This window comes from Pseudomonas sp. JV245A (genome assembly GCF_032424515.1).
GTDB classification, from domain to species: domain Bacteria; phylum Pseudomonadota; class Gammaproteobacteria; order Pseudomonadales; family Pseudomonadaceae; genus Aquipseudomonas; species Aquipseudomonas protegens.
On the sequence record NZ_VYKE01000013.1, the window covers coordinates 1 to 54,707 of the forward strand.

Annotated in this window: 54 protein-coding genes and 1 pseudogene (1 of these 55 running past the window's edge); 35 read left to right on the top strand and 20 right to left on the bottom strand. The window is 63.5% G+C overall.

Annotated elements, in window-relative coordinates:
* On the top strand, window positions 1-1,228 hold a 1,228-nt coding region (locus F6S12_RS05910), incomplete at its 5' end, for a bifunctional diguanylate cyclase/phosphodiesterase (RefSeq protein WP_315868785.1).
* 18 nt (window positions 1,229-1,246) lie between these two features.
* Here the strand turns inward: F6S12_RS05910 and F6S12_RS05915 are convergent.
* Window positions 1,247-2,653, bottom strand: a complete 1,407-nt coding sequence (locus F6S12_RS05915; protein WP_011064200.1) for a NorM family multidrug efflux MATE transporter — start codon at window positions 2,651-2,653, stop codon at window positions 1,247-1,249.
* A 150-nt stretch (window positions 2,654-2,803) separates the two neighbouring features.
* On the opposite strand from F6S12_RS05915, the gene F6S12_RS05920 reads away from it, so the two are divergent.
* The 4 genes and pseudogenes from F6S12_RS05920 (at window position 2,804) to F6S12_RS05930 (ending at window position 6,981) form a co-directional block, all read left to right on the top strand.
* Window positions 2,804-3,724, top strand: coding sequence for a LysR substrate-binding domain-containing protein (locus tag F6S12_RS05920; RefSeq protein ID WP_161466779.1), 921 nt, complete (start codon window positions 2,804-2,806; stop codon window positions 3,722-3,724).
* A gap of 192 nt (window positions 3,725-3,916) precedes the next feature.
* Window positions 3,917-5,038, top strand: a pseudogene (locus F6S12_RS33725) (Cache 3/Cache 2 fusion domain-containing protein); the annotation flags it as partial.
* A 132-nt stretch (window positions 5,039-5,170) separates the two neighbouring features.
* Window positions 5,171-5,893, top strand: a complete 723-nt coding sequence (locus tag F6S12_RS33730; protein WP_375379721.1) for a methyl-accepting chemotaxis protein — start codon at window positions 5,171-5,173, stop codon at window positions 5,891-5,893.
* 119 nt (window positions 5,894-6,012) lie between these two features.
* Window positions 6,013-6,981: a phosphatidylinositol-specific phospholipase C domain-containing protein gene (locus tag F6S12_RS05930; RefSeq protein WP_053160431.1), complete on the top strand. Its 969-nt coding sequence runs from the start codon at window positions 6,013-6,015 to the stop codon at window positions 6,979-6,981.
* A 3-nt stretch (window positions 6,982-6,984) separates the two neighbouring features.
* Here F6S12_RS05930 and F6S12_RS05935 read toward each other — a convergent pair whose 3' ends face one another.
* The gene (locus tag F6S12_RS05935; RefSeq protein WP_170866332.1) at window positions 6,985-7,911 is read right to left on the bottom strand and encodes an ABC transporter six-transmembrane domain-containing protein; all 927 of its coding nucleotides are present in this window, start codon (window positions 7,909-7,911) and stop codon (window positions 6,985-6,987) included.
* Window positions 7,912-8,024: 113 nt separating this feature from the next.
* Here F6S12_RS05935 and F6S12_RS05940 point away from each other — a divergent pair, with 113 nt between their 5' ends.
* Window positions 8,025-8,603 carry a TetR/AcrR family transcriptional regulator gene (locus F6S12_RS05940; protein ID WP_011064195.1) on the top strand — a complete coding sequence of 193 codons (579 nt, stop codon included), beginning with the start codon at window positions 8,025-8,027 and terminating at the stop codon, window positions 8,601-8,603.
* A 112-nt stretch (window positions 8,604-8,715) separates the two neighbouring features.
* Complete coding sequence (locus tag F6S12_RS05945) at window positions 8,716-9,930, top strand: aldose 1-epimerase family protein (protein WP_123431107.1); 1,215 nt, start codon at window positions 8,716-8,718, stop codon at window positions 9,928-9,930.
* Between the two features lie 4 nt (window positions 9,931-9,934).
* Here F6S12_RS05945 and F6S12_RS05950 read toward each other — a convergent pair whose 3' ends face one another.
* Both F6S12_RS05950 and F6S12_RS05955 read right to left on the bottom strand, forming a co-directional pair.
* Window positions 9,935-11,428 carry a YifB family Mg chelatase-like AAA ATPase gene (locus F6S12_RS05950; protein WP_011064193.1) on the bottom strand — a complete coding sequence of 498 codons (1,494 nt, stop codon included), beginning with the start codon at window positions 11,426-11,428 and terminating at the stop codon, window positions 9,935-9,937.
* A 186-nt stretch (window positions 11,429-11,614) separates the two neighbouring features.
* A complete protein-coding gene (locus F6S12_RS05955) occupies window positions 11,615-11,875 on the bottom strand; it encodes an accessory factor UbiK family protein (protein WP_015637456.1) in 261 nt (86 codons plus the stop codon).
* Window positions 11,876-12,291: 416 nt separating this feature from the next.
* Between F6S12_RS05955 and glnK the strand changes: the two genes are divergently transcribed.
* The 4 genes from glnK to sutA all read left to right on the top strand — a co-directional run bounded on the left by glnK (window position 12,292) and on the right by sutA (window position 15,062).
* Entirely contained in the window at window positions 12,292-12,630 is a 339-nt protein-coding gene (gene glnK, locus F6S12_RS05960) for a P-II family nitrogen regulator (RefSeq protein ID WP_002555808.1), read from the top strand.
* A 33-nt stretch (window positions 12,631-12,663) separates the two neighbouring features.
* The gene (locus F6S12_RS05965; RefSeq protein WP_011064191.1) at window positions 12,664-14,001 is read left to right on the top strand and encodes an ammonium transporter; all 1,338 of its coding nucleotides are present in this window, start codon (window positions 12,664-12,666) and stop codon (window positions 13,999-14,001) included.
* A gap of 209 nt (window positions 14,002-14,210) precedes the next feature.
* The gene (locus F6S12_RS05970) at window positions 14,211-14,636 is read left to right on the top strand and encodes a secondary thiamine-phosphate synthase enzyme YjbQ (RefSeq protein ID WP_011064190.1); all 426 of its coding nucleotides are present in this window, start codon (window positions 14,211-14,213) and stop codon (window positions 14,634-14,636) included.
* 102 nt (window positions 14,637-14,738) lie between these two features.
* On the top strand, window positions 14,739-15,062 hold the full coding sequence (sutA, locus tag F6S12_RS05975; RefSeq protein WP_007926654.1) for a transcriptional regulator SutA: 324 nt from the start codon (window positions 14,739-14,741) through the stop codon (window positions 15,060-15,062).
* Between the two features lie 126 nt (window positions 15,063-15,188).
* On the opposite strand, the gene F6S12_RS05980 is transcribed toward sutA, so the two are convergent.
* Genes F6S12_RS05980 through lptM form a run of 6 tightly spaced genes read right to left on the bottom strand, consistent with a single transcriptional unit; the run spans window position 15,189 to window position 19,787 of the window.
* Entirely contained in the window at window positions 15,189-15,893 is a 705-nt protein-coding gene (locus tag F6S12_RS05980) for an HAD family hydrolase (RefSeq protein WP_015637455.1), read from the bottom strand.
* Window positions 15,893-16,789, bottom strand: a complete 897-nt coding sequence (gene xerC / locus F6S12_RS05985) for a tyrosine recombinase XerC (RefSeq protein WP_011064188.1) — start codon at window positions 16,787-16,789, stop codon at window positions 15,893-15,895. The genes F6S12_RS05980 and xerC overlap by 1 nt, the downstream gene beginning before the upstream one ends.
* A 2-nt stretch (window positions 16,790-16,791) precedes the next feature.
* On the bottom strand, window positions 16,792-17,517 hold the full coding sequence (locus F6S12_RS05990) for a DUF484 family protein (RefSeq protein WP_011064187.1): 726 nt from the start codon (window positions 17,515-17,517) through the stop codon (window positions 16,792-16,794).
* 13 nt (window positions 17,518-17,530) lie between these two features.
* Window positions 17,531-18,361: a diaminopimelate epimerase gene (gene dapF / locus F6S12_RS05995; RefSeq protein ID WP_011064186.1), complete on the bottom strand. Its 831-nt coding sequence runs from the start codon at window positions 18,359-18,361 to the stop codon at window positions 17,531-17,533.
* A 4-nt stretch (window positions 18,362-18,365) separates the two neighbouring features.
* On the bottom strand, window positions 18,366-19,613 hold the full coding sequence (gene lysA / locus F6S12_RS06000; RefSeq protein ID WP_125062269.1) for a diaminopimelate decarboxylase: 1,248 nt from the start codon (window positions 19,611-19,613) through the stop codon (window positions 18,366-18,368).
* Window positions 19,614-19,622: 9 nt separating this feature from the next.
* On the bottom strand, window positions 19,623-19,787 hold the full coding sequence (gene lptM, locus F6S12_RS06005; RefSeq protein WP_169892426.1) for an LPS translocon maturation chaperone LptM: 165 nt from the start codon (window positions 19,785-19,787) through the stop codon (window positions 19,623-19,625).
* A 239-nt stretch (window positions 19,788-20,026) separates the two neighbouring features.
* On the opposite strand from lptM, the gene cyaY reads away from it, so the two are divergent.
* From cyaY to rnk, 3 genes are all read left to right on the top strand, one after another.
* Window positions 20,027-20,359 (top strand): iron donor protein CyaY, encoded by a 333-nt coding sequence (gene cyaY, locus F6S12_RS06010; protein ID WP_011064183.1) that lies wholly within the window; start codon window positions 20,027-20,029, stop codon window positions 20,357-20,359.
* Window positions 20,360-20,363: 4 nt separating this feature from the next.
* On the top strand, window positions 20,364-20,597 hold the full coding sequence (locus tag F6S12_RS06015) for a DUF1289 domain-containing protein (protein WP_015637452.1): 234 nt from the start codon (window positions 20,364-20,366) through the stop codon (window positions 20,595-20,597).
* 142 nt (window positions 20,598-20,739) lie between these two features.
* On the top strand, window positions 20,740-21,153 hold the full coding sequence (gene rnk, locus F6S12_RS06020) for a nucleoside diphosphate kinase regulator (RefSeq protein WP_011064182.1): 414 nt from the start codon (window positions 20,740-20,742) through the stop codon (window positions 21,151-21,153).
* Window positions 21,154-21,160: 7 nt separating this feature from the next.
* Here rnk and F6S12_RS06025 read toward each other — a convergent pair whose 3' ends face one another.
* The 3 genes from F6S12_RS06025 to F6S12_RS06035 form a co-directional block, all read right to left on the bottom strand.
* Window positions 21,161-24,007: a class I adenylate cyclase gene (locus tag F6S12_RS06025; protein WP_236204203.1), complete on the bottom strand. Its 2,847-nt coding sequence runs from the start codon at window positions 24,005-24,007 to the stop codon at window positions 21,161-21,163.
* Between the two features lie 169 nt (window positions 24,008-24,176).
* A complete protein-coding gene (locus F6S12_RS06030) occupies window positions 24,177-24,422 on the bottom strand; it encodes a TIGR02647 family protein (RefSeq protein ID WP_011064180.1) in 246 nt (81 codons plus the stop codon).
* Between the two features lie 194 nt (window positions 24,423-24,616).
* Entirely contained in the window at window positions 24,617-24,901 is a 285-nt protein-coding gene (locus F6S12_RS06035; RefSeq protein WP_011064179.1) for a hypothetical protein, read from the bottom strand.
* Window positions 24,902-25,026: 125 nt separating this feature from the next.
* Between F6S12_RS06035 and F6S12_RS06040 the strand changes: the two genes are divergently transcribed.
* A complete protein-coding gene (locus tag F6S12_RS06040) occupies window positions 25,027-25,674 on the top strand; it encodes a glutathione S-transferase (protein ID WP_315868786.1) in 648 nt (215 codons plus the stop codon).
* 51 nt (window positions 25,675-25,725) lie between these two features.
* On the opposite strand, the gene argH is transcribed toward F6S12_RS06040, so the two are convergent.
* Window positions 25,726-27,120 carry an argininosuccinate lyase gene (gene argH, locus F6S12_RS06045; RefSeq protein WP_015637449.1) on the bottom strand — a complete coding sequence of 465 codons (1,395 nt, stop codon included), beginning with the start codon at window positions 27,118-27,120 and terminating at the stop codon, window positions 25,726-25,728.
* Window positions 27,121-27,746: 626 nt separating this feature from the next.
* Here argH and F6S12_RS06050 point away from each other — a divergent pair.
* The 7 genes from F6S12_RS06050 to F6S12_RS06080 all read left to right on the top strand — a co-directional run bounded on the left by F6S12_RS06050 (window position 27,747) and on the right by F6S12_RS06080 (window position 34,058).
* Entirely contained in the window at window positions 27,747-28,493 is a 747-nt protein-coding gene (locus F6S12_RS06050) for a LytR/AlgR family response regulator transcription factor (protein WP_011064176.1), read from the top strand.
* A 126-nt stretch (window positions 28,494-28,619) separates the two neighbouring features.
* The gene (gene hemC, locus F6S12_RS06055) at window positions 28,620-29,561 is read left to right on the top strand and encodes a hydroxymethylbilane synthase (RefSeq protein ID WP_041120366.1); all 942 of its coding nucleotides are present in this window, start codon (window positions 28,620-28,622) and stop codon (window positions 29,559-29,561) included.
* On the top strand, window positions 29,558-30,325 hold the full coding sequence (locus tag F6S12_RS06060; RefSeq protein WP_220223437.1) for a uroporphyrinogen-III synthase: 768 nt from the start codon (window positions 29,558-29,560) through the stop codon (window positions 30,323-30,325). Before hemC ends, F6S12_RS06060 begins: the two co-directional genes overlap by 4 nt.
* A 17-nt stretch (window positions 30,326-30,342) precedes the next feature.
* Window positions 30,343-31,482 carry a uroporphyrinogen-III C-methyltransferase gene (locus F6S12_RS06065; RefSeq protein ID WP_315868787.1) on the top strand — a complete coding sequence of 380 codons (1,140 nt, stop codon included), beginning with the start codon at window positions 30,343-30,345 and terminating at the stop codon, window positions 31,480-31,482.
* Window positions 31,479-32,717 carry a heme biosynthesis protein HemY gene (locus F6S12_RS06070; RefSeq protein ID WP_011064172.1) on the top strand — a complete coding sequence of 413 codons (1,239 nt, stop codon included), beginning with the start codon at window positions 31,479-31,481 and terminating at the stop codon, window positions 32,715-32,717. Before F6S12_RS06065 ends, F6S12_RS06070 begins: the two co-directional genes overlap by 4 nt.
* A 153-nt stretch (window positions 32,718-32,870) precedes the next feature.
* Window positions 32,871-33,392 (top strand): disulfide bond formation protein B, encoded by a 522-nt coding sequence (locus tag F6S12_RS06075; RefSeq protein ID WP_053160388.1) that lies wholly within the window; start codon window positions 32,871-32,873, stop codon window positions 33,390-33,392.
* 207 nt (window positions 33,393-33,599) lie between these two features.
* The gene (locus F6S12_RS06080; RefSeq protein WP_011064170.1) at window positions 33,600-34,058 is read left to right on the top strand and encodes an Rsd/AlgQ family anti-sigma factor; all 459 of its coding nucleotides are present in this window, start codon (window positions 33,600-33,602) and stop codon (window positions 34,056-34,058) included.
* Between the two features lie 60 nt (window positions 34,059-34,118).
* Here F6S12_RS06080 and F6S12_RS06085 read toward each other — a convergent pair whose 3' ends face one another.
* Window positions 34,119-34,784, bottom strand: a complete 666-nt coding sequence (locus F6S12_RS06085) for an FKBP-type peptidyl-prolyl cis-trans isomerase (protein WP_011064169.1) — start codon at window positions 34,782-34,784, stop codon at window positions 34,119-34,121.
* Between the two features lie 193 nt (window positions 34,785-34,977).
* On the opposite strand from F6S12_RS06085, the gene F6S12_RS06090 reads away from it, so the two are divergent.
* The gene (locus tag F6S12_RS06090) at window positions 34,978-36,102 is read left to right on the top strand and encodes an AlgP family protein (protein WP_152686524.1); all 1,125 of its coding nucleotides are present in this window, start codon (window positions 34,978-34,980) and stop codon (window positions 36,100-36,102) included.
* On the opposite strand, the gene F6S12_RS06095 is transcribed toward F6S12_RS06090, so the two are convergent.
* Window positions 36,099-36,563 carry a TIGR02444 family protein gene (locus F6S12_RS06095; protein WP_011064167.1) on the bottom strand — a complete coding sequence of 155 codons (465 nt, stop codon included), beginning with the start codon at window positions 36,561-36,563 and terminating at the stop codon, window positions 36,099-36,101. The genes F6S12_RS06090 and F6S12_RS06095 overlap by 4 nt on opposite strands.
* A gap of 50 nt (window positions 36,564-36,613) precedes the next feature.
* Between F6S12_RS06095 and F6S12_RS06100 the strand changes: the two genes are divergently transcribed.
* The 3 genes from F6S12_RS06100 to F6S12_RS06110 all read left to right on the top strand — a co-directional run bounded on the left by F6S12_RS06100 (window position 36,614) and on the right by F6S12_RS06110 (window position 39,846).
* On the top strand, window positions 36,614-38,524 hold the full coding sequence (locus F6S12_RS06100; RefSeq protein WP_011064166.1) for an ATP-binding cassette domain-containing protein: 1,911 nt from the start codon (window positions 36,614-36,616) through the stop codon (window positions 38,522-38,524).
* Entirely contained in the window at window positions 38,524-39,105 is a 582-nt protein-coding gene (locus F6S12_RS06105; RefSeq protein ID WP_011064165.1) for a mechanosensitive ion channel family protein, read from the top strand. Before F6S12_RS06100 ends, F6S12_RS06105 begins: the two co-directional genes overlap by 1 nt.
* 108 nt (window positions 39,106-39,213) lie before the next feature.
* Window positions 39,214-39,846 (top strand): LysE family transporter, encoded by a 633-nt coding sequence (locus F6S12_RS06110; RefSeq protein ID WP_011064164.1) that lies wholly within the window; start codon window positions 39,214-39,216, stop codon window positions 39,844-39,846.
* A gap of 57 nt (window positions 39,847-39,903) precedes the next feature.
* Here the strand turns inward: F6S12_RS06110 and F6S12_RS06115 are convergent, their stop codons facing one another.
* Window positions 39,904-40,026 (bottom strand): hypothetical protein, encoded by a 123-nt coding sequence (locus F6S12_RS06115; RefSeq protein ID WP_375538784.1) that lies wholly within the window; start codon window positions 40,024-40,026, stop codon window positions 39,904-39,906.
* Between the two features lie 146 nt (window positions 40,027-40,172).
* On the opposite strand from F6S12_RS06115, the gene F6S12_RS06120 reads away from it, so the two are divergent.
* Window positions 40,173-42,071 (top strand): cytochrome c/FTR1 family iron permease, encoded by a 1,899-nt coding sequence (locus F6S12_RS06120; RefSeq protein ID WP_123472626.1) that lies wholly within the window; start codon window positions 40,173-40,175, stop codon window positions 42,069-42,071.
* Between the two features lie 79 nt (window positions 42,072-42,150).
* Complete coding sequence (locus F6S12_RS06125; protein WP_015637443.1) at window positions 42,151-42,606, top strand: YaiI/YqxD family protein; 456 nt, start codon at window positions 42,151-42,153, stop codon at window positions 42,604-42,606.
* 18 nt (window positions 42,607-42,624) lie between these two features.
* Here the strand turns inward: F6S12_RS06125 and elbB are convergent, their stop codons facing one another.
* Entirely contained in the window at window positions 42,625-43,293 is a 669-nt protein-coding gene (gene elbB, locus F6S12_RS06130) for an isoprenoid biosynthesis glyoxalase ElbB (RefSeq protein WP_015637442.1), read from the bottom strand.
* A gap of 113 nt (window positions 43,294-43,406) precedes the next feature.
* Between elbB and F6S12_RS06135 the strand changes: the two genes are divergently transcribed.
* On the top strand, window positions 43,407-44,642 hold the full coding sequence (locus tag F6S12_RS06135) for a sterol desaturase family protein (RefSeq protein WP_315868788.1): 1,236 nt from the start codon (window positions 43,407-43,409) through the stop codon (window positions 44,640-44,642).
* Here F6S12_RS06135 and F6S12_RS06140 read toward each other — a convergent pair.
* Window positions 44,623-45,237 (bottom strand): DedA family protein, encoded by a 615-nt coding sequence (locus F6S12_RS06140; RefSeq protein WP_011064160.1) that lies wholly within the window; start codon window positions 45,235-45,237, stop codon window positions 44,623-44,625. The genes F6S12_RS06135 and F6S12_RS06140 overlap by 20 nt on opposite strands.
* Before the next feature lie 207 nt (window positions 45,238-45,444).
* Here F6S12_RS06140 and hemB point away from each other — a divergent pair, with 207 nt between their 5' ends.
* A complete protein-coding gene (gene hemB, locus F6S12_RS06145) occupies window positions 45,445-46,458 on the top strand; it encodes a porphobilinogen synthase (protein ID WP_053154458.1) in 1,014 nt (337 codons plus the stop codon).
* A gap of 18 nt (window positions 46,459-46,476) precedes the next feature.
* The gene (ppk1, locus tag F6S12_RS06150) at window positions 46,477-48,696 is read left to right on the top strand and encodes a polyphosphate kinase 1 (RefSeq protein ID WP_077934942.1); all 2,220 of its coding nucleotides are present in this window, start codon (window positions 46,477-46,479) and stop codon (window positions 48,694-48,696) included.
* A gap of 174 nt (window positions 48,697-48,870) precedes the next feature.
* Here ppk1 and ppx read toward each other — a convergent pair whose 3' ends face one another.
* On the bottom strand, window positions 48,871-50,373 hold the full coding sequence (gene ppx, locus F6S12_RS06155; protein WP_011064157.1) for an exopolyphosphatase: 1,503 nt from the start codon (window positions 50,371-50,373) through the stop codon (window positions 48,871-48,873).
* Window positions 50,374-50,747: 374 nt separating this feature from the next.
* Between ppx and trxA the strand changes: the two genes are divergently transcribed.
* The 4 genes from trxA to F6S12_RS06175 form a co-directional block, all read left to right on the top strand.
* The gene (gene trxA, locus F6S12_RS06160; protein ID WP_003206727.1) at window positions 50,748-51,077 is read left to right on the top strand and encodes a thioredoxin TrxA; all 330 of its coding nucleotides are present in this window, start codon (window positions 50,748-50,750) and stop codon (window positions 51,075-51,077) included.
* 247 nt (window positions 51,078-51,324) lie between these two features.
* Window positions 51,325-52,584, top strand: coding sequence for a transcription termination factor Rho (gene rho / locus F6S12_RS06165; RefSeq protein WP_011064156.1), 1,260 nt, complete (start codon window positions 51,325-51,327; stop codon window positions 52,582-52,584).
* Between the two features lie 125 nt (window positions 52,585-52,709).
* A complete protein-coding gene (gene ubiD, locus F6S12_RS06170; RefSeq protein WP_210457893.1) occupies window positions 52,710-54,176 on the top strand; it encodes a 4-hydroxy-3-polyprenylbenzoate decarboxylase in 1,467 nt (488 codons plus the stop codon).
* Window positions 54,176-54,707, top strand: partial view of a CDP-6-deoxy-delta-3,4-glucoseen reductase gene (locus F6S12_RS06175; RefSeq protein ID WP_011064154.1) — the 5' portion only. 437 nt of this gene lie beyond the right edge of the window; only the first 532 of its 969 coding nucleotides appear in the window; its start codon is at window positions 54,176-54,178; its stop codon lies off the right edge, out of view. Before ubiD ends, F6S12_RS06175 begins: the two co-directional genes overlap by 1 nt.

A 54,707-nucleotide genomic window follows, 5' to 3' on the forward strand; every position in this document is an offset into this window, starting at 1 on the left:
CGAAGGCCGTGGCCTGGCCCTGGGCCATCTCGACCTGGACAATTTCCGCCACGCCAACGACGCCCTGGGCCACCAGGCCGGCGACCGGCTGATCCTGCAGGTGGTCTCGCGCCTGAAAAGCCAGCTTGAGGCCGGCGATCAACTGGCCCGCCTGGGCAGTGATGAGTTTGCCTTGCTCATCGACACCCGCCGCGCTCCACAGCGGGCCGAGTGGATGGCCGAGCGCATCACCGAAGCCATGGCCGAGCCCTATTGGGTCGATGGCGAAAGCCTGCTGATCGGCTGCAGCCTGGGGATTGCCCATGCCCGGGCCAATGCCGGCGCCGACCCGCTGATGTGGCATGCACACATCGCCATGCAACAGGCCAAGAGCACCCAGGGCTGCACCTTTCATATCTTCAACGAGCGGATCAATCGCAACGCTCGCAGCCTGGCCGACCTGGAAAGCGAACTGCGCCGGGCCCTGCGCCGCGACGAACTGGAGCTGCACTACCAGCCCCGGCTGAACCTGCATGACGGCAAGATCGTGGGCCTCGAAGCCCTAGTGCGCTGGCGCCATGGCGAGCGCGGCCTGCTGCCGCCCAGCGAGTTCGTGCCCCTGGCCGAGCAGAGCGGGCTGATCGTGCCCCTGGGCTACTGGGTGATTTCCCGAGCCCTGCGGGACATGCAGGCCCTGCGCGAACGCGGCCTGCCGCCGTTGCACATGGCGGTGAACCTGTCGTTCCGCCAGTTCCAGGACAGCCAACTGCTCTCGACCCTGAGCCGCCTGATTGCCGAGCGCGGAGTCGAGGCCCAGTGGCTGGAATTCGAATTGACCGAGACCGCAGTGATGCGCCGCAGTGACCTGGTGAAGCAGACCATGGATGCCCTGGGGCGCCTGGGAGTGCGTTTCTCCCTGGACGATTTCGGTACCGGCTTCTCTTCCTTCGTCCACCTCAACAGCCTGCCCATTACCCTGCTCAAGGTGGACAAGAGCTTTGTCGGCGGCATGGAGCAGCGCGAAGAGAACCGCAAGCTGGTCCACGCCATGATCAACCTGGCCCATAACCTGAACCTGAATGTGGTGGCCGAAGGCGTGGAGACGGCGGAACAGCTGGCCTTGCTGCGGGGCTTTGGTTGCGACCAGGCCCAGGGCTATCTGATCAGCAAGCCGCTGCCCCTGGCGGAACTGATGGACTATCTGACCTTCGGCAGCAGCCAGCAGGCGCTGCAGGAAGGGACGGTTTAAACCGACGCCGGTTCGGGCTCAATCCGCCTGGCCGGCCTGGAGAGTCATGGCCGGCACGGGCGGCTCACGCCGGATCATGCGGCGCATTCGCCACTCGAATGCCAGGGTCAGGCTGATGGCCGCACACGCCAGCCCCAGGGCCAGGCCCCACCAGACACCGGTCGGCCCCCAGCCCAGGGTGAAGGCCATCAGCCAGGCCGAAGGTGCGCCAATCAGCCAGTAGCAGCCCAGACCCACCAGGAAGGTAGTCTTGGCATCCTTGAGGCCCCGGATCGCGCCCATGGCGATGGTCTGGGTGCCGTCGAACAGCTCGAACCAGGCGGCCACCGCCAGCAGGCTCACGGCCAGCCGGATCACCTCGGCGAAGGCCGGGTCGTTGTGGTCGAGGAACAGCCCGATCAGTTGGTTGGGCAGCAGCCAGAAGATCATGGCGAACCCCAGCATCGCCACCGCGCCAAAGGCGATGCCCACGCGCCCGGCCAATCGTGCATCGAGCAATTGCCCGGCACCGTAATGCTGGCCGATGCGCATGGTGATGGCGTAGGAAATCCCCGCCGGCACCATGAACGCCACCGAGACGATCTGCAGGGCGATCTGGTGCGCTGCCAGTTGCGTGCTGCCCATGGTGCCCATGCACAGGGCGGCGAAGGCAAACAGCCCGACTTCCACCGCGTAGGTGCCGCCGATGGGCAGGCCCAGGCGCCACAGTTCCCGCAGGTAATGGGTGTTCAGCCGGGACAGGCCCTGGCGCAGCGGGTAGGCGGCGTAGGCCGGGTGGCGCTTGATGTGCCAGGCCAGGGCCACGGCCATGCAGTTGGCGACGATGGCGGTCACCAGGCCAATGCCCACCAGGCCGAGTTTCGGCAGGCCGAACATGCCGGTGATCAGCGCGTAGTTGAGGAGGAAGTTGGCCACGGTGCCGCCCAGGCTGATGACCATCACCGGCGTGGCCCGGCCGATGGCGCTGGTGAAGCCGCGCAGGGCCATGAAACTCAGGTAGCCGGGCAGGGCGAACGGCAGGATCAGCAGGAACTGGCCGGCGGCGTGGACGTTGCTTTCGGTCTGGCCGAACAGCAACAGCAGCGGCTTGAGGTTCCACAGCAGCAGGCCGGCCACCAGGGCCATCAGCCAGGCCAGCCAGAGCCCGGCCTGGGTCAGGCGCGCGGCGCCCTCGATGTCGCCAGCGCCCTGGCGGATCGCTACCAGCGTGCCCACCGCGGCAATCACGCCGATGCAGAAGATTGATACGAAGGAGTAGCTGGCCGCACCCAGGCCGCCGCCGGCCAGGGCCTCGGGGCTCAGGCGGGCCATCATCAGGGTGTCGGTGAGGACCATCAGCATGTGCGCCAGCTGCGAGGCGATCAGCGGCCCCGCCAGCCGCAGGATGGCCCAGAGTTCGGTACGTGCTGGATGCTGCATGGTCATCAGGCTCGATCAGGAGAAAGTCCGGGAGAGCGCTGATTCTCGGCGCTCTTGGCCCATAGCACAAAGGGATAAAAACGATTGCTGGCATGATTAAAACTCATGCGAAGCACTTTCTGGTAGCGTGGCCCTGTCACGTTCTGGAGTGCCTGCATGTCCCGTCGTCTTCCTCCGCTGTATGCCCTGCGCGCCTTCGAGGCAGCGGCCCGGCACAGCTCGTTCACCCGGGCAGCCGAAGAGCTGTCGATCACCCAGAGCGCGGTCAGCCGGCATATCCGGACCCTGGAGGATCACTTCGCTTGCCGGCTGTTCCAGCGCAGCGGGCGCAACTTGCAACTGACCGAGGCGGCGCGCTTGCTGCTGCCGGGGATACGCGAGGGCTTCGGTGCCCTGGAACGGGCCTGCAATACCCTGCGTGCCGAAGATGACATCTTGCGCATGAAGGCGCCCTCGACCCTGACCATGCGCTGGCTGTTGGCGCGGCTCAGCCGCTTCCGCCATTTGCAGCCGGGCAATGAGGTGCAGCTCACCAGTGCCTGGATGGACGTGGACTCGGTGGACTTCAACCAGGAGCCCTTCGACTGCGCGGTGCTGCTGAGCAATGGCCACTTCCCCCCGGACTGGGAGGCCAGCTACCTGTTTCCCGAACTGCTGATTCCGGTGGGCGCGCCGAACCTGCTCAATGATCAGCCCTGGGACGCGGCGCGGCTGGCCGCCACCGAGCTGTTGCACCCGACCCCGGACCGCCGCGACTGGCGCAGTTGGCTGGAGCACATGGGCCTGACCGACCAGGTGTCCCTCAAGGGCGGGCAGGTGTTCGACACCCTGGAGCTGGGGATGATTGCCGCCGCGCGGGGTTACGGCGTGTCCATGGGGGACTTGCTGATGGTGGCCGAGGATGTGGCCCAGGGTCGCTTGAGCCTGCCCTGGCCGACAGCGGTGGCCAGTGGCCTGAACTACTATCTGGTGTGGCCCAGGACCCGGCCCGGAGGCGAGCGTTTGCGGCGCCTCAGCGACTTCCTTCAGGGCGAGGTCCAGGCCATGCAACTGCCCGCCGTAGAGCGCCTGGGCTGAAACGTTGCAGTACCCGGCTGGCGGGGCGTGCAAATATCCCTGCAAAGCGCTCAAGTATTGGCTCGTGCCGCCGAATCCATGGGTTATGGAACCAGCGTTCAGGAAGGTCCTAACTGATTAAAAATCTTAGAATTATGACTGCCGAGGGTGCTGACCGATCAGGATGATCCGCCTTCTCGGCAAGGAGCCATCATGTCCCAACCCCGTGCCCGCATAGCCTCTCAGCTAGGGCTCGCCCTTGCCTTGATACTCGCCCTGGTGATCAGCGGCAGCACCCTGTTCGCCTTGCGTTCGCTGGACTCGGCGAACCTCGACACCCGAGAGGAACACCTGGCCAGTGAAGCCCGTCTGCTGGCCGATCAGCTCAACACGTTCCACGGCAGCCTGCGCGAGAGCACCCAGCGCCTCAGCGGCCTGTTCGAAAACCGCTTCAGCAGCGGCCTGAGCCTGCATCCGGAACAACCGGTGAGCGTGGCCGGGGTGCAGACCCCGGGATTGCACCTGGGGGATGTGGTGCTGAACAACAACTTCGCCGAAGTCGACCAGTTCAAGCAGATGACCGCCGGTGTGGCGACCTTGTTCGTGCGCAGTGGCGATGACTTCGTGCGGGTCAGTACCTCCCTGAGCAAGCAGGATGGCAGCCGTGCCATCGGCACCTTGCTCGACCATGCCCACCCGGCCTATCAGAAACTCATGGCGGGCCAGGGCTATGTGGGCCGGGCCTTGCTCTTCGAACGCTTCTACATGACCCAGTACACCCCGGTGCTGGACCGCAGCGGCAAGGTCATCGCGGTGCTGTTTGTCGGCTTCGATTACACCGATGCGCAAAATGCCCAGTTCGCCAACCTCAAGCGCTTCCGCATCGGCCAGAGCGGCTCCCTGGCCCTGCTCGACGAGCAGAACAAGTGGCTGGTGCCACCGGCCGGCGTGCAGGCGCCGGAGCAGGCGGCGCAGGTCATGGCGCAAGCGGCCAAGGAGCCGGGCAAGGGGCGTTTCTGGAGTGATCAGAGCGAAGACTTCTACAGCCTGGCAGTGCCGTTCGAGGGTGGTCCCTGGTCGGTGGTGGCGAGCATGCCCAAGGCAGAGATCCGCGCGGTGACCTGGAGCGTTGGTATTCGGCTGGTGATCGGCAGCCTGCTGGCCATGCTGCTGGCGGTGGGCGCTACGGTCTGGCTGCTGCGCAGCAAGCTGGCACCGCTGAGCGACCTGGTGCGCCAGGCCCAGGCCCTGGGCGGCGGTGACCTGAGCGCACGGCTGAACGTTGCCAGCCATGACGAAATCGGCCAGTTGGCCCGCAGCTTCAACCAGATGGGCGAAGCCCTGTCGACCATGGTCGAGCACATCCGCCGCTCTGCCGCCGAGGTCAACGGCCGGGCCCAGGTGCTGTCCGGCTTGTCCAGCGGTGCATATGAAGGCATGGAGCAGCAGTCCGGCGAGATCACCAGCATGGCCGGGGCGGTGGAGGAGTTCAGCGCCACCTCGCTGAACATCGCCGACAACATGGGCAGTACCCAGCGCCTGGCCCAGGAAAACGCCCAGCAGACCCATATTGGCCGCACCTCCATGCAAGAGGCCTCGTCTTCCCTGGAACAGATCGCCGGAGCCCTCAACAGCACGGCCACGGTGATCAACACCCTGGGCCAGCGCTCCCAGGAGATCGGCGGAATTGTCGGAGTGATCACCGCGATTGCCGACCAGACCAACCTGCTGGCCCTGAATGCCGCTATCGAGGCCGCCCGGGCCGGTGAGCAGGGCCGCGGTTTTGCCGTGGTGGCGGATGAGGTACGCAACCTGGCCTCGCGTACCCGTGAAGCCACGGATGAAATTTCCCAGATGATCAACAGCATCCAGCAGGAAACCGGCCACGCCATCCAGACCATGGAGCAGGGCAACCGCCTGATGCAGGAAGGCCTGTCGCGCAACGCCGACGTGGCCTCGGCCCTGGCCCTGATCGACGAGCAGAGCCGCAGCGCCGGCGAGCAGTTTGCCGCCATCACCACCGCGACCCAGGAGCAGAGCAGCACCGCCACGGTACTCAGCAGCAATCTGCAGAGCATTGCCCAGGCCAACAGCGAGCAGCGTGAAGTGGTGTCCAACCTGGCGGTCACTGCCCGTGAGCTGGAAACCCTGGCCGCGGACCTGCGCCAGGAAGTCGATCGCTTCCGCTGACGGCTGGCGCCTCGCCCCTCAATCCGGGTTGGGGGGCGAAAGTTGCAATGAGGCTTGATTCGACTAAAACAGATGAGCAGTGGTTTGCCCCAAGGACCTCCCTTTCAGCAGGAGCTGGCATGACTCATCTTTCCCGTTTCGTCCCCCGCGCCCTGGCGCTGTCGGCACTCTTGCTCAGCCCGGCGGCGTTCAGCCAGGAAAGCCCGGCGTTCATCGCCCCGGCTACCTGGAATACCCCGTTCAACGGCATCGCCCAGGTGGCCTGTCACAACTGCTACGAGAAGCAATACGCAAGCACCTTCAGCAGCGTGCTCGACAGTGTGCGCACCCTGGAACTGGACTTCTGGGACCAGCGCGATGCGGTGACCGGCGGCTCGCCCCGGCACTGGTTCGTGCGGCACAACCCCGGCACCCTGTTCCAGTCCGGCAACGACAACAATTGCACGGGCGATGGCACCGGCAAGAACGATCTCGAAGCCTGCCTCAACGACGTCAAGAACTGGAGCGACAACCACCCCGGGCACTTTCCCATCACGGTGATCCTCGACAAGAAGCAGGGCTGGTCGAAGGAAAGCTCGGGGCGCACGCCCAAGGATTTCGATGAGCTGGTGACCCGGGTCTTCCAGGGCAAGCTCTATACCCCCCAGGACCTGGCCACGCACATCGGCAGCAGCGCAAGCGCCTTGCAGGGCAACCTCAAGGGCAAGTCCTGGCCCACCGCCAGCCAGCTTCAGGGCAAGGTCCTGCTGGTGCTCAACCACTCGGAAAACCAGAAGCTCTCGCAGTACGCCGAGGCCCGGACTTCCAGCGCCAAGGTGTTCATCTCGCCGGTGACCAATGGCCAGAACGATGTCAGCGGCAAGGTCAGTGGCATGTCCGGCCAGTCGTCCGGCTACGTGGCCATGAACAACATGTCCAAGGGCGACAAGAAGTGGGCGGCCCAGGCCTTTGCCTACAGCCATGTGGGCCGGGTCTGGGGCGATGACGGGGTGTCGTTCGCCCAGCACATCAGCGAGAAGGTCAACCTCTCGGCCTACTACAAGTTCGCCGAGCAGAACTCCGGCGGCTATCGCATCCGGCCGTTCTGAGCTTCACCGGGGTTCGGTCGGTTCACCGAGCCCCGGGTCCACGCGCTTGCCGATGTCCCGCAGGCGCGCCAGTTGATCGACCATGGTCGGTGCTTCATCGACGCTGCTGACAAAGGTCCACAGGTAGGTCATCACCGCATACACATGGCCGGCCTTGATCTCGGGCGACAGCGCCAACTGGCTGATGGCAATGACGAACAGCACCGCTGCCACAGCGCCAAGGAACAGATAGGCCGCGGCTTCCCGATCCGAGAGCCCGATGCGCAGCCGCGACAGCAGGCGATAGTGACGCTGCAGCGAGACCGCGCCGACCCTGGCCACCAGGCCGATTTCCTTTTCCAGCCGGTTATTCAGGCGTTCGTGCAGTTGCTGGTTGCGCCGGGCAAAACGTGGCAGCAGGGTCATGCACAGCAACAGCGCCGTGAGGCAGGCGAGGCCGATCCAGGGTTCGATCACCAGCAGCATCACTGCCGCCCCGACGATCGACACCAGGGCCGTGGCGATGGTCGGCACGTGCTTTTCGAAGAAGTCGACGAACTCCCGGGCCAGCACCACCCGCGCCGCGGCGGTGGAGGTGTCCTGCTGTTGCAGGCGCTGGTTGAGAATCACCGGCACCGCCAGGTCCGCGTAGATGCGGGTGAAGGTACGGGTGTCCACTGCACGCCGCGCCGCGCCCACCACCCAGAAGCCCAGCACCACCAGGGCATAGATCAGCGCATGGGCAGCGTCGCCCCGCAGGATCGAATCCACGGCGAAGCCGGCGAACAGCGGGTAGGCCAGCAGCAGGGCGTTTTCCAGGGCCACCAGGGACAAGGTGACGAACAGCTTGCCCGGATAGGCCCGGGCAATGGCCTTGAGGGTCTGGCTGGCGGTCTGCTGGCCGATTTTCTGGGTTGGATCCACGACGATGAGTGGGGTGACGGCGGACATGAGTGCACCACAAGAGTGATAACGGTTAATATTGAGCGACTGCTCAATTATCTTTGAGCGAACGCTCAAAATGCAAGCGCCGTCCATCCTGGCGCCAAGAGGCCTGATTGCACATGTCGCGTAACGACCGTAAAGACCAGATCATCCAGGCGGCCCTGGAATTATTCCGCAGCAAGGGTTTCGCCGAGGTTTCCACCCGTGACCTGGCCGAGCATGCGGGGCTGTCTCGCAGCCACGTCTATCACTACTTCAGTGACTGGAAGGGGCTGCGCCGCGAAGCCTTCGTGCGGTTTGCCGATGACCAGTTGGAGGCGGTGGGCCAGCCCCTGCGCGGTGCCGCGCCCATGGACGCCTTGCTGGGGTTTCTCCGTGACTGCCTGCCCGATTCCGCCGAAGCCGGCTGGGCGCTGTGGCTCGATGCCTGGGACGAAGCCATGCATGACGCCGAGCTGGCGCAGGCCTACCTGAGGATCAACGGCCAGTGGCGGGACATGCTGGCGGCGATCATTGCCGATGGGGTCCGCACGGGGGTATTCCGCTGCGCCAGCCCCGAGCGCGCGGCAAGGCAACTGTTCGCCCAGACCATGGGTTACGCCGATGACCTGTTGCTGCGGGCTTCCCCCGAAGCTGCCCAGTCGGCGTTGCAGGAAGTCATGGAAGTGGCTGGCCTGCTGCTGGGATTCGAGGGCTGACAGGAAACGGCCAGCGGAGTGGAGTTTGTCCGGCTAGTTGGGGTTTTTGGCCTTGCTGAAACGATTCTTCAGGGCTATAAAAACCGCACAACTCCAAAAAAGGCACTCCTGCATGACTCCGCTGAAACTGCTGGTCACCCTTGGCGCGCTGGCCGCCACCTCCCACGCCATGGCCTGGGACTATGTATTGCTCGATACCGACAAGGCTCCCCGCAACCTGCACCTGACCAGTGAACAGTTGGGGGTCAAGACCGAGCGGCCGTTTTCCGTGACCCTGCGCACCCTGCATGGCGGACGCCAGGAGGGGGTGAGCATCGTCGACATCGACAACGGCGTGATGCAGCTCTCGGTGGTGCCGACCCGGGGCATGAACGTGCTGCAGGCTTCGGTGGGCGATGTGCGCCTGGGCTGGGATTCGCCGGTCAAGGAGGTGGTCAACCCGGCCTTCATCGAGCTTAACGGCCGCGGTGGCCTGGGCTGGCTGGAGGGCTTCAACGAACTGGTGGCCCGCTGTGGCTATGAGTGGGTCGGGCACCCGGGCCTGGACAATGGCGAGCTGCTGACCCTGCACGGCCGCGCGGCCAACATCCCGGCGAGCAAGGTCACGCTGCATATCGACGAGCAACCGCCGTATGCCATTCACCTGCGGGGCGAGCTCAAGGAGCAGGCGTTCAAGAAAGTGGATTTCAGCGTCGCCACCGAACTGGTGACCGAACCCGGCAGCACCCGGTTTGCGCTCAACGACACCCTGACCAACAACGGCGACTACCCCAAGGAATACCAGGCGCTCTACCACAGTAACTTCAGTACGCCGTTCCTGGAGCAGGGGGCGAAGTTCGCCGCGCCGGTGAAGCAGGTTTCGCCGTTCAATGACAAGGCCCGGGCCGACCTGGCGGACTGGCAGACCTATCGCGGCCCGACCCGCGACTACGACGAAACCGTGTACAACCTCGTGCCCTACGCCGACGCTCAGGGCGAGACCCTGGCGGTGTTGCATAACAAGGCCGGGAGCCTGGGTGTTTCCCTGGGCTTCAACACTCGACAACTGCCGGTGTTTTCCCTGTGGAAAAACACCGACACCCAGGGCCAGGGTTATGTGACGGGTTTGGAACCGGGCACCAGCTTTTCCTACAACCGCCGTTACCAGCGCCCGTTGCATCTAGTGCCGAGCATTGGCGCCAAGGAGCAGCGGCAATTCCAGATTCGCTACAGCCTGTTGGCCGATAAAGCCGCGGTGGATAAAGCCCTGAGCCGTGTCAGCCAGATCCAGGATGGGCGTCAGACCGAAGTGCGGCCAACACCCTTGGTAGACCTGCCCCGGGAATGAACCTTCAATCGGCGCTGGGCCGGTAATGCAGGGCTTCGGCCAGGTGCTCGCGGCTGATTCGCGCGGCCTGTTCCAGGTCCGCCAGGGTACGCGCCACCTTGAGCAAACGGTGAGCGGCCCGCAACGACAGGCCCAGGCGTTCGCAGGCCGCTTCCAGCCAGCGCTCGTCGGTTGTGGATAATTTGCAGTGGCGACGCAGGCCGGGCAGGTCGAGAAAGGCGTTGGCGCAGCCCTGGCGCTCGCGTTGCAGCTCGCGGGCCCCGGCGACCCTGGTGGCGGCTGCGGCGCTGTCATTGCCCGGTTGCGGCTCGGGGTTGAGGGCGGTGGCTTCGCGGGCCACGGTCAGGTGCAGGTCGATGCGATCCAGCAGCGGCCCGGATAACTTGTTGCGATAGCGCTGGATCTGCTCCGGTGTGCAACGGCAGCGTCCGCTGGGCTCGCCAAGATATCCACAGGGGCAGGGGTTCATCGCTGCCACCAATTGGAAGCGTGCCGGGAACTGCACCCGGTCCCGGGCTCGGGCAATGACGATCTGCCCGGACTCCATGGGCTCGCGCAGCACTTCCAGGACCTTGCGGTCGAACTCCGGCAGTTCATCGAGAAACAGCACGCCGTGATGGGCCAGGGTGATTTCCCCGGGCTGGGGTTTCGAGCCGCCTCCGACCAGTGCCGCACCCGAAGCCGAATGGTGGGGCTGGCGAAACGGCCGCTGTGGCCAGTAGCGCAGGGGCTTGTGGCTGGCCACCGACTGGATCGCCGCGACTTCCAGGGCTTCATCTTCCTGCAGCGGTGGCAGCAGGCCGGGCAAGCGGCTGGCCAACAGGGTCTTGCCGGTGCCTGGCGGGCCGCTGAACAACAGGTTGTGGGCGCCCGCCGCGGCGATCAGCAGGGCGCGCTTGGCGGCGAGCTGGCCTTGCACTTCGCTGAGATCGGGGTAGGGGAAGTGGCTCTGCACCAGGCCGTCGCTGACATAGGGCGCAATCGGCGCGTGGCCGTTGAAATGGGCAACGGCCTCCAGCAGATGATCCACCGCGATCACCTTTAGGCCGCTGGCCAGGCAGGCTTCTTCGGCATTGGCCCGGGGCACCAGCAGGGTATGCCCGGCGTCGCGTGCCGCCAGTGCGGCGGGCAGTACGCCGCGTACCGGGCGCACCGCGCCGGAGAGTGCCAGCTCCCCCAGGCATTCGATGTTGTCCAGGGCCAGGGCCGGCACCTGCACGCTGGCGGCAAGGATGCCCAGGGCGATGGCCAGATCGAAGCGCCCGCCGTCCTTGGGCAGGTCCGCCGGCGCCAGGTTGAGGGTGATGCGCCGGGCCGGAAAGTTGAACCCGGCATTGAGGATTGCACTGCGCACCCGGTCCTTGCTTTCCTTGACCGCGGCTTCCGGCAGGCCCACCAGGGTCAGGCTCGGCAAGCCGTTGGCCAGGTGCACTTCAACACTGACAGCCGGAGCCTGGACGCCGACCTGGGCACGGCTGTGGATGATTGCCAGGGACATGGGGAGAGCTTCCTTGCGACAGCGGGAACCGCGTCCTGCGGTGCTGCAAGGATAGATGAGGGGGCTGGCCAGAGGAGCGCCCGAATGGGCACAGGATATGTCGTCGGTGCACGAGCCTTCGCCGGCAAGCCAGTTCCTACAGGACAGGTCTGTAGGAGCCGGCCTGCCGGCGAACCCGGATTCAGATCACTGCGCTACCGGGTTCAGCCGGGCTTCCAGCTCCGCCACCTTGGCTTCGAGGCTTTCCAGGCGCGCGCGAGTGCGGGCCAGGACCACCATCTGGCTGTCGAATTCTTCCCGGCTGACCAGGTCCAGCTTGCTGAAGCCGCTTTGTAGCAGGGCCTTGAGCTGGCTTTCGATTTCATTGCGGGGCAGGGGTGTTTCACCGCTGAGCAACCGCGAGGCGTGGCCGCTCAGGGCGTCGAGAAGGTCTTTGGGCGCGAGCATGGGAGAGTCCTGAATTGCAGTCGGCCCGCAGTGTATCACGCAGCAACGACGCTCCAGGTGGCCCCGGGTTGCACGTTTTTCGCGCATCTGGCCGGGCGCCAGCGCACCGTTTTTGTGCGTATCCCGGGTGCCGTTTTCCCGCATTCCCTGCCGGCTCGGGGCAAGGGACTGAAATCACTGATTTTTCCCGAGCTGGCAAGCTTTCTGCTTAGACCCTGGTGACCCATGCACTGATGCAGTCGCTGTGACGAATGCAGTGCGGCAGGCGGAGCGGGGAGTGTTTCGTCAGACAGCGGTTAGCTGGCGTCGGTCGGGCTGAGGAAGGCCGACGGTGCGTTACAAAGCCAGGCACTGCGCTTAGACTTGAGTCGGGTTTGTTTTCCTGGGGCAAGTCCACCAATTCGGGAGAGAGTTTCATGAAGCTAGTCACTGCCATCATCAAGCCGTTCAAGTTGGACGACGTGCGCGAGTCGCTGTCCGAGATCGGCGTGCAGGGCATTACCGTCACTGAAGTCAAAGGCTTCGGCCGGCAGAAGGGTCACACCGAGCTGTATCGCGGTGCGGAGTACGTGGTGGATTTCCTGCCCAAGGTGAAGATCGATGTCGCCATTGACGACAAGGATCTTGACCGGGTTATCGAGGCGATAACCAAGGCCGCCAACACCGGCAAGATCGGTGACGGCAAGATCTTCGTGGTCAATCTGGAACAGGCTATTCGCATCCGTACCGGCGAAACCGATACCGACGCAATCTAAGCCGCCAAACCCAACGCCCCAGGAGAAAACAATATGACTCTGCGTAAATTCGCAGGGCTAGGAGCCCTTTTGTCCCTCGTAATGCCAGGCCTGGCCATGGCGGCAGACGAAGCGGCGGCTCCAGTCCTCAACTCCGGCGATACCGCCTGGATGCTGACCTCCACAGCCCTGGTGCTGTTCATGACCATTCCTGGCCTGGCGCTGTTCTACGGCGGCATGGTGCGGTCGAAAAACATTCTTTCGGTAATGATGCAGTGCTTCGCCATTACCGGCCTGATCACTGTCCTGTGGTTCATCTACGGCTACAGCATGGCGTTCGACACCACCGGGATGGAAGCCGGCGTGGTCAACCTCAATTCCTTCGTGGGCGGTTTCTCCAAGGCCTTCCTGGCGGGCATCACCCCGGCCAGCCTGACCGGCCCGGCTGCGCTGTTCCCTGAAGCGGTGTTCGTCACCTTCCAGATGACCTTCGCCATCATCACTCCAGCGCTGATCGTCGGTGCCTTCGCCGAGCGGATGAAATTCTCCGCCATGCTGATCTTCATGGGCGTGTGGTTCACCCTGGTGTATGCGCCGATCGCCCATATGGTCTGGAGCGGTCCGGGCTCGCTGCTGGGCGACTGGGGCGTGCTGGACTTTGCCGGCGGCACCGTAGTGCACATCAACGCCGGTATCGCGGGCCTGGTGGCCTGCCTGGTGCTGGGCAAGCGCAAGGGTTTCCCGACCACGCCGATGGCGCCACACAACCTGGGTTACACCCTGATGGGCGCAGCCATGCTGTGGATCGGCTGGTTCGGCTTCAACGCCGGTTCCGCCGCTGCCGCCAACGGCACCGCCGGCATGGCCATGCTGGTCACGCAGATCGCGACGGCTGCCGCCGCCCTGGGCTGGATGTTTGCCGAGTGGATCACCCACGGCAAGCCTAGCGCGCTGGGCATCGCTTCGGGTGTGGTCGCAGGCCTGGTGGCAATCACTCCGGCTGCCGGTACCGTTGGCCCGATGGGCGCCCTGATCATCGGTCTGGCGGCCGGTGTGGTGTGCTTCTTCTGCGCCACCAGCCTCAAGCGCAAGCTGGGATATGACGATTCCCTGGACGCCTTTGGCGTGCACGGCATCGGCGGTATTCTCGGTGCGATCCTCACCGGTGTGTTCGCTGCTCCGTCCCTGGGTGGCTTCGGCACCGTGACCGATGTTGCCGCTCAGGTCTGGATCCAGGCCAAGGGCGTGGGTTTCACGGTGATCTACACCGCGATCGTCACCTTCATCATCCTCAAGGTTCTGGACGCGGTCATGGGGCTGCGGGTGAGCGAGGAAGAAGAGGCGGTCGGCCTCGATCTGGCACAACACAACGAGCGTGGTTACAACCTGTAATCGCGCAAGAAAAAAAGCCCGGCTCCGGCCGGGCATTTTTTTGCCTGATGTTTGTCATTGAGAAAGGCTGAAAGGATTTTCTGACAAGCATTGGCGTGTTTGCCGTGACGATTTCCGGCAGGGCAAATGCTTACACTAAAGCAGGATTATTCGGCGCTTTGTTTTTTCCCTGAGCGCGCTAGAATGCGCGCCGAAGCGTGGAGATCGGTATGTGGCAACAGACCCTGATTACCCTGCGGGCCAGGCCCCGGGGCTTTCATCTGGTGACGGACGAGTTGCTCGCCGGCCTGCCTGAGTTGAAGGCATGTCGGGTTGGTCTGCTGCATCTGTGGCTGCAACATACCTCGGCCTCGTTGACCATCAACGAGAACGCCGATCCGGCGGTACGGCGTGACTTCGAGCGTTACTTCAACACCCTGGTGCCTCAAGGCATGGCCGGGTACGAACATAACGACGAAGGCGCGGATGACCTGCCGGCGCACTTCAAGGCCAGTTTGCTAGGCTGTCAGCTGACTTTGCCGGTAGCGGCGGGGCGTCTGGCGTTGGGCATCTGGCAAGGCGTTTATCTGGGCGAGCATCGCGATCATGGCGGTGCTCGCAAAGTCCTTGCCACCTTGCACGGTGATAAGGCATAAGCCGCTGAGTATCAGTGGACGTTGATTTTTTTCCAGCGGCCTTCGACAGTCGGCACAGCTGGGCTATAACTAATCTGCTTTTCGCAAGTCATGAGGTAGAACATGAGCGACGATGATCTGGAAAACGACGACCTCGAAGTAGGTGACGAAGACGAAACCGAAGAAGGTCTTGAAGCGGCCGCCGACGATGTGGCGGAAGACGATGGCAGTGATGTTCCTGCTCCAACCGCCAAAGGCAAGGCCAAGGCTGCCGTCTCGGTAGACGAGCTGCCGAGTGTCGAAGCCAAGAACAAGGAGCGTGATGCACTGGCGCGTGCCATGGAAGAGTTCCTGGCCCGTGGCGGCAAAGTGCAGGAAGTCGAGGCCAACGTGGTCGCCGATCCGCCCAAGAAGCCTGATAACAAGTACGGCAGCCGGCCTATCTGAGCCTTGCACCTTGCTTGCTGAAAAAGCCCGCCGTCGCTGCGGGCTTTTTCATGGGCACCCTTCTCGGAAACGGCGCCGAGCGCCGGCGCTTGCTGTAGGAGCGAGCTTGCTCGCGAAAGCGCCGGTTCAGGCGCCGCGATGCCAGCGGGCAAGCAGCCCGGGTAGTTCAATCAGGCTGCGGATCTCGGCGTCTGGAGCGCGTTCGGCTTCCCAGGTCTTGCCGTTGGGATTGAACCAGATCGCACGCAGCCCTGCCTGCTGTGCGCCGGCAATGTCATCCCCCGGGTGGTCGCCGATATGCACGGCGGTGTCGGCAGTCGCTTCGCCACGCTGCAAGGCTTCGTGGAACAGCCGGGCGTCGGGCTTGGCGATGCCGATGTCCTCGGCGCACAGCGCGAACTTGAAATAGTCCGCCAGGCCCAGGCGGCGCACGTCGGCGTTGCCGTTGGTGACCACGCCAAGGGCGAAGTGATTGGCCAGGGCTTCCAGGGTCGGCTGGACTTCTGGAAAGATCTCCAGCTGATGCCGGGCATGCAGGAAAACTTCAAAACTCTGGTCGGCCAACTGGTTGGCCTGGGCATGGTCATACCCGGCTTCTTCCAGGGCATGAAACAGCACCTGGCGGCGCAGGGCGCTGATCCTGTGCTTGAGGTTCGGCTGGGCGAGCAGCACCCGCTCGCGAATGGCCCACAGATGCTCCACCGGCACGCCTCCGAGATTCGGTGCGTGTTCGGTCAGCCACTGGCGCAGGGTGGCTTCGGCACTGACGATGACCGGGGCGGTATCCCACAGGGTATCGTCGAGGTCGAAGGTGATCAGCTTGATGGTCATTACTCACCGCCTTTGTTGCGTTTGGCCCGTGGGTGGGCGCTGTCGTAGACCGCCGCCAGGTGCTGGAAGTCCAGGTGGGTGTAGATCTGCGTGGTCTTGATGTCCGAATGCCCCAGCAGTTCCTGCACGGCGCGCAGGTCCTGGGAGGATTCCAGCAAATGGCTGGCAAAGGAATGGCGCAGCATGTGTGGGTGCAGGTTCTGCCCCAGTTCGCGCTCGCCGGCGGCCTTGACCCGCAGCTGGATGGCCCGCGGCCCCAGGCGCCGGCCCTTCTGGCTGACGAACAGGGCACCATCAGGCGGGTTGCTCAGGGCGCGCAGGGGGAGCCATTGCTCCAGGGCTGACCGAGCCTTCTTGCCCACCGGCAGGACCCGGGTCTTGCTGCCCTTGCCATGGACCTGCACCAGGCCGTCCGCCAGGTCCAACTGATCGAGGTTGAGGCTGGTCAGTTCGGAAAGGCGCAGGCCGCAGGAGTAGAAAAGTTCGAGAATCGCCTGGTCGCGGTGGGCCAGGAAGTCGTCTTCCACGGCGCCATCGAGCAACTGCAGGGTGCGGTCGGTGTCCAGGGTCTTGGGCAGGCGTCGTTCGCCCTTGGGCGGCGCCAGGCCGTTGGCCGGGTCGTGAGTGCACAAGCCTTCGCGGTTCAGGTAGTGGTAGAGCCCGCGTACCGCTGACAGCAGGCGCGCCAGGCTGCGGGACGACTGGCCCTGCTGGTGCAGGCGGGCAATCAGGCTGCGCAGGCCCTGGATGTCCAGGTCGGTCCAGCTGCGCACCTGCATTTTCTCGCAGAACCCCAGCACCTTCTCGAGGTCGCGCCGGTAGGCTTGCAGGGTGTGGGGCGACACCTGGCGCTCACTGCGCAGATGCGCGCAGTAGGCGTCCAGCTGTTGTTGCATGGTCAGCGTACCGAGCGCAGCGAGTGGGTGAAGCGCGGCAGAACGCGGCCGGTGACTTCGGCGATGTAGTTGAGGAACAGGGTGCCCACCGAGCTCTTGTAGTGCTGCGGATCACGGCTGGCGATCGCCAGTACGCCATGCATGCCCTGATGCGCCAGGGCCACCACAGCGGTAGAGCCGATCTGCTTGCGCTGCTCTTCGCCGAAAAGGAAATCCAGCTCGTGTTCGCGCAGGCTGCCGCTGACGCTCTTGCCTTCGGACAACAGGCCGCCGATGGCGCCCTGGGCTTCGGCGGCGGAGACCCAGCGACCCACCGGCATGGCGCTGTCGCTGAACAGGATCAGGCTGACGAAGGGCACCTGGAAATCCTGGCGCAGGCTGTCTTCGACGCTCATCACCACTTCTTCCAGGCTGGTGGCGTCCATCAGCGCGAGGATCAGGCGGCGGGTCTTGTCGAACAGCCGGTCGTTGTCCCGGGCCACGTCCATCAGCTGCGACAGGCGATGGCGCATCTCGATGTTGCGCTCGCGCAGGATCTTCATCTGCCGCTCCACCAGCGATACGGTGTCGCCGCGCTGATGGGGAATGCGCAAGGCCGGGAGCAGTTCATCGTGGTCGACGAAGAAGTCCGGATGGGCCTCCAGGTAGGCGGCGACGGCTGCCGCCTCCAGGTTTTCGGACGGTGATTGGTCGGGCGTTTCGGCAGGAACCTGCGGCTGATCAGTCATGGATTTCGCTCACTTAAAGACGCACCTGTCCTTCGTATACGCGCACTGCCGGGCCGGTCATCATCACCGGTTGGCCAGGGCCTGCCCATTCAATGGACAGGCGCCCGCCCGGCAGGTCGATCAATAGGGGCGAATCCATCCACCCCTGGCTGATCGCGGCCACAGCAGCAGCGCAGGCGCCGGTGCCGCAGGCCTGGGTTTCCCCGGCGCCGCGTTCCCAGACCCGCAGTTGCGCGCGCTGGCGGTCCAGGACCTGGAGAAAACCGACGTTGACCCGCGCCGGGAAGCGCGGGTGGTGTTCGATCTTCGGACCCAGCTCGTGCACCGGCGCGCTGTTGATGTCATCCACCCGCAACACGGCATGGGGGTTGCCCATGGACACCGCGGCCAACTGCACCTGGCGGCCATCGACGTCCAGGGTGTAGCTGTCGGCCTGGGCCGGGGCCTGGAACGGAATGTCCGCCGGTACCAGGCGCGGCGCGCCCATGTTGACGCTGATCTGGCCGTCGTTGCGGATATCCAGCTCGATCACGCCGCTCTTGGTCTCGACGCGGATCTGGCGCTTGGTGGTCAGGCGCTTGTCCAGCACGAAGCGGGCAAAGCAGCGTGCACCATTGCCGCACTGTTCCACTTCGGAGCCGTCGGAGTTGAAGATCCGGTAGCGGAAATCCACATCCGGGTTGCTCGGGGCCTCGACGATCAGCAACTGATCGAAGCCGATCCCGGTATTGCGATCACCCCATTGTTTGGCGTGCTTGGGCAGAATATGCGCGTGCTGGCTGACCAGGTCGAGAACCATGAAGTCATTGCCCAGGCCGTGCATCTTGGTAAAACGCAGCAGCATGGTCTTACTCCGGCAGCAGGCTTTCGCCAGCGAATAACTCGGCTACCGTCTCGCGGCGACGTACTTCAACAGCCTGGTCACCATCGACCAGTACTTCTGCGGCACGGCCGCGGGTGTTGTAGTTCGAGCTCATGACGAAACCATAGGCACCAGCGGAATGCACCGCCAGCAGGTCACCCTCGGCCAGGGCCAGGGTGCGTTCCTTGGCGAGGAAGTCGCCAGTTTCACAGATCGGGCCGACGATGTCGTAGGTACGGGGTTCGGCATCTCGCGGGCGCACGGCGCTGACATCCATCCAGGCCTGGTACAGCGCCGGGCGGATCAGGTCGTTCATGGCGCCGTCGACGATGGCGAAATCCTTGTGTTCGGTGTGCTTGAGGTATTCGACCCGGGTCAGCAGGACGCCGGCGTTGGCCACGATGAAGCGGCCCGGTTCGAATACCAGGGCCAGGTCGCGACCGTCCAGGCGCTCGCGCACGGCCTTGACGTAGTCGGCGGCCAGCGGTGGCTCTTCGTCGCGATAGCGCACGCCCAGGCCGCCACCCAGATCGATGTGGCGAAGGTAGATGCCGCATTCACCGAGGCGGTCCACCAGGTCCAGCAGGCGGTCGAGGGCGTCGATAAAGGGTTCCAGGGTGGTCAGTTGCGAGCCGATATGGCAGTCGACACCGACGATTTCCAGGTTCGGCAGCTGCGCGGCGCGGATGTACACGTCCTCGGCGGTGGCAATGTCGATGCCGAACTTGTTTTCCTTGAGCCCGGTGGAGATATAGGGGTGGGTACCGGCATCCACGTCCGGATTGACCCGCAGCGAGACCGGTGCACGAACGCCCAGCTCGGCCGCTACCAGCTGCAGGCGCTCCAGCTCTTCGGCGGACTCGACGTTGAAGCAGTGGACGCCGACTTCCAGGGCACGACGCATGTCGTCACGGGTCTTGCCAACACCGGAGAAGACAATCTTGTCGGCTTGCCCGCCCGCAGCCAGGACCCGCTCCAGCTCGCCCCGGGAGACGATATCGAAACCGGCGCCCAGGCGCGCCAGGACATTCAGTACGCCCAGGTTGGAGTTGGCTTTTACGGCGAAGCAGACCAGGTGCGGCATGCCGGCCAGGGCCTGGGCATAGGCCTGGTACTGGGCTTCGATGTGCGCACGGGAATAGACGTAGGTGGGCGTACCGAAACGTTCGGCAATGGCGGACAGGGCTACGCCTTCCGCGAACAGCTCCCCGTCGCGGTAGTTAAAAGCGTCCATGGTTTGCCCTTAGTAGGTGTCGTGCTTGTGCGACTGCGATTGCGATTGCGACTTCGCCTGCTCTTCAGGGGATTTGCTGTCATCAGGCAGGTACAGCGGGCCTTTCTGGCCGCAGGCGGTAACGAGGCAAGCAACCGCGACGAGCGCAGCAAGGGAAGAGATCAGGCGCTTCATGGCGAAATCCTTGAGAATGCGTAAATTGCGCCCGAGTATACCGGCCACCCGGCAGCTTGCCTATGCAGCGTAACTCCCGTCCAGCGGGCCTTTGCCAAGGCCCGGCCGGTGGCTTTGGTCGGGCGCTCGTGCAATGGGCGTCGCATTTATTTCCTCGTTCGGTATCCTTTGCATTCGCCGGGGAGCGCCCGTATCTTGCGGCGCTTGAGCGTGAGTAGACACTTTTCGAGGTTCCCGCAATGAGTTTGACTGAAGCCCGTTTTCACGACCTGGTGGATGCCACCCAGCAGACGCTGGAGGATATTTTCGATGAGAGCGACCTGGACATCGACCTGGAAAGCTCGGCCGGGGTGCTCACCGTCAAGTTCGACAACGGCAGCCAGGTGATCTTCAGTCGCCAGGAGCCTTTGCGCCAACTCTGGCTGGCCGCGCGTTCGGGTGGTTTCCACTTCGACTACGACGAGGAAAGCGAGCGCTGGATGTGCGACAAGAGCGAAGAGCAGTTGGGGGAAATGCTGGAACGCATTGTCCTGGAGCAGGCCGACATCAAGCTTGAGTTCGAAGGGCTCTGATACCGTGACCCAGCCCGCCCCGGCCCGACCGCCCAAGCCGCTCTACAGCAACGTCAGCCCGGCGGTGAGTTCACCGTGCATCAGCCTTTGTCGCCTCGATGAGGAGAAGGTCTGTCGCGGCTGTTTTCGCCATGTGGAGGACATCCGTGAATGGCGTTCGGCCGATGATCAGCGCCGGCGAGTGATCTGCGCCCAGGCGCTGCAGCGCAAACAGAGTGCGGCGGCAGGCGAGATTTAGCTTCGTACTCGTACGGTTTGTTTATTCAGTGTGCTGTGATAGTGTCCAGCTTCGCCTCGCTACATCGAGGCCGGTGAGAACCCCGTCTTATTTGGCGGGGTTTTGCTTTTTTGTGCAGAAAAAATAGGAGTCAGCCAGGATCATGAGTACTGCACCATCCATCATCCTTACCCGCCTTGACGTGCAACGTCTGGAGCGCCTGATCGACAGTCTGGACGACTCGCTGCCAGGTGTCATTGCACTGCAAACCGAGTTGGATCGTGCCGAAACGCTGGTGGGTCACGATGAAGTACCGGCCGGTGTCGTAACCATGAATTCGCGTGTGCACTGCCGTGAAGAAAGCAGCGGCAAGGACTACCACCTGACCCTGGTGTATCCACAGGACGCCAACGCCGACGAAGGCAAGATTTCCATCCTGGCACCGGTGGGCAGCGCTCTGCTGGGCCTGCAGGTAGGCCAGTACATCGACTGGCCGGCTCCGGGTGGCAAGACCTTGAAGCTGACCCTGCTGGAAGTTGAATACCAGCCGGAAGCCGCAGGCGACTACCACCTCTGATCCTTGGCTAGACCTGCTCGAGCGCGTCGTTCAGTGCGCGCTCCAGGCTGGCCTTGTAGCGCAGATACAGGATGCTCGGGCTTTGCACGTCACCGAGCAGCCCTGAAAGATCCAGGTCAGTGATGTAGCAGCGATAGCGCTCTGTTTCATGGCGCTGCCCGACGATTTCCTGGGCCACCGCGGCGAACAGTTGATCGCCATATTCCAGATCGGAAAACTCCCGTTGATTGCAGTACAGCGAGACCTGCACCTGGCCCGGTGCGGCCTTGCCGATGATCGCCTGTACGTCATAGAAGGCTTTGTCCACCGGCGTCGGTGGGGCTGGCCGCGGCTCTACCCGACGTGCGCGGCCCGTGCCTGAGGGCAGAATCTGCAAGTAGAGTGTGTCCAAAGGTTTCTCGGGCTGGTTGCTGTCCATCGGCAGCAGCGCCTCGCGGCGGTAGAGAATCGACTGCAGGAAGCGCTGCAGGGGCACCAGCAGGCTGTGTTCGTCGTGATAGGGCAGGGTCTGCTGCCACAGCGCGTTGTACTCATCGAGCACGTAAAGCTCCGCGTACTCGTCGATGATCCGATAGAACACCTGGATGCAGTCCGGCTGGCCCATGGGCAGGATCAGCGCCAGGTCGTGGTCTTCCAGGGCCATCGGGTCAAGGTGCAGTGGGCTGTAGCGGCTCTGCTCCTGCCCCAGGTACTCCAGCAATGCGGCAGGGGTTGCCATGGCCCGGTGCCGAACCTGCCCGGGCACCAGTTCAAGCACGTGGTAGTGCTGCTGCACCTGGATCAGGTAGCGGTAGTTGAGCTGGCTGAGCAACAGGTTGTGCGCGGTTTCGAACAGTTCTTCCACCCGGCGGGCAATGAATTGCGCGCGGTTGTGACAGAAGCAGCGTACCCGCAGCCGCGGCTGCGTGCCGCTCGGCAGGTTGTTCAGGTAGTCCCGCAGGCAGTCGAGCAGCGCATGCTCGGCGTCGTAGCGACCGACCATTACCTCGTTCCAGCTATTGAGGGTGACCTGATCCAGGGTCAGCACCAGATTCTCGCGTACCCCGGCATAGCTCAGGGAGTCGGTGCGCTCGGTGGTCATCAGAATGTTCAGGTCGCGGTGGTGCTTGAGGGGGTCGACCCCGACGTTCACCAGGATCAGCACTTCGCCGGGCACGGCGGCGTGCAGCAACTGTTCCTCGCTGACCGTCGTCAAAGGCAGTGGCACGGTCTGCTGCAGGCTGCCCAGCAGGTTGAACAGTTCGAATTCGCTCAGGTCGCTGCTGCCCGGGTGCAGGGCCAGGCGGGTACTGCTGTCGATCACGCCGTTGCGATGGCACCAGGTAAGCAGCTCCAGCAGCTCGCGACTGCGCTTGATCGGGGCGAAATGCTCCCACTCCAGGGCGGTCAGGCTGCCGTTGTACAGTCCCCAATGGTTCTGTCCGGGTTCCTTCTTGTTCGGCGACTGCACCAGGGTCAGGGTGTCTTCAGCCAGGTCCGGGGCAATGCCGGGGTTGATGAACTCGATCTTCCCGGCCTTGCGCTCGAAGGCCGCGTACAGGCGCCGGCCCAGGACATTCAGGTCACGCTTGTTGATCAGGCTGGCGGCCTGCTCGGTGCGGGCGAACTGGGTCAGGAAGCGATAGCTGTAGTTGAGCTCGTTGACCAGGGCCCTGCGCTCGCTGCTGACCTGGCGCACCTTCCACTGGCTGCGGCTGTCCAGCAAGGCCAGTTGGCGTTGGTCCCAGCCCCATTCACTGGCCAGGCGCTCCAGTAGAGCGCGCTGCCAGTTCGGGCTGCGGGTGGTGTTGCCGACGGTAAGCTTGCGGTTGACCTTGAGGTACAGGCTGCGCCGTACCAGCTCCAGGCGCTCCGGCTCGCCGCGAGCCTTGAGGTATTCCTCGATGCGCCGGTAGACCACGATGTAGGGGTCCAGCTCATCCAGGTCCAGACGGTTGGCAAACACCGCCTGCTTGAAGCGCAGGCTCAGGCACTGGACCTTGGGATGCTCGCTGGCATAGACCTCGATCAGCAGCAGCTTGAGTACGGACTTGTAGGGCGACTCGATGCCCTTGAACAGTTGCCACAGCCCGGCGCCGATGAACTCGCCGGGCGGAATGCGTGCCATGTGGCCCAGGTCGAGGTTTTCCTCGGCGGGGACAAAGCGCTTGGACAGCAGGGTGTCGATGTACTGTTCGTAACGGCGTTCTTCGTACACCGGTACCAGCCACCACAACGGCGTGCGCCCGGCCAGCCAGATCGCGGTGCGGTAGAACTCGTCCAGCAGCAGGTAGTGCTGGGTGGTGCCGCAGTCGTCCGAACTCAGCTGAGTGTCCCGCTCCCCGCGGACAAAGCGATTGGGGTCGATCAGGAAAAAATGAGCTTCAGCACCCTGGCCGGCCGCCCAGGTCTCCAGCAATTGGCACTTCTTCTGCAACTCGGCCAACTCGTTTTCTCCCAGATCCGGCGCATGGCACACCCACACGTCCATGTCGCTCTGGTCTGCCTGGGCCAGGGTCCCCAGGCTGCCCATGAGAAACAGGCCATGAATCGGCCGTGGCGGGTTGCCGTGGCGCGGCTTGTAGGAAAACGATCGGGTCAGGCGCTGGGCTTCGGCCAGGGCCTGGGGGTCGGGTTCGTAGCAGGAAAGCCCCGCCGGGGTGGCTCCGGATACATAACCGGGCAACAACGGGTGATTGACGTGAAAGAACAGCGGCAACAGGTTGAGGACCAACTGCTGGCGTGTCGACAGCCCTTCCATTGCCCGGGCCATGCGCCCTTCATTGAGCTTCAGGAAACGCGCACGCAGTTGGCTGAGAACCTTGCGATCGATTCCTTCATCCAGATCGGGACGGATTTCATGGGTATGGGGCATTTCAAGCGGAGCTCGAACGTGGCGGTATTGAAGACGGCGAGCAGTTTACCGTCAGACAGGGCTCAGCCTTAAACTGATTTTATTTTTTGACGCCAGATTTCTAGCGTATTCAGAAGGAGGCGCCTACGGAATCCGACAGACGGGAACCCCGCAGGCCGATGCAGGTTGTTCAGGCGACTTCTTTGACGTTCAGGATGGTCAGCAGGCCCTGGGCATGTTCAGCGGCGTCCCGCCCGAGGCTGGTCAGATAGCCTCCATCAGGTTGGGTGATCAGTTCCTTGTCAAACAGGCGTTGGGCGGCGGCGATGGCAGAAGGGGCGGCGGTCTGATGGATTTTCAGGCCTTCCTGGGAGTTGTCCAGGTTGAAGAGTGCAAGGATTTCCAGTTCGGCAACCAACTCAGGGGTATACGACATAAGGACTCCAGACTTTCTAGGAATTAGAGGTCAGCGTTCTTAAGGTGAACGCAGAAAGGCGGCGTGTCCAGCGTTCGCTGAGGAGTTTTATCCCCGGGTGCAGCGGTATTTGGCCGCAGGGTGGTGGCAGTGTAGTCGGGGCGCGAGGCAGGGGCGGGAAAGAGTGCCGGAGCCTGCGCTCCGGCAGCGCGGTGTCACTGCTTTTCGGGAGGCAGTTCCGGCAGGGCGCGAAGGGCGGCTTCGTACCATTGGGTGTCGAAGGCGCGGTCCTGTTCGAGGATGGCGTCGATCTCGATCGCCAGTACATGGGCCATCAGATTGAGGATTTCCTCGCGCTCGTAGCCCACCAGGGTGAGCTTGTTGAACGTGGCCTTGGCCGCTGGTGGGTTGTCGCTTTCGATCTGGTTCTCGATCGCTTCGATCAGGGTATTTTCGGCGAACTCTTCTTCGTCGGTGTCGATATCGGTTGGCTCGCTCATGGCAGGCTCCTCAAGGAAAGGTCGCCAGTTTACTCGTATTCAGCGGCTCGATGCTGCTGGCCAGAGTGGGATTAACCTTCTATAAAAAACCCCTGCCAACCCCTGCATGGCCTGGAGGCTACGGGATGTTCAAGCTCTATGGGTTCGCCATCAGCAACTACTACAACATGGTCAAGCTGGCCTTGCTGGAGAAGGGGCTGCCTTTCGAAGAGGTGCTGTTCTACGCCGGCCAGAGCCCCGAGGCGCTGGCTATCAGCCCTCGGGGCAAGGTTCCGGTACTGGAGGTGGAGCAGGGCTTCATCAGCGAAACCAGTGCGATTCTCGATTACCTGGAGCAGGTGCGGCCGGCGCCGGCGCTGCTGCCGAAGGACGCGTTCGAACGTGCCCAGGTGCTGGCACTGGCCAAGGAGATCGAACTGTACATAGAGCTGCCGGCCCGGGCCTGTTTCCCCGAAGCGTTCTTCGGCGCGACCCTGCCCGATGCGATCAAGGAGAAGGCCGGGATCGAATTGCTACAAGGCTTTGCCGCATTGCGCCGGCATGCCCGGTTCGCCCCCTATGTAGCGGGCGCCAGCCTGAGTGTGGCGGACCTGTATTTTCAGTACAGCGTGAACCTTGCCCTGATAGTCGGGGACAAGTTGTTCGGAATCGATTTTTTGGCCGAGATGCCCGAGGCCCGGGCCTTGCTCGAGCGCCTGGAGCAGACCCCCAACGCTCGGCGCATCGCCGCTGACAAGGCGGCACTGATGGCCGCCAGAAGGTCAGGGCGCTAGGAACCTGCTCGCACCGGCAGAGGATGCCGGCGCGGGCAGGCTCGCAAGGGCTTAGCGGCTGGCCAGCAGGGCCTGGCCGCGGGCCACTGCCGCCCGGACCTGGGCCGGTGCGGTGCCGCCGATGTGGTTACGGGCATTCACCGAGCCTTCCAGGGTCAGCACGGCGAACACGTCCTGTTCGATCTGGTCGCTGAACTTGCGCAGCTCTTCCAGGCTCATTTCCGCCAGGTCCTTGCCGGTTTCCACGCCGTACTTCACCGCATGGCCGACGATTTCGTGACAGTCGCGGAACGGCAGGCCACGGCGTACCAGGTAGTCCGCCAGGTCGGTGGCGGTGGAAAAACCGCGCAGGGCCGCCTCGCGCATGATGGCGTGCTTGGGCTTGATGGCCGGGATCATGTCGGCGAAGGCCCGCAGCGAATCGCGCAGGGTATCGGCGGCGTCGAACAGTGGTTCCTTGTCTTCCTGGTTGTCCTTGTTGTAGGCCAGGGGCTGGCCTTTCATCAGGGTCAATAGGCCCATCAGCGCGCCGAATACCCGGCCGCTCTTGCCCCGTACCAGTTCCGGCACGTCGGGGTTTTTCTTTTGCGGCATGATCGAGCTGCCGGTGCAGAAGCGGTCCGGCAGGTCGATGAACTGGAATTGCGCGCTGGTCCACAGCACCAGCTCTTCGGAAAACCGCGACAGGTGCATCATTGCCACGCTGGCGGCGGCGCAGAATTCAATGGCGAAGTCCCGGTCCGAAACGCTGTCCAGGGAGTTGCCGCCCACGCCTTCGAAGCCCAGCAACTGGCAGGTCAGCTCGCGGTCGATCGGGTAGGTGGTGCCGGCCAGCGCGGCGCTGCCCAGGGGCATGCGGTTGGTGCGCTTGCGGCAGTCCACCAGGCGCTCGTAGTCACGGCTGAGCATCTCGAACCAGGCCAGCATGTGGTGGCCGAAGGTCACCGGCTGGGCAGTCTGCAAGTGGGTGAAGCCCGGCATGATGCTCTCGGCTTCACGCTCGGCCAGCTCCAGCAGGCCTTTTTGCAGGCGGGTGATTTCACCGAGGATCAGGTCGATCTCGTCCCGCAGCCACAGGCGGATGTCGGTGGCCACCTGGTCGTTGCGGCTGCGGCCGGTGTGCAGTTTCTTGCCGGTGATGCCGATGCGGTCGGTCAGGCGCGCTTCGATGTTCATGTGCACGTCTTCGAGGTCCACGCGCCAGTCGAAACGGCCAGCCTCGATCTCGCCCTGGATGGTCTTCAGGCCGTCGATGATGCTGTCGCGCTCGGCATCAGTGAGCACGCCGACCTTGGCCAGCATGGTGGCGTGGGCGATGGAGCCCATGATGTCATGGCGATACAGGCGCTGGTCGAAAGTGACAGAGGCGGTGAAGCGGGCGACGAAGGCGTCGACGGGTTCACTGAAGCGGCCGCCCCAGGACTGATTGGTCTTGTCAGTGCTCATGAATTCGCTCGTGATCTGCTGAAGGAAGATGGCGTGAAAAACAGGCGCCGATAATAACAGGGTTGCCCGGGCTGTCGCTGGCGCTGGTCGGCAGCTTTTTTCTGCGCCGGACACCTGGGCGGCTTGTCGCCGGCCTCGGGGGCGCAGAGACTGAGGTCGGCGCAGTCGAAGGTGCTTCCTGCGAGGTGAGCGCCTTGAGTGCGGAAGGTGATATCGGTCAAACGATATTTATCGATTGAGCAATATCGTCTTGGCAACCGTCTACAGTTGGACAGGAGGACCGGCACAATTGCGTAACACCCCTCGCGTGTTCGCAGTGGCCCCCTCCAGCAAGTTCACACCGCGCAGGGCCAGGCAATCCGTCCACCAAACGAGACGGGTGCGGGCAGGGTGGGCGGCGACCACAATCACGAGGGGGGCTTTGTGTTGAATACCAGCATTCCCTGCGACGTCGTCGCGCATCAGCCGACCTTGAGCGGTATCGGGCAGGCACGGGCAAATATTGGTGCCCGACTTGCGGCACTTTTTGGCCTTCGCACTAGTCTTAGCGTGGATCGCGGTGACGGACGTCACTCCACCTGTCTACGCTATCCTTGTGCGAGACTCACGCAGGAATCCAGCGCAATATGAATGTCCTGATCGTTGATGACGAACCCCTAGCCCGCGAGCGCCTGAGCCGGATGGTCAGTGAGCTCGAGGGATACAGTGTCCTGGAGCCTAGCGCCACCAATGGCGAAGAGGCGTTGAGCCTGATCGACAGCCTGAAGCCGGATATCGTCTTGCTCGACGTCCGCATGCCAGGGCTGGACGGTCTGCAGGTCGCCGGCAAGCTGTGCGAGCGCGAGACGCCTCCGGCGCTGGTGTTCTGCGCTGCGCCGGACGAATTCGCCCTGGAGGCCTTCGATGCCAGCGGCGTCGTCCACCTGGTCAAGCCAGTGCGCTCCGAGCTGTTGCTGGAGGCCTTGAAAAAGGCCGAGAAGCCCAACCGTGTACAACTGGCGGCACTGACCCGGCCCGCGGCCGAAAGCGGTAACGGCCCGCGCAGCCATATCAGCGCCCGTACGCGCAAAGGCATCGAGCTCATCCCACTGGCTCAGGTGGTGTATTTCATCGCCGACCATAAATACGTGACCCTGCGCCACGAGGGCGGCGAGGTGCTTCTGGATGAGCCCCTGAAGGCTCTGGAAGATGAATTCGGCGACCGCTTTGTGCGTATCCACCGCAATGCGCTGGTGGCCCGCGAGCGTATCGAGCGTCTGCAGCGCACACCGTTGGGGCACTTCCAGTTGTACCTCAAGGGCCTCAATGGCGATGCGCTGATTGTCAGCCGGCGGCATGTGGCGGGCGTGCGCAAGATGATGCAACAGCTCTAAGCCAGGGTTTGACCCCTGCAATGGGTGAAGCCTGGCGTCGGGAGGAGGCTAGGTTTCTGATACAAGTCAAAGCTGATTTGGTTGAGCTGTTATTATCTGCCGTATCTATTCAGTACGGATTGATCCATGTCCTCTCGCGAAATCCGCATCGCTACCCGCAAAAGTGCTCTGGCCTTGTGGCAGGCCGAATACGTCAAAGCCCGTCTGCAAGAGGCCCATCCGGGTCTTGTCGTGACCCTGGTGCCCATGGTCAGCCGCGGCGACAAACTATTGGACTCGCCCTTGTCGAAAATCGGTGGCAAGGGTCTGTTCGTCAAGGAACTGGAAACCGCGCTGCTGGAAAACCAGGCCGATATCGCCGTGCACTCGATGAAAGATGTGCCCATGGACTTCCCGGAAGGCCTGGGTCTGTTCTGCATCTGCGAGCGCGAAGACCCGCGTGATGCCTTTGTTTCCAACACCTACGCCAGCCTCGACGAGTTGCCTGAAGGCAGCGTGGTGGGCACCTCCAGTCTGCGCCGTCAGGCTCAGTTACTGACCCGTCGCCCCGACCTGCAGATCCGTTTTCTGCGGGGCAACGTCAATACCCGTCTGGCCAAGCTGGACGCTGGCGAATACGACGCCATCATCCTCGCGGCCGCTGGCTTGATCCGCCTCGGATTCGAGGATCGCATCAGTTCCTCCATCAGTGTCGACGACAGCCTGCCCGCCGGTGGCCAGGGCGCCGTCGGCATCGAATGCCGCAGTGCCGATACTGAAATCCACGCCTTGCTGGCCCCCCTGCATCACGCCGACACGGCCAGCCGGGTAACCGCCGAGCGCGCACTGAACAAGCACCTCAACGGTGGTTGCCAGGTGCCAATTGCCTGCTATGCGGTGCTGGAAGGCGAGCAGATCTGGCTGCGCGGCCTGGTGGGCGAGCCTAGCGGCGGCCTGCTGCTCAGCGCCGAAGCTCGTGGCCCTCGCGCATCGGCCGCCGAGCTGGGTGTGCAAGTGGCGGATGCCCTGCTGGCCCAGGGCGCCGATGACATTCTGCGCGCGGTCTACGGCGAGGCGGGCGAGGAGTGACTGGCTGGCGCCTGCTGCTGACCCGGCCGGCCGAGGACTGCGCCGCGCTGGCGGCGATCCTGGCGCAGTCCGAGATCTTGAGCAGCAGCCTGCCATTGCTGGAAATCCAGGCGTTGCCGGTCAGTGACTCGCAGCGGGCTACCCTGCTGGCATTCGACCAGTACTGTGCGGTGATTGTGGTCAGCAAGCCGGCGGCGCATCTTGGCCTGGAGCTGTTGCGCCAGTATTGGCCGCAACCACCAGACCAAGCCTGGTTCACCGTAGGCGCCGCTACCGGGCAGATCCTTGCGGATGCCGGCTTGCCAGTGGCCTATCCCCAGCAGGGCGATGACAGTGAAGCCTTGCTTGAACTTCCCCAATTGCGCGAGGCTATCCGCCGGCCTGATCCACGGGTGTTGATCGTGCGCGGGGAGGGGGGGCGCGAGCTGCTCTCTGAGCGCTTGCGCGCCCTAGGTGCTAGTGTCGATTATCTGGAACTCTACCGCCGCTGCCTGCCGCACTACGCCGAAGGCGCGTTGCTCCAGCGGATTGAAGTGGAACGCTTGAACGGGCTGGTGGTCAGCAGTGGACAAGGTTTCAGCCACTTGCGGCAGCTGGCGGGGCCCGCCTGGCCGCAACTGGCGAAGATGCCGTTGTTTGTTCCAAGCCCCCGGGTCGCCGACATGGCGCACGCCGCAGGGGCGGAAAAAGTTGTGGATTGTCGCGGGGCCAGTGCCGCGGCTTTGCTAACGGCGTTACGGGAGCAACCCGTGCCCGTTCTCTAAACGCAAAGGATGGATACGTGAGCGAAACAGCCTTGCCTAAAGATGAAGCCCAGCCGGTGCTCGAGACACCTGCTGAACCCACGAAACCAACCGTTGAGCGTCGTGGCAACGGGTTGGCAATTCTGGCCCTGCTGCTGGGGGCGGCGGGCGTCGCCGTTGGTGGCTGGGGGATCTGGCAGGTGCGCCACCTGCAAGCCAATAACCAGCAGCAGTTCAGTCAGTTGCAGGCCCTGGGGGATCAGGCCCAGAGTCTCAAGCTCAGCGAACAGCGCTTGAGCGAACGCCTGGAACAACTGCCCGCGGCCGATGAGCTGGAAGACCGGCGGCGTCTGGTGGCCCAGTTGCAGGGTGACCAGCAGCGCCTGAACCAGCGCCTGGAAACCGTACTGGGCGCCAGCCGCAAGGACTGGCGCCTGGCAGAAGCCGAGCACCTGTTGCGCCTCGCCAGCCTGCGTCTTTCGGCGCTGCAGGACATCAGCAGCGCTAGGGCCCTGGTCCAGGGCGCCGACGATATCCTGCGGGAACAAAACGATCCGGGAGCCTTCGCAGCCCGCGAGCAGTTGGCCAAGAGCCTGGCGGCCCTGCGCAGCACCGAGCAGCCGGACCGCACCGGGCTGTTCCTGCAACTGGGGGCCTTGCGTGACCAGGTGCTGGAACTGAGCGCCGTGGCTCCGGAGTACAAGGACCGCGGTGAATCGCTGCTCGGCCTGACAGCCGATGGTGACGGCGCTAGCCGCTGGGCCCAGTGGTGGGATCAGATCTCGCGCTATTTCCGCATCGACTTCAACGCCGACAAGAACATCCGTCCCTTGCTGGCCGGTCAGGGCCTGACCCAGGTGCGCCTGGCCCTGAGCCTGGCGCTGGAGCAGGCGCAGTGGGCTGCCCTGAACGGCCAGGCCGCGGTCTATACCCAGGCGTTGACCGAAGCCCGCGACGTGCTCACCGGCAACTTCAATCAGGACAACCCGCAAAGCAAGATCATGCTCGAGCGCCTGGCCGAGCTGAGCAAGCAGCCGGTGACGGTCGTCACCCCGGACCTGGCCAAGACCCTGAGTACGGTCCAGGCCTACCTGGAGCGGCGTAACCTGAATGTCGAGGAGTCGGTCAAGCCTCTGGCCAAACCTGCGGCGAACAACGCCCAGGAGACGAGCCCATGAAGCGTACCTATGTGATCGTCCTGCTGGTCATTGCGGCCATCGGCCTGCTGGGTCTGGCCATTGCCGAGCATCCCGGGTACGTACTGATCGCCTACAGCAACTTCCGTTACGAATCGAGCCTGTGGGCAACCCTGGCCCTGGTGGCGCTGGTCTGGCTGGTGGTCTGGGGCATCAAGCTGCTGATCGAGCTGGTGATGGTGTCCGGTGGTGTGGTCAATCCCTGGTCACGGCGCAATCGCAGCCGCCGGGTGCAGATCGCCATCGAGCAGGGTCAGATGGACCTCGCCGAAGGGCGCTGGGCCAGCGCGCAGAAGCACCTGCAGCGTGCCGCCGAGGCCGAGCGCCAGCCGCTGCTCTACTATCTCGGCGCTGCCCGGGCGGCCAACGAGCAGGGCCACTATGAAGAATGCGACCGGTTGCTGGAGCGGGCGCTGACCCGCCAGCCCCAGGCAGAGCTGGCCGTGGCCCTGAGCCACGCCCAACTGCAGACGGATCGCGGCGATACCGAGGGAGCCCTGAGCACCCTGCAGGCCATGCATGAGCGCCATCCCCATAGTGTCCAGGTGCTGCGCCAGTTGCAGCGCCTGCATCAGCAGCGTGGCGACTGGTCGGCCCTGATCCGTCTGTTGCCCGAGTTGCGCAAGGACAAGGCGCTGCCGGCCAGCGAACTGCAGGAACTGGAGCGTCGGGCCTGGGGTGAAAACCTGTCCCTGGCCGCGCGTCGTGAAGAAGATGAGGTGGCCGGCCTGCAATCTCTCAATCGTGCCTGGCAACAGTTGACCTCGGCACAGCGCCAGGAGCCGCAGTTGGTGCTGGCCTATGCCGAACAACTGCGTCAACTGGGCGCGGGGGCCGAGGCGGAAGAGGCCCTGCGCACGGCAATCAAGCGCAAGTACGAAAGCCACCTGGCACGGCTCTATGGCCTGGTGCGTGGCAGCGATCCGTCGCGCCAGTTGCAGACCGCCGAGCACTGGCTGAAAGAGCATGCGGACGATCCGAGCTTGCTGCTGACCCTGGGCCGCCTGTGCCTGCAGAACAGCTTGTGGGGCAAGGCCCGGGACTATCTGGAAAGCAGCCTGCGCTTGCAACGCAATCCCGAAGCCTGTGCGGAACTGGCGCGCCTGCTGGCACAGCTGGGGGATACCGAACGCAGTAACCAGCTGTTCCAGGAAGGTCTGGGCATGCTCGATGAGCGCCTGCTGGCCTCACCGCTACCGGTCCCGGTGCGGGCCTGAGGTGTCCCGGGGCCGGTTGCCTGTTTCAGGCAACCGGCCCTTTTGCTGCTGTACCTGCGGCGCTGTTGTCGATCGGTTGCGACATAGCGCTTCTTGAAAGCAGCGAGCGCTTTCTCTACCGTGGCTGCCTGTTTCTCCCGTTACGGATATCTCATGTCGCTGGCCGGCTCCCGCTTGCTGTTCTCCCTGGTGTTCCTGGTGGGGGCCTTGGCCTCGTGGGCGGCGTTCAACCTGCAAACGGGTGGCGGCCTCGAGTCCTGTTCGCTGTGGGGCGTGCAGCGCCTGCTGTTGCTGGCATTGGGTGGGGTCAATCTGCTGGCCGTGATCCAGGGGCCAGGGCGCGTGGGGCGGGCGGTCTACTGGGGGCTCAACCTGCTGTTGGGCCTGCTGGGGGTGGTCACCGCGGGACGCCATGTGCTGTTGCAGAACATTCCTTCCGAACAGTTGCTGGCCTGCCTGCCGGACATGTCCTTCATGCTCCGCCAGTTGTCCTGGTGGCAGGCGTTGAAGCTGACTTTCATGGGCACCTCCGATTGCGCTGAGGTCACCTGGACCCTGCTGGACATGAGCTTGCCGGAGTGGAGCCTGCTGTTTTTCGTGATCATGCTGATCTTTAGCGGCTACCGCCTGTGGCGTCAGCTACGGGGCGCGCGCAAGGCCGTGGCGTTGCCCTGAGTCAGTGTTTGGCAGGAGGGCGGGGATTAAACGCTTGTATGAACTTTATCTCCTGCGTACCTTGATGCTGTAGTCGAGCGGGCATAATCTGGCCCGCACCTGTCACTGGAATTATGTTGCTCGATGCTGTTGTGCCTGACCGGATCCAGAGTCTCCAGAAAGGAGCGGCGGGCAAGCGGCATGACCCATAAGGGAAGAGAGATCACCATGCTCGAAAGTTGTCAGAATGCTCAGGAACGCTGGGGTGGAGTGCATCTGCTGATCGACCGCTGGTTGCAGGAGCGTCACGAACTGGTTCGAGCCTATGATGCGCTGGGCGCGGAGCCCGAGGCACTGAGTGAGAGCAAGAAGCCGCTGCAGGAATTCTGCGGGATCCTGGTGGACTACGTCTCCGCCGGCCATTTTGAAATCTACGAACAGCTGACCAGCGAAGCCAAGGCGTTTGGCGACAAGCGCGGGCTGGAGTTGGCCGACACCCTCTACCCACGCATCGACGTGATCACCGAAAAGCTCCTGGCGTTCAATGACCTGTGCGACGCCGGCCAGTGCGTGGCGCAGAAGTTCAAGGAACTCGGTGGCCTGCTGCACGAACGCTTCGAGCTGGAAGACTGCCTGATCGAAGTGCTGCACAACGCCCACAAGCAGGAAGCTGTGGCTCAGGCCTGAGAACAGGAACCTACCAGGAAAAACGGCACGCCTCGGCGTGCCGTTTTTCGTTGTGGCGCTTCAGCCAGCGACACCGAGCAATTCGATGTCGAACACCAGTGGGGTGTAGGGCGCGATCAGGTCCCCGGCGCCTTCGGTGCCATAGGCCTGGTTCGACGGGATTACCAGGCGCCACCGGGCTCCGGTGGGCATCTGCGACAGTGCGCTACGCCAGCCGGCGATCACGCTGTCGAGGCGGAACCATTGCGGCTGCTGGGTCTGATCGAACACGGTGCCGTCTGGCAGGCGCCCGGTGTAGCGCACCTGGACCGAGCCGTTGGGGCTGGCCTTGTTGCCGCTGCCAGGGCTCAACTCGGTCAGCAGGATGCCGTCTTCCAGTTGGCGGACCCCGGGCTTGGCCTTTTCTTCATCGAGAAAGCGCTGTTCGTTTTTCAGCGCGATCTCTGTCTGAGACTTGGCCGACTGTTCGCTGATCTGTGCGTCGTGCTCGGCAAGGATCTGTTCGATGCGTTCGCTTTTCAGCGCCAGAGGCTTGCCTTGATAGGCGGCCCTCAAGCCTTCGACCAGGGCCTGGATCTGCAGGTCGGGCACCTCATCGCGCAGGCGCTCACCGAGGCTTGCCCCCAGGCTGTAGGCAAGATCGTGAGCGTTGTTGGATGGTGCTTCGGCAGCCGCCTGAGCCAGTGGCAAGAACAGGCTCAAGGATAAAAACAGGTAACGCGACATGGGCACTCTCCGGCCTGAGTTGCGGTGGATTATGCCAGCGACAAAGCGCTCGTTGGTGAGCAACTTCGATGGGGGCGAAGAACATTTTCGTTCGGCTGCAACGCCAGGCTTTCGATACTGTCAACATGCCCTAGCGGCGGTAGCAGCAGAGGTCTAGTATGAGCCGCAACTCACGTCAGCCAGGAGGTAAACCATGTCGGCCAATAAGAAGCCTGTAAATACTCCGTTGCATTTGCTCCAACAGCTGTCGGGCAGCTTGCTCGAACATTTGGAAAACGCTTGTTCCCAAGCCTTGGCTGATGCTGAAAAACTGCTCGCCAAGCTGGAAAAACAACGGGGCAAGGCGCAGGAAAAACTGCACAAATCGCGCACCAAACTGCAGGACGCTGCGGCGGCCGGCAAGGCCAAGGCACAAGCCAAGGCGAAGACCGCGGTCAAGGAACTCGAAGATTTGCTGGACGCCCTGAAAGAGCGTCAGGCGCAAACCCGCAGCTACATTCTGCAACTCAAGCGCGATGCCCAGGAGAGCCTGAAACTGGCTCAAGGCGTGGGTCGTGTGAAGGAAGCGGTAGGCAAGGCATTGAGCTCTCGTGATGCCAAGCCGGCAGCGGTAGCAGCTAAAAAACCAGCGGCCAAGCCTGCTGCCAAGGCACCGGCCAAACCTGTTGCCAAGCCGGCGGCGAAAAAGCCTGTTGCTGCCAGTGCAGCCAAGCCCGCCGCGGCCAAAACCGCAGCCGCCAAGCCTGCTGCCAAACCAGCGGCCAAGCCTGTTGCCGGCAAAGCGGCGGCTGCCAAACCGGTAGCTGCCAAGCCAGCCGCCAAGCCAGCCGCCAAGCCCGCTGCGAAGCCTTCGACCAAAGCCGCTGCGGCCAAGCCAGCTGCTAAACCTGCCGCCAAGCCAGTAGCCGCCAAGCCAGCAGCGAAACCTGCTGCCACCAAGACCGCTGCGGCTAAACCGGCTGCCGCCAAACCGGCCGCTAAACCAGCAGCGAAACCCGCCGCTACAAAAGCTCCGGCCAAACCCGCGAGCAAACCTGCAGCTGCCAAGCCAGCCGCGGCATCGGCGGCCAAGCCTGCCGCCGCCAAACCCGCAGCAAAACCCGCTGCCAAGCCGGCCGCGAAAAAGCCTGCTGCCAAGCCCGCAGCCGCCAAGCCTGCTGTAGCCAAGCCAACTGCTCCAGTTGCCAAACCTGCAGCTCCCGCGCCCGCAGCGGCCAAGCCTGCAACTCCTGCTCCGGCTGCCTCGCCGGCACCAGCTGCAAGTGCACCCGCTGTTCCTGCGTCGGCTCCAGCCAGCAACCCTTCCAGCGCTTCCTAAGCGCCGGCCACCGCGATGCGCAGTACCTGCAGCGCATTGCGGTTCCGGACGGCGGCTTCGGCCGCCAGTCCTTCCAGCCAGTCATTCAGGCTCCGGGCCTGAGCTTCGGGCCACTTTCGTGCCCCTTCCTGCAGACGCAGCAGCAACTGCCGTTCGGCATCCAGTTCCAGGGCCTTGAGTTGTTCGCGCAAGGTGCTCAGTTGCACGTCGCTGGCCGCGGCGGCTCGCCACTCAATCCGCAGTTTGCGCAGGGGTTCGACCACCTCCTGATACCAGGGCGCAGCCAACTCTTCGAGCGCTTGCAGGCGCTGCTTATCGCAGTCGACCCCCCTTTGGCCAAGCCAGGCGCCACAGAGCAACAGACAGACATTGGCCCCGCCATCCTGCAGTTGCAGGCAGGCCTCCTGCACACCGGGCAGGGCATAGGTCTTCAGGGCAAAGCTCCACAGGTCAGGGGACATATTGCTACTCGCGCCAGTTGCTAACGAAGCTGGTAGACTCCGCCGCCATTATGATTCGACTTCAGAACCTGACTTTACAGCGTGGCCCGCAACGTCTGCTAGAAGACGCCGAGCTAACCCTGCACGCCGGCCAGAAAGCCGGCCTGATCGGTGCCAACGGCGCCGGCAAATCCAGCCTCTTTGCCTTGCTGCGCGGTGAGCTGCACCCGGACTCGGGTGACTGCTTCCTGCCGGCCGACTGGCGCATCGCCCACATGCGCCAGGAGGTCGATACCCTCGAGCGCCTGGCGGTGGACTATGTGCTCGACGGCGACTTGCGCCTGCGCCAGGTGCAGCGTGACCTGGCCGCTGCAGAAGCGGCCCAGGACGGCGCCGCGCAAGCGCGCTTGCACGCCGAGCTGGACAGCGCCGACGGTTACACCGCCGATGCGCGGGCGCGCAAGCTGCTGGCTGGCCTGGGTTTCACCAACGAGCAGATGGACCGTCAGGTCGGCGACTTCTCCGGGGGCTGGCGGATGCGCCTGAACCTGGCGCAGGCGCTGATGTGTCCCTCGGACCTGCTGCTGCTCGACGAACCTACCAACCACTTGGATCTCGACGCCATCATCTGGCTCGAAGAGTGGCTCAAGGGTTACCCCGGCACCTTGCTCCTGATCTCCCACGACCGGGACTTCCTCGATGCCGTGGTCGATCACGTGGCCCACGTCGACCAGCGCAAGATCACCCTCTATCGCGGTGGCTACAGCGCCTTCGAACGCGCCCGTGCCGAGCGTCTGGCCCAGCAGCAGCAAGCCTACGAGAAGCAGCAGGCGCAGCGCGCGCACATGGAAAGCTATATCGCCCGCTTCAAGGCCCAGGCCACCAAGGCCCGGCAGGCACAGAGCCGGATCAAGGCCCTGGAGCGCATGGAGGAGCTGTCGGCGGCCCACGTCGATTCGCCCTTCGATTTCACCTTCCGTGAGTCGACGAAGATCTCCAGCCCGCTGATCGACCTCTCCGATGCCCGCCTGGGCTATGGCGAGCGTGCGGTCCTGGAGAAGGTCAAGCTGCAGCTGACTCCGGGCGCGCGGATCGGCCTACTGGGGCCCAACGGCGCCGGCAAGTCGACCCTGATCAAGAACCTCTCCGGCGAACTCCAGCCGCTGTCCGGGCGCCTGACCCGGGGCGAGAACACCGTTGTCGGTTACTTCGCCCAGCATCAGCTCGATTCCCTGGACTCCAAGGCCAGCCCCTTGCTGCATCTGCAGCGCCTGGCGCCCACCGAGCGCGAGCAGACCCTGCGCGACTTCCTCGGCGGCTTCGACTTCCGCGGCGCACGGATCGACGAGCCGGTGCTGAACTTCTCCGGCGGTGAAAAAGCCCGTTTGGCCTTGGCTCTGATTGCCTGGGAGCGGCCCAACCTGCTGCTGCTCGACGAACCCACCAACCACCTGGACCTGGAGATGCGCCTAGCCCTGACCATGGCCCTGCAAGAGTTCAGTGGTGCGGTGCTGGTGGTCTCCCACGATCGCCATCTGCTCAAGAGCACCACCGACAACTTCTTCCTGGTGGCCGACGGCAAGGTCGAAGAGTTCGACGGCGACCTGGACGACTACACCCGTTGGCTGGTGGATTACCGCCAGCGCAATGCCCCGGTCAGCAACACGCCGGTGAACCCGGACAAGACCGACAAGAAGGCCCAGCGCCAGGCCGCCGCGGCGTTGCGTCAGCAACTGGCACCGCACAAGCGCGAGGCCGACAAGCTGGAAGCCGAGTTGGGCAAGGTGCATGAGCGCCTGGCCAAGATCGAGGCCAGCCTGGGCGACAGCGGTTTGTACGAGGCTGCGCGCAAGGATGAGTTGCGGGATCTGCTGGCCGAGCAGGCCAAGCTCAAGACCCGTGAGTCCGAGCTGGAAGAAGCCTGGATGGAGGCCCTGGAACTGCTGGAAAGCATGCAGGCCGAGCTGGAGGCGCTGTCCTGATGGAGGCGCTGCAATTACCGTTGCCGGCCCAGTGGATCGGCCCGTTGTGGATTGGCGTGCAGATCCTGCTGATCCTCCTGGCGGGCTACCTGGCCCAGCGCTTCGTGGCTCGTGGCCTGACCCGCTTGGGCGAGCGCTACCCGTTCCCGCCGCAGTTGCTGATGCCCCTGCGGGGCGGCCTGCGCTGGCTGATCATGGGCAGCGCGGTGATCTTCGTGCTGGAGCGCCTGGGGGTTTCCGCCACGGTGCTGTGGACCGCCCTTTCAGGCTTCGTCGCCGTGGCGGCGGTGGCCTTCTTCGCCATGTGGAGCGTGCTCTCCAACCTGCTCTGCGCGATCCTGATCTTCACGGTTGGCCCGTTCCGCCTGGGTGACGTGGTGGAGCTGGTGGACACCGTCGACAAGCCTGGGGTCAAGGGCCGGGTCGTGGCGATCAACCTGCTGTACACCACCCTGATCGAAGCCGAGGAAGCCGGCACCGGCAGCGCCATGGTCCAGGTGCCCAACAGCCTGTTCTTCCAGCGCTCGGTGCGCCGCTGGCGTGGCACTGATGTGCTGCCCGTGGGCAGCGGCGAGAAGTAACCCCTTCCTCTGTAGCCGCTGCATCACCTTTGGGCGAAAAAAATATGGTCAGCCGCCAAGCGGAGGATTAGCTTAGGCAGTCACGACCAATTCGATCCGAGGTGTGCGATGGTGCTTGAGACATGGCTGGCGTTCTTTGCCGCCAGTTGGGTAATCAGTCTTTCCCCGGGCGCCGGCGCCATTGCGTCGATGTCCTGCGGCCTGCAATACGGTTTCTGGCGCGGCTACTGGAACGCCCTGGGGCTGCAACTGGGCCTGGCCATGCAGATTGCCATTGTCGCGGCCGGTGTTGGGGCCATTCTCGCGGCCTCTGCCACGGCCTTCTATGCCATCAAGTGGTTCGGTGTCGCCTACCTGGTGTACCTGGCGGTCAAGCAGTGGCGCGCGCTGCCCAGCGACCTCAGTGATGACGCCGCCATTCGCCCCATCGGCAAGCCCCTGGCCCTGGTGTTTCGCGGTTTCCTGGTAAACATCAGCAACCCCAAGGCGCTGGTGTTCATGCTGGCGGTGTTGCCGCAGTTCATCGATCCCCATGCCCCCCTGGTCAAGCAGTACCTGATTCTCGGCGCCACCATGATCGTGGTCGACCTGATCGTCATGGCCGGCTATACGGGGCTGGCGTCCAAGGTCCTGCGCCTGTTGCGCACCCCGGTCCAGCAGCGGCGGATGAACCGCACCTTCGCCGGCCTGTTCCTCGGCGCTGCGGGTTTTCTGGCAACTATCCGCAAAGCGGCGGCCTAGGTTTGCAGGAACAAGAAAAGGCGACCCACCGGGTCGCCTTTTTCGTTTGCGTGCGGTTTAGCGCAGGATCACTGGCGCCGTGTCCGGCGGCTGGTTGTTGCGCATCGGCGCTTGGCGCGGTTGCTCGCAGCTGTCACGACCCAACTGCCGGGTGACGTCTTCGCCCAGGGGCTTGGACACTTTGCGCACGCAGGGGAGCGGGTGCTAGCTGGGCGTGAGGCTGGTGGCCTGTGAGCGAAGATGTTTCAGCGGGGCTGATAAGCCTTGAGTGAAACTCGTTGGGAGGGAACAATATGTTACTTCTTATTTCCCTTTGAGATTTATTCATGATTGCCCCTTCCCGTTTACTGGCGTTGCTAGTGTTGCCGGTGCTGGCGCTTTTCAGCTTCAACCTGCTGGCCGATACCGTCGACGGCGCGCCCAAGGCCCTGCATTTGCTGGATTACATTGGCGCGGACTATCCCGCCACGGTCGAGGGGGGCAAGGTCATTGACGAGTCCGAGTACCGTGAGCAGGTGGAGTTTCTCGGCGTCCTGCAGGGGTTGATCGCCGATCTGCCGGCCAAACCGGAAAAGGCTGAACTGGAGCAAGGCGTTGTCAGCCTGCGCAAAGCGGTGGATGACCGCGTCGATGGCAATCAGGTAGCTCGCCAGGCGCGGCAGATGGGGGCTCGGCTGGCGGTAGCCTATGAGGTCAGCCAGGCGCCGATCATCACCCCGGATCCGACCCGTGGCGCGCCGTTGTACGCCCAGCACTGCTCGGTGTGCCATGGCGAGCAGGGCGCCGGCGATGGTCCGGCGGGCGTGGGCATGACCCCACCACCGGCCAACCTGCGGGATGCCGAACGTCTCGACCGTCTGAGCCTGTATGCCATCTACAACACCCTGGGGTTGGGCGTGGAAGGCACCGACATGCCGTCCTTCGCTGATCAACTGGATGATCGCCAGCGTTGGGACCTGGCCACCTACATCGCCAGTTTCAGCGCCGACCCCGCGGCCGCCAAGGGCGAGCAGAGCTTCAATCTGGCCGACCTGGCCCGGCAGACTCCGGGTGAAGTACTGGCCGCCCAGGGCCCGCAGGCAGCCGCGACTTTCCGTGCCCAGCGGGCCCAGCCGCCTCAGGTCAAGCGGGGGCCGGCGCAGTTGCTGGACTACACCGCATCGACCCTGGACAAGAGCCTGGCGGCCTATCGCAGCGGTGATCACGAACAGGCCTACGATCTGTCGGTAGCGGCGTACCTGGAAGGTTTCGAGCTGGTAGAAAGCTCCCTGGACAACGTCGATGCCAACGTCCGCAAAGACACCGAAAAGGCCCTGATGGCCTACCGGCAGTCGTTGCAGGACGGTTTGCCGGTGGCCCAGGCCGAACAGCGTCTGGACGCGGCCAAGGCCAAGCTCAAGGAGTCCGCCGAGCTTCTGGGCGGCGACAGCCTGAGCTGGTCTCTGAGTTTTATTTCCGGCCTGCTGATCCTGCTGCGCGAAGGCCTGGAAGCGATCCTGGTGCTGGCGGCCATCCTCGCCTTCCTGCGTAACACAGGCCAGCAATCGGCGGTGCGCAGTGTCAACGTCGGCTGGGGACTGGCCTTGCTGGCCGGCCTGGGTACCTGGGCCTTGGCGGCCTACGTGATCGATGTCAGCGGTTCCCAGCGTGAACTGCTCGAAGGCGCCACCGCGCTGTTCGCCAGTGTCATGGTGCTGTGGCTCGGGGTGTGGATGCATGACCGCCGGCATGCGGCGGCCTGGCAGGACTACATCAAGAGCAGCCTGGTGGGCGGCGGCGGGCGTTTCGGCTTTGCGGTGCTGGCGTTCTTCTCGGTCTATCGCGAGCTGTTCGAAGTGATCCTGTTCTACGAAACCCTGTGGCTGCAGGCCGGCCCTGCCGGGCACAACGCGGTACTGGCCGGTGGCGCCACCGCCCTGGTGCTGCTGGTGGGGCTGGCCTGGGTGATCCTGCGGGGCTCGGCCAAGCTGCCCCTGGCGCTGTTCTTCGGCATCAACGCGGCACTGCTCTGCGCCTTGTCGGTGGTGTTCGCCGGGCACGGCGTCAAGGCGTTGCAGGAAGCGGGTATCTTCGGTACGCGGCCAGTGCCGTTCTTCGACTTCGACTGGCTGGGTATTCATGCCGACGCCTACTCGCTGGGTGCCCAGGCGGTGGCGATCCTGGCGATCGTGGTGCTCTACAGCCGCAGCCGCATGAGTGAGAAGCGCCGCGTGCAGGCTTCCTGAGCCGGCGTAGTTGATTGCGGGCAAGCCCGCTCTTGAAGGGGCGGCTTGCCCGTTCTGCATTCTGGAGGGAGAACATTCAATGCGTGTCTGGATCGATGCCGATGCCTGCCCCAAGGCGGCCAAGGATCAAGTAGTGCGCTTCGCCCTGAAGCGCCAGTTCGAAGTGGTGCTGGTGGCCGGACAGGCGCAGATCAAGCCGGCCTTCGCCTGCGTCAGGCTGATCGTGGTGCCCAGCGGCCCGGATGCCGCCGACGATTACCTGGTGGAACACGCAGTGCCCGGTGAACTGGTGATCTGCAGTGACGTGCCGCTGGCCGACCGCCTGGTTAAAAAGGGCGTGGCGGCCCTGGACCCGCGGGGCAAGGAGTTCGACGCACAGAACATGGGCGAGCGCCTGGCGGTGCGCAACCTGTTTACCGACCTGCGTGAACAGGGGCAGGTCAGTGGTGGGCAAGCGCCCTATGGCGACCGGGAAAAACAGGCCTTCGCCAACGCCCTGGACCGCATCCTGACGCGCTTGGCGCGCCAGGCCTGAGGGGCGCTCGCTAGAGGCTCACTTGTCGCCTTCGTGGGTCAGCTCCAGCACCCGGTCCACCAGTTTGTTGATGCCCGAGGCCGCTTCGCTGATGGATTTCGCCAGCATGTAGGCGGGGGTGCTCACCAGTTTGCGCGCCTTGTCTTCGATGATCTCGCCCACTGCGCATTCGGCGTGGGTGGCGCCCATCTTGCCCAGGGCGGCTGCGGTGTCGGCATCGTTGCCGATGGTGCAGGTCACGCCGGGGCCGTAGATCTTCGCGGCCATGGCCGGGGCGATGCACATCAGGCCCACCGGCTTGCCGGCTTCGGCAAAGGCTTCGGCCAGGGCCAGGACGTCGGCCTGGACTGTGCAGGCAGCGCCTTCGGTGGCGAAGCTGGAGAGGTTCTTGGCTGCCCCGAAGCCACCGGGAATGATCAGCGCATCGAAGTCTTCGACGCGGGCTTCGCGCAGGTCCTTGACCTCACCCCGGGCGATGCGCGCCGATTCCACCAGCACGTTGCGGGTCTCGGCCATGGTTTCGCCGGTCAGGTGGTTGAGCACATGCATCTGGGGGATGTTCGGGGCGAAGCACTGCACCTGGGCGCCGCGTTGGTCGAGGCGCAGCAGGGTGATCACGCTTTCGTGGATTTCGGCGCCGTCGAACACGCCGCAACCGGAAAGGATCACTGCAACTTTTTTGCTCATGGGTTTTTCTCCAGATTCATGGCGCTAAATGTCCGCCTGTTTGTCACACCTGGCCATAGGGGGATGGAGTCGTCGGACCTAATCTTGGTTATCGATATCGATCGGGTCGCGCCATGAACCTCATCCTCTATGCGGTGCCGTTTTTCTTTGTGTTGATTGTTGCTGAATTGTTGGCCGATCGCTGGCGGGGAGTGAATAACTACCGGGTTGCCGATGCGGTCAATAGCATCAGCACCGGCGTGTTGTCCACCACCACGGGCCTGCTGACCAAGGGGCTGGGCCTGGTCACTTATACCTTCGCCCTCCAGCACTGGGGGCTGTTCGAGCTGCCGGCGCACAGCCTCTGGGTATGGATCGGGGCCTTTGTCCTGTACGACTTCTGCTACTACTGGCTGCATCGCTGCGGTCATGAACGCAATATCCTCTGGGCCGCTCACTCGGTGCACCACCAGAGCGAGGACTACAACCTCTCCACGGCTCTGCGCCAGACCAGCACCGGCTTCCTGTTGAGCTGGATCTTCTACCTGCCCCTGGCGGTACTCGGGGTGCCGCTGGTGGTGTTCGTCACGGTGGCAGCCCTCAATCTGCTGTATCAGTTCTGGGTGCATACCCGGCACATCGGCAAGCTGGGCTGGTATGAATGGTTCTTCGTGACCCCCTCCAATCACCGGGCCCATCACGCGCAGAACGCTCTTTATATGGATCGCAACTACGGCGGGGTGTTCATTCTCTGGGACCGGCTGTTCGGCACCTACCAGGAAGAGGACGACAACGAGCCCGTGGTGTTCGGCGTGACGACCCCGCTGGCCAGTTGGAACCCGCTGTGGGCCAATCTGCAGTTCTATGCCCAGCTCTGGAATGATGCCCGGCGCACCGAGCATGTGCGGGACAAGCTGCGGATCTGGTTCATGCGCACCGGCTGGCGCCCGGCGGATGTGCAGGCCCGTTATCCCCTGGCCAAGACGGAGCTGAGCCAGTTTCGCAAATTCGAGGTGGCCCTGGATGTGCGGCGTCAGGTGTACGTGGTGCTGCAGTTCGCGGTGTATGTAGCCCTGGGCAGCTACCTGATGAATGCCCAGAGCAGCCTGTCGGTCCAGGCACTGCTGCTGGGCGGGGGCGCGATGGCCTTGGGTCTGTTCGTACTGGGCGCGGCTCTGGAGGATCGGCCCTGGAGTCTGAAACTGGAAGGGGCGCGGCTGCTGCTGAATCTGCCCCTGGTATGGCTGGCGCCGCTGGTCGGTCTGTGGCCGGCCAGCCCCCTGGCCTGGGTGGCGCTGGGCAGCTACAGCCTGCTGAGTGTCTGCGGGCTGTATGGCTGCGGCTCGCGTGTTACTCGGCTGGCGTCTTAGGTTCCCGGGCGGAGGCCTGTTCGGCTTCGTAGATCTGCTTGGCCAGGCGTGCGTTCTTGAAGCGCCGGCGCAGCCACAGGCCGAAGCCCAGGACCAGCAGGGCGCCCAGCACCCACAGCTCGTACTTCTTGATGCTGCCGAGCATGCCTTCCATGACTGCGCCGAAATGGTAGGCCGCCTGGGCCAGGGCTATGGCCCAGATCGCTGCGCCGATACCGTTGAGCAGCAGGTAGCGGCCCGGCGGATAGCCGGACAGGCCGATGGCCACCGGCATCACGGTGCGCAGCCCGTAGACGAAGCGAAAGCTCAGTACCCAGATATCCGGGTGCTTGCGGATATGCTCCAGCGCCCGGTCACCCATCATTTGCCAGCGCGGTTTGCGCGCCAGCAGCTTGCGGCCATGCTTGCGCCCCAGGAAGTACCACAGCTGGTCACCGGCGTAGCTGCCGAAGAAGGCAACCACCATCACCAGGTTGATATCCATGTATCCGCGGAACGCGAGAAATCCGGCAAGAACCAGAATGGTTTCGCCTTCGAAAAACGTGCCGAGAAAGAGGGCGAAGTAGCCGAAATCCTGAAGAAATTGTTGGAGCATTGTCTGGATGCTGGCGAAATGAACGCGCAGCCTACCCCTTCGACGACGTTCGGGAAAGTATCGAAATGTGTCTCGACGTGAACAATCCGGCCAATGACAATGAGTGTTGCTGCCGGTCAACAGCTTGAGCACAACTGTCATCTGTTCGTCATAATGCCCGCTTATAACTGTCCCGCTCGTCCGCCAGCGCGAGCCCTGGAGTCCGCCGTGAGCTTTACCCCCGCCAACCGTCTGTTTCCAGCCACTCGTCTGCGGCGCAACCGTCGCGATGACTTTTCCCGCCGTCTGGTGCGGGAAAACCGCCTGAGCGTGGATGACCTGATCCTGCCGGTGTTCGTGCTCGAGGGTGAGAATCGCCGCGAGGCGGTGGCTTCGATGCCCGGGGTCGAGCGCCTGACCATCGACCTGCTGCTGGAAGAGGCGGCGAGCTGGGTCGAACTGGGAATTCCGGCACTGGCACTGTTTCCGGTGACGCCCGGGGCGCTCAAGTCCCTGGATGCGGCCGAGGCCTGGAACCCCGACGGCATCGCCCAGCGTGCCACCCGCGCCCTGCGCGAACGCTTTCCGGCCCTGGGGGTGATCACCGACGTTGCCCTTGACCCGTTCACTACCCATGGCCAGGACGGCATCCTCGACGAACAGGGTTATGTGCAGAACGACATCACCGTCGACGCTCTGGTGCGCCAGGCCCTGTCCCATGCCGAGGCCGGCGCCCAGGTGGTGGCACCGTCGGACATGATGGACGGGCGGGTCCAGGCGATCCGCGAGGCCCTGGAACTGGCCGGGCATGCCAACGTGCGCATCATGGCTTACTCGGCCAAGTACGCCAGCGCCTACTACGGCCCCTTCCGCGATGCGGTGGGCTCGGCGCTGAACCTGGGCAAGGCCGACAAGGCCTCGTACCAGATGGACCCGGCCAACGGCCAGGAAGCCCTGCATGAAGTGGCGGCGGACCTCGCCGAAGGCGCGGACATGGTCATGGTCAAGCCGGGCATGCCGTACCTGGACATCCTCTGGCGGGTCAAAGATGAATTCAAGGTGCCGACCTTTGTCTATCAGGTCAGCGGCGAATACGCCATGCACATGGCAGCAATCCAGAATGGTTGGTTGGGTGAGGGGGTTATTCTTGAATCCCTGACCGCTTTTAAACGTGCAGGTGCCGATGGCATCCTGACTTACTTTGCCGTTCGTGCTGCTCAATTGTTACGAGAGCAAAAATAGCCCTCCCAGGAACACGCGATGAATACTGAAGGACTCTCAGAAGTTGCCGTAAAAGAAGCTCAGCCGGTGGTCGAGCAAGTGGTGGAGACCCCGCCGGAGCTGGAGCCAGTGGCCCCGGCCGCGGTGGCCGAGACGCAACCGGCACCGGCCATCGTCATTCCCAATCTGGATGACAGCAGCCTGTACATCCACCGCGAGCTGTCGCAGCTGCAATTCAACATCCGCGTGCTGGAGCAGGCACTGGATGAGTCCTATCCGTTGCTGGAGCGCCTGAAGTTCCTGCTGATCTTCTCCAGCAACCTGGACGAGTTCTTCGAGATCCGCGTGGCGGGCCTGAAGAAGCAGATCACCTTCGCTCGCGAACAGGCCGGTGCCGACGGCCTGCAGCCGCACCAGGCGCTGGCGCGCATCAGCGAACTGGTGCACGGGCATGTCGACCGCCAGTACGCGATCCTCAACGACATCCTGTTGCCGGAACTGGAAAAACATCAGATCCGCTTCATCCGTCGCCGCTACTGGACCACCAAGCTCAAGACCTGGGTTCGCCGCTATTTCCGCGACGAGATCGCGCCGATCATCACCCCCATCGGCCTGGACCCGACGCACCCGTTCCCATTGCTGGTGAACAAGAGCCTGAACTTCATCGTCGAGCTGGAAGGCATCGACGCCTTCGGGCGCGATTCGGGCCTGGCGATCATCCCCGCGCCGCGCCTGCTGCCGCGGATCATCAAGGTGCCGGAAGAAGTCGGCGGCCCTGGCGACAACTATGTGTTCCTCTCGTCGATGATCCACGCCCACGCCGATGACCTGTTCCAGGGCATGAAGGTAAAAGGCTGCTATCAGTTCCGCCTGACCCGAAACGCCGACCTGGCAGTGGACACCGAGGACGTCGAAGACCTGGCCCGTGCGCTGCGCGGCGAGTTGTTCTCCCGTCGCTACGGTGACGCGGTGCGCCTGGAAGTGGCCGACACCTGCCCCAAGCACCTGTCGGACTACCTGCTCAAGCAGTTCAACCTGCACGAGACCGAGCTGTACCAGGTCAACGGCCCGGTGAACCTGACGCGGCTGTTCAGCATCACCGGCCTGGACAGCCACCCGGAGCTGCAATACATCCCGTTCACCCCGCAGATCCCCAAGCTGCTGCAGAACAGCGAGAACATCTTCAGCGTCATCAGCAAGCAGGACATCCTGCTGCTGCACCCGTTCGAATCCTTCACCCCGGTGGTCGACCTGCTGCGCCAGGCTGCCAAGGACCCGCATGTGCTGGCAGTGCGCCAGACCCTGTACCGCAGCGGCGCCAACTCGGAGATCGTCGACGCCCTGGTGGACGCGGCGCGCAACGGCAAGGAGGTCACCGCGGTGATCGAATTGCGTGCGCGGTTTGACGAAGAGTCCAACCTGCAGATGGCCAGCCGTCTGCAGGCGGCCGGTGCGGTGGTGATCTACGGCGTGGTGGGGTTCAAGACCCACGCCAAGATGATGCTGATCCTGCGTCGCGAAGCCGGCGAGATCGTGCGTTATGCGCACCTGGGCACCGGCAACTACCACGCGGCCAACGCCCGTCTGTACACCGACTACAGTCTGCTGACCTCCGACGATGCCTTGTGCGAGGACGTGGGCAAGCTGTTCAGCCAGCTGATCGGCATGGGCAAGACCCTGCGCATGAAGAAGTTGCTGCATGCGCCGTTCACCCTGAAGAAGGGCATGCTCGACATGATCGCCCGGGAGACTCAGTTCGCCCTGGACGGCAAACCGGCGCACATCATCGCCAAGTTCAACTCATTGACCGATCCGAAGATCATTCGCGCGCTGTACAAGGCCAGCCAGTCGGGCGTGCGCATCGACCTGGTGGTGCGTGGCATGTGCTGCCTGCGTCCGGGCATTGCCGGGGTCTCGCACAACATCCATGTGCGCTCGATCATCGGGCGCTTCCTGGAGCACACCCGAGTGTTCTACTTCCTCAACGGCGGCGAGGAGCAGATGTTCCTTTCCAGTGCCGACTGGATGGAGCGCAACCTCGACAAGCGGGTCGAGACCTGCTTCCCGGTGGAAGGCAAGAAGCTGATCCTGCGGGTCAAGAAAGAGTTGGAGAGCTATCTCACCGACAACACCCACAGCTGGAGCCTGCAGTCCGACGGCCGCTATATCCGCAATACGCCGACCGGCAACCAGAACCCGCGCAGTGCGCAGGCAACCCTGCTGGAGCGCCTTGGCAGCCCGGTACTGCCGGTGCGCTAAGCGCGTTAGGCGTCGCCGATAATAAAAAGGCCAGCCCGATCACCGGGCTGGCCTTTTTTGTGCGGCTTGCAAGAACTGTAGGCGCTGGCTTGCCAGCGAAGGCGCCCCTGAGGGCGATGCAAGGGGTAGCGGCCTTTTCGCCGGCAAGCCGGCTCCTGCAGCTCCGTGGCAGGGTCAGTTGACGTTGAGCACGATGCCCACCCGGGTCAGCCATTCGGCCTCCAGGGCGAAGTCGGCCTGGGTCAGCTGGTTTTCATCCAGCCAGTTTTCCGGGAACTCCACGTCCAGCTGATCGCCCAGGGCGCTGAGGCTCACCTGAGGCATTTGCTGGGTGCCACGGATGTGATGGAAGAGGATGGCGAAACGCAGCAGCACGCACAGCCGGATCAGCTTGATGCCGTCGTCGCCGAACTCGGCGAATTTTTCCTTGGGGATGTTGCGGCGGTGGCCGCGCACCAGGAGAGCCAGCATCTGCTGGTCTTCCCGGGAGAAACCCGCCAGGTCCGAGTGCTCGATCAGGTAGGCACCGTGCTTGTGGTAGTGATAGTGGGCGATGTCCAGCCCCACTTCATGGACCTTGGCCGCCCAGCCCAGCAGTTCGCGCCAGATGCCGTCTTCCAGGTCCCAGTCCGCGGCCACCTGGTCGAAGGCGCGCAGGGCCTTGCCTTCAACGCGCGAGGCTTGTTCCAGGTCGACGTGGTAACGCTCCATCAGCGAGCTGAGGGTGCGTTCGCGGACGTCTTCGTGATGATGGCGGCCCAGCAGATCGTAGAGCACGCCTTCACGCAGGGCGCCTTCGCAGTGATCCATGCGTTGCAGTTCCAGGGCATCGAAGATCGCTTCGAGAATTGCCAGGCCGGCGGGGAAGATCGCCCGGCGGTCGGGCTTGATGCCTTCGAAGTCGATCTTCTCGGCGTCGCCGAGCTTGAACAGCTTGCGCTTGAGCCAGGCCAGCCCTTCGGCGTTGACCTCGCCGCTACCCTGGCCGCCGGCCTTGAGGGCCAGGCCAATGGCACGAATGGTTCCGGACGAGCCGATGGCTTCGTCCCAGGTCAGGCGATGCAGGGCATGTTCGATGCTCATGATCTCCAGGCGTGCGGCGGTGTAGGCCTGGGCATAGCGGGCAGGGGTGATCTTGCCATCGCGGAAATAGCGCTGGGTGAAGCTTACGCAGCCCATCTGCAGGCTCTCGCGCAGCAGGGGTTCGAAGCGCTGGCCGATGATGAATTCGGTACTGCCGCCGCCGATGTCGGCCACCAGGCGCTTGCCCGGGGTGTCGGCGAGGGTGTGGGACACCCCGAGGTAGATCAGGCGGGCTTCTTCACGGCCGGAGATGACTTCCACCGGGTGGCCGAGGATTTCCTCGGCACGGCGAATGAACTCGCCGCGGTTGCGGGCTTCGCGCAGGGCGTTGGTGCCGACGATGCGCACCGTGCCCTGGGGCATGCCGTTGATCAGTTGGGCGAAGCGCTTGAGGCAGTCGAGACCGCGCTGCATGGATTCTTCGTTGAGCTGGCGTTCTTCGTCGATGCCGGCGGCCAGTTGAACCTTTTCTCCGAGCCGCTCGAGAATGCGGATTTCACCGTTCCGGGCCTTGGCCACGACCATGTGAAAGCTGTTGGAGCCCAGATCGATCGCGGCGATCAGGGACAGATTCTTGGCTTGGGATTGGGGCATGGTTGGGGGTCTCGGTCGATAACCTCGCCATCCTGCCACGATCAACGGCTCGCGCCAACGCGCAGTGTCCAATGCGTTGATTCAACGCATAAAAGCCTGCGCCGGGGCGGTGGGCCGGCGGTTCCCTGGCCAGGAAAGATCCCGTTCAATCGGGCGAGCCGCTCCTTGGCAGCCAGGCAAAGACCCTGCTGCAACAGGTGCGCGGTGCCGGCCGGGGTTGCCGAATGGCCTGTGCAACCCGCGTAACGTCCCCAGCTGAGCTATACCCAAACTCGTGGGGCACCATAGTTAGAGTCAATCATCTCCGGCTTCCTGAACGCGGGAAGGGCAGATATGATGGGCCACGTTTTTTTGCTTACAACCTGGAGAATTCCATGAGCAGCGATCTTATCAAACACGTCAGCGACGCCAGCTTCGAGGCCGACGTACTCAAAGCCGAAGGCGCTGTACTGGTCGACTACTGGGCCGAGTGGTGTGGCCCATGCAAAATGATCGCTCCGGTTCTGGACGAAATTGCTGAAACCTACAAGGGCAAGCTGACCGTTGCCAAGCTGAACATCGACGAGAACCAGGAAACCCCGGCCAAGCATGGCGTGCGTGGTATCCCGACCCTGATGCTGTTCAAGAACGGCAACGTCGAAGCTACCAAGGTTGGCGCACTGTCGAAGTCGCAACTGGCTGCCTTCCTCGACGCCAACATCTAAGCGTCGATTTTCAGTGCCCTGGAAAAGCCCCGCAAAATGCGGGGCTTTTTCGTAATTGAGGGCTAGACGCTCCGAAACTCAGGTGTTACATTCGGCCCCGCACTGGTTTCTCCATTGCCCCCTGCAAGCCGTCGCCGACGCTCTCCTTTTCGAATTAGTACGCGATCCTGTCGCCTTCTCTGCGGCGCGGCCTCATTAAGCCAAAAGCTTAATTTCCCCCCTCTATAAATGATTACGTCATTCCTATATGAATCTGACTGAACTCAAGCAAAAGCCGATTACCGAACTGCTCGAATTGGCCGAACAGATGGGCATAGAAAATATGGCCCGTTCGCGCAAGCAGGACGTGATTTTCTCCCTGCTGAAAAAGCACGCGAAAAGCGGTGAGGAAATCTCCGGTGATGGCGTGCTGGAGATCCTCCAGGACGGCTTCGGCTTCCTTCGCTCTGCTGACGCCTCCTATCTCGCTGGCCCGGACGATATCTACGTCTCGCCAAGCCAGATCCGTCGCTTCAACTTGCGCACCGGTGACACCATCGTTGGCAAGATCCGCCCTCCCAAGGAAGGCGAGCGTTACTTCGCGCTGCTCAAGGTCGATACCATCAACTACGACCGCCCAGAGAACGCCAAGAACAAGATTCTGTTCGAAAACCTGACGCCGCTGTTCCCGACCGTGCGCATGAAGATGGAAGCCGGCAACGGTTCCACCGAAGACCTGACCGGTCGTGTGATCGATCTGTGCGCCCCGATCGGTAAAGGCCAGCGTGGTCTGATCGTTGCTCCGCCAAAGGCGGGCAAGACCATCATGCTGCAGAACATCGCGTCGAACATCACGCGCAACAACCCTGAAGTTCATCTGATCGTGCTGCTGATCGACGAGCGTCCGGAAGAAGTGACCGAAATGCAGCGCACTGTGCGCGGCGAAGTGGTCGCCTCCACCTTCGACGAGCCGCCAACCCGCCACGTGCAAGTGGCCGAGATGGTGATCGAGAAGGCCAAGCGCCTGGTCGAACACAAGAAGGACGTAGTGATCCTGCTGGACTCCATCACCCGTCTGGCCCGTGCCTACAACACCGTGATCCCGAGCTCCGGCAAGGTCCTGACCGGTGGTGTCGATGCCCACGCCCTGGAGAAACCGAAGCGTTTCTTCGGCGCCGCGCGGAACATCGAGGAAGGCGGCTCGCTGACCATCATCGCCACCGCGCTGGTTGAAACCGGCTCGAAGATGGATGAAGTGATCTACGAAGAGTTCAAGGGTACCGGCAACATGGAACTGCCCCTGGACCGCAAGATCGCTGAAAAGCGCGTCTTCCCGGCCATCAACATCAACCGTTCCGGCACTCGCCGCGAAGAGTTGCTGACCGCCGACGACGAGCTGCAGCGCATGTGGATCCTGCGCAAGCTGCTGCATCCCATGGATGAAGTCGCTGCCATCGAATTCCTGGTCGACAAGTTGAAACAGACCAAGACCAACGATGAGTTCTTCCTGTCGATGAAACGCAAGTAAATCGATCAGGCCAGCAAGAGCCGGGGAAACCCGGCTTTTTGCTATCTGACATTCTCTATTCTGAACCTGTGGGTTCGGCGCTAAACTGCCTGCCCCGAATGCCACGGCGAAAACGAGGCTCACGCATGCAGTATCGCGACTTGCGCGACTTTATCAGCGGCCTGGAACAGCGCTCGGAACTCAAGCGCATCCAGGTTCCGGTGTCCCCAGTGCTGGAAATGACCGAGGTCTGCGATCGCACCTTGCGTGCCAAAGGCCCGGCCCTGCTGTTTGAAAAACCCACCGGTTATGACATCCCCGTGCTCGGCAACCTGTTCGGCACCCCCGAGCGCGTGGCCCTGGGCATGGGCGCCGAAGCGGTCAGCGAACTGCGCGAGATCGGCAAGCTGCTGGCGTTCCTCAAGGAGCCGGAGCCGCCCAAGGGGCTCAAGGACGCCTGGTCCAAGCTGCCGATCTTCCGCAAGATCATTTCCATGGCGCCCAAGGTGGTCAAGGATGCGGTGTGCCAGGAAGTGGTGATCGAAGGCGACGACGTCGACCTTGGCATGCTGCCGGTGCAGACCTGCTGGCCGGGCGATGTCGGCCCGCTGATCACTTGGGGCCTGACCGTGACCAAGGGCCCGAACAAGGACCGGCAGAACCTGGGTATCTATCGTCAGCAGGTGATCGGCCGCAACAAGGTGATCATGCGCTGGCTGAGCCACCGCGGCGGCGCGCTGGATTACCGCGAGTGGTGCGAGAAGCACCCGGGCCAGCCGTTCCCGGTGTCGGTGGCGCTGGGCGCGGACCCGGCGACCATTCTCGGCGCCGTGACCCCGGTGCCGGACAGCCTTTCCGAATACGCCTTTGCCGGCCTGCTGCGGGGCAACCGCACTGAGCTGGTGAAGTGCCGCGGTAACGACCTGCAGGTTCCGGCCACGGCTGAAATCATCCTTGAAGGGGTGATCCATCCCGGCGAGATGGCCGATGAAGGCCCGTACGGCGACCACACCGGCTACTACAACGAGGTCGACAGCTTCCCGGTGTTCACCGTGGAGCGCATCACCCACCGCATCAAGCCGATCTACCACAGCACCTACACCGGCCGGCCGCCCGATGAGCCGGCGATCCTCGGCGTCGCGCTGAACGAGGTCTTCGTGCCGATCCTGCAGAAGCAGTTTCCGGAAATCACCGACTTCTACCTGCCCCCCGAAGGCTGTTCCTACCGCATGGCGGTGGTGACCATGAAGAAGCAGTACCCGGGCCACGCCAAGCGGGTCATGCTGGGTGTCTGGTCGTTTTTGCGACAGTTCATGTACACCAAGTTCGTTATCGTCACCGACGACGATATCAACGCCCGGGACTGGAACGATGTGATCTGGGCCATCACCACGCGCATGGACCCCAAGCGCGACACAGTGATGATCGACAATACCCCGATCGACTACCTCGACTTCGCCTCGCCGGTGTCTGGCCTGGGTTCGAAGATGGGGCTCGATGCGACTCACAAGTGGCCTGGAGAAACCACCCGAGAGTGGGGCCGGGTCATCGTCAAGGATGAGGCGGTCACCCGCCGGATCGATGCCATCTGGAATCAGTTAGGAATAGATTGATGCGTGTAACCTTGCAGCCCTCCGGAGCCGTGCTTGAGACGCTGCCCGGCGAGCGGATTCTCGATGCGGCGCGGCGCCTGGGCTATGAATGCCCGCAGAGCTGCCGCAATGGCAACTGTCATGTCTGTGCGGCGCTGCTGGTGGAGGGCAGCGTGCAGCAAGCTGGCGACGTGCGTGATCACGGCGAGTTCTACACTTGCATTGCAGAGCCGCTGGAAGACTGCATCGTGCTGTGGGATGGCGTCCTTGCGCTGGGAGAATTGCCGGTGCGCAGCCTGTCGTGTCAGCTTACTGAATGCCTGGAGGTCGGCGGCGATGTCTGGCGGGTCAGGCTGCGGGCACCGGCCGGCAAGCCGCCGCGCTATCACGCAGGGCAGTACCTGATGCTGGAGCGGGACAACGGTGAGAAGTCGGCCTTTTCCCTGGCATCGGCGCCTCACAGCGGGCGAGATCTGGAACTGCATGTGCTGGTGCGCGAGAACAGTGCGCAAAGCCTGATGGAGCAACTGCAGCGCAACCGCATGGCTCGGG

Excerpts from the sequence above, each read along its gene's own strand:
- F6S12_RS05915 (WP_011064200.1), bottom strand. The coding sequence starts at position 2,653 with ATGACCATGCAGCATCCAGCACGTACCGAACTCTGGGCCATCCTGCGG.
- F6S12_RS05920 (WP_161466779.1), top strand. The coding sequence starts at position 2,804 with ATGTCCCGTCGTCTTCCTCCGCTGTATGCCCTGCGCGCCTTCGAGGCA.
- F6S12_RS33730 (WP_375379721.1), top strand. The coding sequence starts at position 5,171 with ATGGCCGGGGCGGTGGAGGAGTTCAGCGCCACCTCGCTGAACATCGCC.
- F6S12_RS05930 (WP_053160431.1), top strand. The coding sequence starts at position 6,013 with ATGACTCATCTTTCCCGTTTCGTCCCCCGCGCCCTGGCGCTGTCGGCA.
- F6S12_RS05935 (WP_170866332.1), bottom strand. The coding sequence starts at position 7,911 with ATGTCCGCCGTCACCCCACTCATCGTCGTGGATCCAACCCAGAAAATC.
- F6S12_RS05940 (WP_011064195.1), top strand. The coding sequence starts at position 8,025 with ATGTCGCGTAACGACCGTAAAGACCAGATCATCCAGGCGGCCCTGGAA.
- F6S12_RS05945 (WP_123431107.1), top strand. The coding sequence starts at position 8,716 with ATGACTCCGCTGAAACTGCTGGTCACCCTTGGCGCGCTGGCCGCCACC.
- F6S12_RS05950 (WP_011064193.1), bottom strand. The coding sequence starts at position 11,428 with ATGTCCCTGGCAATCATCCACAGCCGTGCCCAGGTCGGCGTCCAGGCT.
- F6S12_RS05955 (WP_015637456.1), bottom strand. The coding sequence starts at position 11,875 with ATGCTCGCGCCCAAAGACCTTCTCGACGCCCTGAGCGGCCACGCCTCG.
- glnK (WP_002555808.1), top strand. The coding sequence starts at position 12,292 with ATGAAGCTAGTCACTGCCATCATCAAGCCGTTCAAGTTGGACGACGTG.
- F6S12_RS05965 (WP_011064191.1), top strand. The coding sequence starts at position 12,664 with ATGACTCTGCGTAAATTCGCAGGGCTAGGAGCCCTTTTGTCCCTCGTA.
- F6S12_RS05970 (WP_011064190.1), top strand. The coding sequence starts at position 14,211 with ATGTGGCAACAGACCCTGATTACCCTGCGGGCCAGGCCCCGGGGCTTT.
- sutA (WP_007926654.1), top strand. The coding sequence starts at position 14,739 with ATGAGCGACGATGATCTGGAAAACGACGACCTCGAAGTAGGTGACGAA.
- F6S12_RS05980 (WP_015637455.1), bottom strand. The coding sequence starts at position 15,893 with ATGACCATCAAGCTGATCACCTTCGACCTCGACGATACCCTGTGGGAT.
- xerC (WP_011064188.1), bottom strand. The coding sequence starts at position 16,789 with ATGCAACAACAGCTGGACGCCTACTGCGCGCATCTGCGCAGTGAGCGC.
- F6S12_RS05990 (WP_011064187.1), bottom strand. The coding sequence starts at position 17,517 with ATGACTGATCAGCCGCAGGTTCCTGCCGAAACGCCCGACCAATCACCG.
- dapF (WP_011064186.1), bottom strand. The coding sequence starts at position 18,361 with ATGCTGCTGCGTTTTACCAAGATGCACGGCCTGGGCAATGACTTCATG.
- lysA (WP_125062269.1), bottom strand. The coding sequence starts at position 19,613 with ATGGACGCTTTTAACTACCGCGACGGGGAGCTGTTCGCGGAAGGCGTA.
- lptM (WP_169892426.1), bottom strand. The coding sequence starts at position 19,787 with ATGAAGCGCCTGATCTCTTCCCTTGCTGCGCTCGTCGCGGTTGCTTGC.
- cyaY (WP_011064183.1), top strand. The coding sequence starts at position 20,027 with ATGAGTTTGACTGAAGCCCGTTTTCACGACCTGGTGGATGCCACCCAG.
- rnk (WP_011064182.1), top strand. The coding sequence starts at position 20,740 with ATGAGTACTGCACCATCCATCATCCTTACCCGCCTTGACGTGCAACGT.
- F6S12_RS06025 (WP_236204203.1), bottom strand. The coding sequence starts at position 24,007 with ATGCCCCATACCCATGAAATCCGTCCCGATCTGGATGAAGGAATCGAT.
- F6S12_RS06030 (WP_011064180.1), bottom strand. The coding sequence starts at position 24,422 with ATGTCGTATACCCCTGAGTTGGTTGCCGAACTGGAAATCCTTGCACTC.
- F6S12_RS06035 (WP_011064179.1), bottom strand. The coding sequence starts at position 24,901 with ATGAGCGAGCCAACCGATATCGACACCGACGAAGAAGAGTTCGCCGAA.
- F6S12_RS06040 (WP_315868786.1), top strand. The coding sequence starts at position 25,027 with ATGTTCAAGCTCTATGGGTTCGCCATCAGCAACTACTACAACATGGTC.
- argH (WP_015637449.1), bottom strand. The coding sequence starts at position 27,120 with ATGAGCACTGACAAGACCAATCAGTCCTGGGGCGGCCGCTTCAGTGAA.
- F6S12_RS06050 (WP_011064176.1), top strand. The coding sequence starts at position 27,747 with ATGAATGTCCTGATCGTTGATGACGAACCCCTAGCCCGCGAGCGCCTG.
- hemC (WP_041120366.1), top strand. The coding sequence starts at position 28,620 with ATGTCCTCTCGCGAAATCCGCATCGCTACCCGCAAAAGTGCTCTGGCC.
- F6S12_RS06070 (WP_011064172.1), top strand. The coding sequence starts at position 31,479 with ATGAAGCGTACCTATGTGATCGTCCTGCTGGTCATTGCGGCCATCGGC.
- F6S12_RS06075 (WP_053160388.1), top strand. The coding sequence starts at position 32,871 with ATGTCGCTGGCCGGCTCCCGCTTGCTGTTCTCCCTGGTGTTCCTGGTG.
- F6S12_RS06080 (WP_011064170.1), top strand. The coding sequence starts at position 33,600 with ATGCTCGAAAGTTGTCAGAATGCTCAGGAACGCTGGGGTGGAGTGCAT.
- F6S12_RS06085 (WP_011064169.1), bottom strand. The coding sequence starts at position 34,784 with ATGTCGCGTTACCTGTTTTTATCCTTGAGCCTGTTCTTGCCACTGGCT.
- F6S12_RS06090 (WP_152686524.1), top strand. The coding sequence starts at position 34,978 with ATGTCGGCCAATAAGAAGCCTGTAAATACTCCGTTGCATTTGCTCCAA.
- F6S12_RS06095 (WP_011064167.1), bottom strand. The coding sequence starts at position 36,563 with ATGTCCCCTGACCTGTGGAGCTTTGCCCTGAAGACCTATGCCCTGCCC.
- F6S12_RS06100 (WP_011064166.1), top strand. The coding sequence starts at position 36,614 with ATGATTCGACTTCAGAACCTGACTTTACAGCGTGGCCCGCAACGTCTG.
- F6S12_RS06105 (WP_011064165.1), top strand. The coding sequence starts at position 38,524 with ATGGAGGCGCTGCAATTACCGTTGCCGGCCCAGTGGATCGGCCCGTTG.
- F6S12_RS06110 (WP_011064164.1), top strand. The coding sequence starts at position 39,214 with ATGGTGCTTGAGACATGGCTGGCGTTCTTTGCCGCCAGTTGGGTAATC.
- F6S12_RS06120 (WP_123472626.1), top strand. The coding sequence starts at position 40,173 with ATGATTGCCCCTTCCCGTTTACTGGCGTTGCTAGTGTTGCCGGTGCTG.
- F6S12_RS06125 (WP_015637443.1), top strand. The coding sequence starts at position 42,151 with ATGCGTGTCTGGATCGATGCCGATGCCTGCCCCAAGGCGGCCAAGGAT.
- elbB (WP_015637442.1), bottom strand. The coding sequence starts at position 43,293 with ATGAGCAAAAAAGTTGCAGTGATCCTTTCCGGTTGCGGCGTGTTCGAC.
- F6S12_RS06135 (WP_315868788.1), top strand. The coding sequence starts at position 43,407 with ATGAACCTCATCCTCTATGCGGTGCCGTTTTTCTTTGTGTTGATTGTT.
- F6S12_RS06140 (WP_011064160.1), bottom strand. The coding sequence starts at position 45,237 with ATGCTCCAACAATTTCTTCAGGATTTCGGCTACTTCGCCCTCTTTCTC.
- ppk1 (WP_077934942.1), top strand. The coding sequence starts at position 46,477 with ATGAATACTGAAGGACTCTCAGAAGTTGCCGTAAAAGAAGCTCAGCCG.
- ppx (WP_011064157.1), bottom strand. The coding sequence starts at position 50,373 with ATGCCCCAATCCCAAGCCAAGAATCTGTCCCTGATCGCCGCGATCGAT.
- trxA (WP_003206727.1), top strand. The coding sequence starts at position 50,748 with ATGAGCAGCGATCTTATCAAACACGTCAGCGACGCCAGCTTCGAGGCC.
- rho (WP_011064156.1), top strand. The coding sequence starts at position 51,325 with ATGAATCTGACTGAACTCAAGCAAAAGCCGATTACCGAACTGCTCGAA.
- ubiD (WP_210457893.1), top strand. The coding sequence starts at position 52,710 with ATGCAGTATCGCGACTTGCGCGACTTTATCAGCGGCCTGGAACAGCGC.